General features: G+C 62.4%; 52 protein-coding genes (1 of these 52 cut by a window edge). 30 read left to right on the forward strand and 22 right to left on the reverse strand.

Translation table 11 applies throughout. The features are described from left to right. Window positions 1–648: 648 nt before the first annotated feature. The 7 genes from ACE1EY_RS11245 to ACE1EY_RS11275 all read right to left on the reverse strand — a co-directional run bounded on the left by ACE1EY_RS11245 (window position 649) and on the right by ACE1EY_RS11275 (window position 7,261). A complete protein-coding gene (locus ACE1EY_RS11245; protein WP_370300190.1) occupies window positions 649–1,539 on the reverse strand; it encodes an alpha/beta fold hydrolase in 891 nt (296 codons plus the stop codon). Between the two features lie 10 nt (window positions 1,540–1,549). Beyond that, window positions 1,550–2,734 carry an acyl-CoA dehydrogenase family protein gene (locus ACE1EY_RS11250; protein WP_370300191.1) on the reverse strand — a complete coding sequence of 395 codons (1,185 nt, stop codon included), beginning with the start codon at window positions 2,732–2,734 and terminating at the stop codon, window positions 1,550–1,552. A 17-nt stretch (window positions 2,735–2,751) separates the two neighbouring features. After that, window positions 2,752–4,254, reverse strand: coding sequence for an acetyl-CoA acetyltransferase (locus tag ACE1EY_RS11255; protein WP_291512693.1), 1,503 nt, complete (start codon window positions 4,252–4,254; stop codon window positions 2,752–2,754). After that, window positions 4,251–4,742: a PaaI family thioesterase gene (locus tag ACE1EY_RS11260; protein ID WP_291512694.1), complete on the reverse strand. Its 492-nt coding sequence runs from the start codon at window positions 4,740–4,742 to the stop codon at window positions 4,251–4,253. The genes ACE1EY_RS11255 and ACE1EY_RS11260 overlap by 4 nt, the downstream gene beginning before the upstream one ends. After that, complete coding sequence (locus tag ACE1EY_RS11265; RefSeq protein WP_291512695.1) at window positions 4,739–5,224, reverse strand: PaaI family thioesterase; 486 nt, start codon at window positions 5,222–5,224, stop codon at window positions 4,739–4,741. Before ACE1EY_RS11265 ends, ACE1EY_RS11260 begins: the two co-directional genes overlap by 4 nt. Next, on the reverse strand, window positions 5,224–5,901 hold the full coding sequence (locus tag ACE1EY_RS11270) for a transglutaminase family protein (protein ID WP_291512696.1): 678 nt from the start codon (window positions 5,899–5,901) through the stop codon (window positions 5,224–5,226). Before ACE1EY_RS11270 ends, ACE1EY_RS11265 begins: the two co-directional genes overlap by 1 nt. A 334-nt stretch (window positions 5,902–6,235) precedes the next feature. Then, window positions 6,236–7,261, reverse strand: coding sequence for an AraC family transcriptional regulator (locus ACE1EY_RS11275; RefSeq protein ID WP_291512697.1), 1,026 nt, complete (start codon window positions 7,259–7,261; stop codon window positions 6,236–6,238). Between the two features lie 139 nt (window positions 7,262–7,400). On the opposite strand from ACE1EY_RS11275, the gene ACE1EY_RS11280 reads away from it, so the two are divergent. From ACE1EY_RS11280 to ACE1EY_RS11295, 4 genes are all read left to right on the forward strand, one after another. Beyond that, window positions 7,401–7,721, forward strand: a complete 321-nt coding sequence (locus ACE1EY_RS11280) for a 2Fe-2S iron-sulfur cluster-binding protein (protein ID WP_291512698.1) — start codon at window positions 7,401–7,403, stop codon at window positions 7,719–7,721. A 15-nt stretch (window positions 7,722–7,736) separates the two neighbouring features. Next, entirely contained in the window at window positions 7,737–9,161 is a 1,425-nt protein-coding gene (locus ACE1EY_RS11285) for a cytochrome P450 (RefSeq protein WP_291512699.1), read from the forward strand. Between the two features lie 6 nt (window positions 9,162–9,167). Then, window positions 9,168–10,805: a choline dehydrogenase gene (locus ACE1EY_RS11290; protein WP_291512700.1), complete on the forward strand. Its 1,638-nt coding sequence runs from the start codon at window positions 9,168–9,170 to the stop codon at window positions 10,803–10,805. Between the two features lie 131 nt (window positions 10,806–10,936). Then, complete coding sequence (locus tag ACE1EY_RS11295; RefSeq protein WP_291512701.1) at window positions 10,937–12,169, forward strand: FAD-dependent oxidoreductase; 1,233 nt, start codon at window positions 10,937–10,939, stop codon at window positions 12,167–12,169. A 556-nt stretch (window positions 12,170–12,725) separates the two neighbouring features. Here the strand turns inward: ACE1EY_RS11295 and ACE1EY_RS11300 are convergent. The 4 genes from ACE1EY_RS11300 to ACE1EY_RS11315 all read right to left on the reverse strand — a co-directional run bounded on the left by ACE1EY_RS11300 (window position 12,726) and on the right by ACE1EY_RS11315 (window position 18,631). Continuing rightward, window positions 12,726–13,061: an Hpt domain-containing protein gene (locus tag ACE1EY_RS11300; protein WP_291512702.1), complete on the reverse strand. Its 336-nt coding sequence runs from the start codon at window positions 13,059–13,061 to the stop codon at window positions 12,726–12,728. Then, on the reverse strand, window positions 13,054–16,125 hold the full coding sequence (locus tag ACE1EY_RS11305; RefSeq protein WP_291512703.1) for an ATP-binding protein: 3,072 nt from the start codon (window positions 16,123–16,125) through the stop codon (window positions 13,054–13,056). Before ACE1EY_RS11305 ends, ACE1EY_RS11300 begins: the two co-directional genes overlap by 8 nt. Window positions 16,126–16,183: 58 nt before the next feature. Continuing rightward, window positions 16,184–17,644, reverse strand: a complete 1,461-nt coding sequence (locus ACE1EY_RS11310) for a sigma-54 dependent transcriptional regulator (RefSeq protein WP_291512704.1) — start codon at window positions 17,642–17,644, stop codon at window positions 16,184–16,186. A 180-nt stretch (window positions 17,645–17,824) separates the two neighbouring features. Beyond that, window positions 17,825–18,631 carry an EAL domain-containing protein gene (locus ACE1EY_RS11315; RefSeq protein ID WP_291512705.1) on the reverse strand — a complete coding sequence of 269 codons (807 nt, stop codon included), beginning with the start codon at window positions 18,629–18,631 and terminating at the stop codon, window positions 17,825–17,827. Between the two features lie 259 nt (window positions 18,632–18,890). On the opposite strand from ACE1EY_RS11315, the gene ACE1EY_RS11320 reads away from it, so the two are divergent. Together ACE1EY_RS11320 and ACE1EY_RS11325 are read left to right on the forward strand one after the other, a co-directional pair. Then, window positions 18,891–19,739 (forward strand): LysR substrate-binding domain-containing protein, encoded by an 849-nt coding sequence (locus ACE1EY_RS11320; protein WP_291512706.1) that lies wholly within the window; start codon window positions 18,891–18,893, stop codon window positions 19,737–19,739. Window positions 19,740–19,892: 153 nt separating this feature from the next. Then, window positions 19,893–20,741 (forward strand): alpha/beta fold hydrolase, encoded by an 849-nt coding sequence (locus ACE1EY_RS11325; protein WP_373928078.1) that lies wholly within the window; start codon window positions 19,893–19,895, stop codon window positions 20,739–20,741. Here ACE1EY_RS11325 and hutU read toward each other — a convergent pair. From hutU to hutI, 4 genes are read right to left on the reverse strand one after another with little or no spacing between them, the layout of a single operon-like run. Further along, window positions 20,738–22,393: a urocanate hydratase gene (hutU, locus tag ACE1EY_RS11330; protein ID WP_370300192.1), complete on the reverse strand. Its 1,656-nt coding sequence runs from the start codon at window positions 22,391–22,393 to the stop codon at window positions 20,738–20,740. The genes ACE1EY_RS11325 and hutU overlap by 4 nt on opposite strands. After that, entirely contained in the window at window positions 22,390–23,190 is an 801-nt protein-coding gene (gene hutG, locus ACE1EY_RS11335; RefSeq protein ID WP_370300193.1) for an N-formylglutamate deformylase, read from the reverse strand. The genes hutU and hutG overlap by 4 nt, the downstream gene beginning before the upstream one ends. Beyond that, window positions 23,187–24,722 carry a histidine ammonia-lyase gene (gene hutH / locus ACE1EY_RS11340; RefSeq protein WP_370300194.1) on the reverse strand — a complete coding sequence of 512 codons (1,536 nt, stop codon included), beginning with the start codon at window positions 24,720–24,722 and terminating at the stop codon, window positions 23,187–23,189. The genes hutG and hutH overlap by 4 nt, the downstream gene beginning before the upstream one ends. Next, a complete protein-coding gene (gene hutI / locus ACE1EY_RS11345; protein WP_370300195.1) occupies window positions 24,713–25,906 on the reverse strand; it encodes an imidazolonepropionase in 1,194 nt (397 codons plus the stop codon). Before hutI ends, hutH begins: the two co-directional genes overlap by 10 nt. Window positions 25,907–25,983: 77 nt before the next feature. Between hutI and ACE1EY_RS11350 the strand changes: the two genes are divergently transcribed. Together ACE1EY_RS11350 and ACE1EY_RS11355 are read left to right on the forward strand one after the other, a co-directional pair. Further along, entirely contained in the window at window positions 25,984–27,354 is a 1,371-nt protein-coding gene (locus ACE1EY_RS11350) for a formimidoylglutamate deiminase (RefSeq protein WP_370300196.1), read from the forward strand. After that, complete coding sequence (locus ACE1EY_RS11355) at window positions 27,354–28,052, forward strand: UTRA domain-containing protein (protein ID WP_291512714.1); 699 nt, start codon at window positions 27,354–27,356, stop codon at window positions 28,050–28,052. Before ACE1EY_RS11350 ends, ACE1EY_RS11355 begins: the two co-directional genes overlap by 1 nt. 15 nt (window positions 28,053–28,067) lie before the next feature. On the opposite strand, the gene pdxH is transcribed toward ACE1EY_RS11355, so the two are convergent. The 3 genes from pdxH to ACE1EY_RS11370 all read right to left on the reverse strand — a co-directional run bounded on the left by pdxH (window position 28,068) and on the right by ACE1EY_RS11370 (window position 29,681). Further along, window positions 28,068–28,694, reverse strand: coding sequence for a pyridoxamine 5'-phosphate oxidase (gene pdxH / locus ACE1EY_RS11360; RefSeq protein ID WP_370300197.1), 627 nt, complete (start codon window positions 28,692–28,694; stop codon window positions 28,068–28,070). A 178-nt stretch (window positions 28,695–28,872) separates the two neighbouring features. Beyond that, a complete protein-coding gene (locus ACE1EY_RS11365) occupies window positions 28,873–29,175 on the reverse strand; it encodes a hypothetical protein (RefSeq protein WP_291512716.1) in 303 nt (100 codons plus the stop codon). Window positions 29,176–29,384: 209 nt separating this feature from the next. After that, complete coding sequence (locus ACE1EY_RS11370) at window positions 29,385–29,681, reverse strand: hypothetical protein (RefSeq protein WP_370300198.1); 297 nt, start codon at window positions 29,679–29,681, stop codon at window positions 29,385–29,387. Window positions 29,682–29,818: 137 nt separating this feature from the next. Here ACE1EY_RS11370 and rsmG point away from each other — a divergent pair, with 137 nt between their 5' ends. The 14 genes from rsmG to glmS all read left to right on the forward strand — a co-directional run bounded on the left by rsmG (window position 29,819) and on the right by glmS (window position 42,903). Further along, window positions 29,819–30,457, forward strand: coding sequence for a 16S rRNA (guanine(527)-N(7))-methyltransferase RsmG (rsmG, locus tag ACE1EY_RS11375; RefSeq protein ID WP_370300199.1), 639 nt, complete (start codon window positions 29,819–29,821; stop codon window positions 30,455–30,457). After that, window positions 30,457–31,233 carry a ParA family protein gene (locus ACE1EY_RS11380; RefSeq protein ID WP_291512719.1) on the forward strand — a complete coding sequence of 259 codons (777 nt, stop codon included), beginning with the start codon at window positions 30,457–30,459 and terminating at the stop codon, window positions 31,231–31,233. Before rsmG ends, ACE1EY_RS11380 begins: the two co-directional genes overlap by 1 nt. Further along, window positions 31,233–32,093 carry a ParB/RepB/Spo0J family partition protein gene (locus ACE1EY_RS11385; protein WP_370300200.1) on the forward strand — a complete coding sequence of 287 codons (861 nt, stop codon included), beginning with the start codon at window positions 31,233–31,235 and terminating at the stop codon, window positions 32,091–32,093. The genes ACE1EY_RS11380 and ACE1EY_RS11385 overlap by 1 nt, the downstream gene beginning before the upstream one ends. A 62-nt stretch (window positions 32,094–32,155) precedes the next feature. Next, window positions 32,156–32,653 (forward strand): ATP synthase subunit I, encoded by a 498-nt coding sequence (locus ACE1EY_RS11390; RefSeq protein WP_373928079.1) that lies wholly within the window; start codon window positions 32,156–32,158, stop codon window positions 32,651–32,653. Between the two features lie 8 nt (window positions 32,654–32,661). Continuing rightward, on the forward strand, window positions 32,662–33,462 hold the full coding sequence (atpB, locus tag ACE1EY_RS11395) for a F0F1 ATP synthase subunit A (protein ID WP_291512722.1): 801 nt from the start codon (window positions 32,662–32,664) through the stop codon (window positions 33,460–33,462). Between the two features lie 74 nt (window positions 33,463–33,536). Next, complete coding sequence (gene atpE, locus ACE1EY_RS11400; RefSeq protein WP_291512723.1) at window positions 33,537–33,791, forward strand: F0F1 ATP synthase subunit C; 255 nt, start codon at window positions 33,537–33,539, stop codon at window positions 33,789–33,791. 45 nt (window positions 33,792–33,836) lie between these two features. Next, window positions 33,837–34,307, forward strand: a complete 471-nt coding sequence (locus ACE1EY_RS11405) for a F0F1 ATP synthase subunit B (RefSeq protein ID WP_291512724.1) — start codon at window positions 33,837–33,839, stop codon at window positions 34,305–34,307. 2 nt (window positions 34,308–34,309) lie between these two features. After that, entirely contained in the window at window positions 34,310–34,846 is a 537-nt protein-coding gene (locus ACE1EY_RS11410; RefSeq protein ID WP_370300202.1) for a F0F1 ATP synthase subunit delta, read from the forward strand. Window positions 34,847–34,909: 63 nt separating this feature from the next. Continuing rightward, the gene (gene atpA, locus ACE1EY_RS11415) at window positions 34,910–36,451 is read left to right on the forward strand and encodes a F0F1 ATP synthase subunit alpha (RefSeq protein ID WP_370300203.1); all 1,542 of its coding nucleotides are present in this window, start codon (window positions 34,910–34,912) and stop codon (window positions 36,449–36,451) included. A gap of 206 nt (window positions 36,452–36,657) precedes the next feature. Next, a complete protein-coding gene (atpG, locus tag ACE1EY_RS11420; RefSeq protein WP_291512727.1) occupies window positions 36,658–37,518 on the forward strand; it encodes a F0F1 ATP synthase subunit gamma in 861 nt (286 codons plus the stop codon). Window positions 37,519–37,580: 62 nt separating this feature from the next. Then, a complete protein-coding gene (atpD, locus tag ACE1EY_RS11425) occupies window positions 37,581–38,978 on the forward strand; it encodes a F0F1 ATP synthase subunit beta (RefSeq protein WP_291512728.1) in 1,398 nt (465 codons plus the stop codon). Window positions 38,979–39,027: 49 nt separating this feature from the next. After that, window positions 39,028–39,441: a F0F1 ATP synthase subunit epsilon gene (locus tag ACE1EY_RS11430; RefSeq protein ID WP_291512729.1), complete on the forward strand. Its 414-nt coding sequence runs from the start codon at window positions 39,028–39,030 to the stop codon at window positions 39,439–39,441. A 190-nt stretch (window positions 39,442–39,631) separates the two neighbouring features. Then, complete coding sequence (gene glmU, locus ACE1EY_RS11435; protein ID WP_370300204.1) at window positions 39,632–41,008, forward strand: bifunctional UDP-N-acetylglucosamine diphosphorylase/glucosamine-1-phosphate N-acetyltransferase GlmU; 1,377 nt, start codon at window positions 39,632–39,634, stop codon at window positions 41,006–41,008. A gap of 62 nt (window positions 41,009–41,070) precedes the next feature. Then, window positions 41,071–42,903 (forward strand): glutamine--fructose-6-phosphate transaminase (isomerizing), encoded by a 1,833-nt coding sequence (gene glmS, locus ACE1EY_RS11440; protein WP_370300205.1) that lies wholly within the window; start codon window positions 41,071–41,073, stop codon window positions 42,901–42,903. Between the two features lie 382 nt (window positions 42,904–43,285). On the opposite strand, the gene ACE1EY_RS11445 is transcribed toward glmS, so the two are convergent. Next, complete coding sequence (locus ACE1EY_RS11445) at window positions 43,286–44,233, reverse strand: WYL domain-containing protein (RefSeq protein ID WP_370300206.1); 948 nt, start codon at window positions 44,231–44,233, stop codon at window positions 43,286–43,288. Between the two features lie 70 nt (window positions 44,234–44,303). On the opposite strand from ACE1EY_RS11445, the gene ACE1EY_RS11450 reads away from it, so the two are divergent. The 6 genes from ACE1EY_RS11450 (at window position 44,304) to ACE1EY_RS11475 (ending at window position 50,672) form a co-directional block, all read left to right on the forward strand. Continuing rightward, entirely contained in the window at window positions 44,304–44,675 is a 372-nt protein-coding gene (locus ACE1EY_RS11450; protein ID WP_370300207.1) for a metal-dependent hydrolase, read from the forward strand. Window positions 44,676–44,677: 2 nt separating this feature from the next. Further along, entirely contained in the window at window positions 44,678–45,532 is an 855-nt protein-coding gene (locus tag ACE1EY_RS11455; RefSeq protein ID WP_291512732.1) for a hypothetical protein, read from the forward strand. A gap of 120 nt (window positions 45,533–45,652) precedes the next feature. Continuing rightward, the gene (locus ACE1EY_RS11460) at window positions 45,653–46,807 is read left to right on the forward strand and encodes a hypothetical protein (protein WP_291512733.1); all 1,155 of its coding nucleotides are present in this window, start codon (window positions 45,653–45,655) and stop codon (window positions 46,805–46,807) included. Then, window positions 46,758–49,070, forward strand: a complete 2,313-nt coding sequence (locus tag ACE1EY_RS11465) for a ThiF family adenylyltransferase (protein ID WP_291512734.1) — start codon at window positions 46,758–46,760, stop codon at window positions 49,068–49,070. The genes ACE1EY_RS11460 and ACE1EY_RS11465 overlap by 50 nt, the downstream gene beginning before the upstream one ends. Continuing rightward, entirely contained in the window at window positions 49,067–49,525 is a 459-nt protein-coding gene (locus ACE1EY_RS11470; protein WP_291512735.1) for a hypothetical protein, read from the forward strand. The genes ACE1EY_RS11465 and ACE1EY_RS11470 overlap by 4 nt, the downstream gene beginning before the upstream one ends. Before the next feature lie 430 nt (window positions 49,526–49,955). Next, a complete protein-coding gene (locus ACE1EY_RS11475; RefSeq protein WP_370300208.1) occupies window positions 49,956–50,672 on the forward strand; it encodes a zinc-dependent metalloprotease family protein in 717 nt (238 codons plus the stop codon). A 91-nt stretch (window positions 50,673–50,763) separates the two neighbouring features. Here the strand turns inward: ACE1EY_RS11475 and ACE1EY_RS11480 are convergent, their stop codons facing one another. Then, window positions 50,764–51,735: a hypothetical protein gene (locus ACE1EY_RS11480; protein WP_373928080.1), complete on the reverse strand. Its 972-nt coding sequence runs from the start codon at window positions 51,733–51,735 to the stop codon at window positions 50,764–50,766. Between the two features lie 283 nt (window positions 51,736–52,018). Here ACE1EY_RS11480 and ACE1EY_RS11485 point away from each other — a divergent pair, with 283 nt between their 5' ends. Next, window positions 52,019–53,452, forward strand: a complete 1,434-nt coding sequence (locus tag ACE1EY_RS11485) for a hypothetical protein (protein ID WP_291512738.1) — start codon at window positions 52,019–52,021, stop codon at window positions 53,450–53,452. A gap of 46 nt (window positions 53,453–53,498) precedes the next feature. Here ACE1EY_RS11485 and ACE1EY_RS11490 read toward each other — a convergent pair whose 3' ends face one another. Then, window positions 53,499–54,149, reverse strand: a complete 651-nt coding sequence (locus tag ACE1EY_RS11490) for an XRE family transcriptional regulator (RefSeq protein WP_291512739.1) — start codon at window positions 54,147–54,149, stop codon at window positions 53,499–53,501. Then, window positions 54,146–55,321: an FAD-binding oxidoreductase gene (locus ACE1EY_RS11495; protein ID WP_291512740.1), complete on the reverse strand. Its 1,176-nt coding sequence runs from the start codon at window positions 55,319–55,321 to the stop codon at window positions 54,146–54,148. Before ACE1EY_RS11495 ends, ACE1EY_RS11490 begins: the two co-directional genes overlap by 4 nt. Before the next feature lie 84 nt (window positions 55,322–55,405). Here ACE1EY_RS11495 and ACE1EY_RS11500 point away from each other — a divergent pair, with 84 nt between their 5' ends. After that, on the forward strand, window positions 55,406–57,220 hold the 5' portion of the coding sequence (locus tag ACE1EY_RS11500; protein WP_291512741.1) for a TonB-dependent receptor domain-containing protein. The gene runs 612 nt beyond the window's last position; 1,815 of the gene's 2,427 nt are visible here — the first part of the coding sequence; the start codon lies at window positions 55,406–55,408; its stop codon lies beyond the right edge, outside the window.

Below are 57,220 nucleotides of genomic sequence, written 5' to 3' on the forward strand. Positions count from 1 at the left end.
TGTCGTCGTGGCGTTCTTGTGCAAGCTGATCAGCATTCTCGGATCTCGCTCCAGTGTGCCAGAGTGGCCTTCAGGACCTCTCGGCCCATCAGCAGTGGACGGCGAGTATGAACGAGATATTCATCCGGGACCCGACACCTAGGAATATGGGGACCATAGTTGATTGTCCGGCTTTCAGTCGTCGTCGAAGCAGCAGCCCGGGTGAATGTCAGGTAATCGGTCGCAGCGGCATCCGATGGCGAAGAAGTCGACCGGATGCGTTGTCGTAGGGTCTTACGATTCGGCCGGCGTGCCTTCTCGTCCTACACCAACCGCGCCCGTATCACATCGAAGCTATACCCTCGGCCCATTCGATTCATATCCTTCGCGAGGCGATTGTATCGCCTTCGTCGAAGTGTCCATGAAATCCTGGGAACTCCAGTCATCGATTTCTAAGGCTTGGAGTGGCGGCAGGTTTAAGAAGTCCTGAATCATTCTGGCTCCAAGTTCGGCCGTATCTCAGTCGCTCGCACACATTTTGGAGCATCACTTCGCCTCTCCGATCACCTGACTGCCGGGCACGACCGTGATGCCCTGACCAGTGCGTGGCGGTCTCCATGCCCGCCCAACTCGGGCGCCCACAGGGCTGGCGGGGTACACAGCCCATAGCTATGGTGACATTCGGCTGTATTTGGGCGAGATCGTCTGCAGTACGGCATCGCGTACCGCGCCCGGTCGCTCCATGGGCAGGAAATGGGTCGTTCCGGCGAGGGCGTTCACCTGAGCCATAGGTAGCATGGCGCGCAGGCGTTGGCGCGCCGTGGGCGAGAAGGTTGATGCGCGATCCGCAGCCAGCGCAATCACAGGACACCGCAGCCGACGGACGCCGGGCCAGGGGTTGTGTTCGGTATGGACGAAGGTAGTGCTCTCCCACTCGGGCGCGCAGGCCAGGCGAACGCGATTACCACTCTGTACGAGGCCATGCTGGACATAGGCTTCAAGCCAGGCCTCGGGCCAGGTCTTGAAGCCACCGCGGCCACGGAAGTTGTCAAGGGCTGCGGCATGCGAGTCGAACTCCCGGCGCCGGCGTGCCGCGCCGGCGGCGAGGGAGAAGCGGTACGACTGGCGAAGCAACTTCGCCAACCATAACTGCCAGCCCTGCCAGCGATCCATGATTACGGGTTCCGCCAGAATCAGGCCCAGCACTTTCTCCGGCCGTCGGGCGGCGGCCATGACGCTGGTTGTGGCGCCGATGGAATGGCCGGCTAGCCAGACCGGCTCATCCAGGCTCTGCAGCCAGGCGGTGAGGTCCTGGTAGTAGGTTTCCCAGCCGCGGAATGTCCCCATGTCCGCCGCCCCGGCGCTGGCGCCGTGGCCGCGCATGTCCCAGGCCAGCACATTGCAATCGTGCGCCAACTTGTCGAGCAGCGGCTGGTACAGGCGGCCATGGAAACCCGTCGCATGCGCCCAGTGCAGGGTGGGACGACCTGGCGTATGCGGCCAGCGCCACAGGGCGATATCCTGGCCGTCTGGGGCCGTGAACCCGTCGCGCTCGATCACGCGGGGCGTCTCAGTAGGATTTGGGCAGGCCAAGGACATGTTCGCCGATGTAGTTGAGCAGCATTTCGTTGTTAATGGGCGCGATCTCCATCAGTCGCGCCGACGGCCATAGCGTGATGATGTCGTAGTCCCGGTCGAAACCGTAGCCGCCGTGGGTTTGCAGCGCGGCCTCGACGGCCTTGACCGCGGCGCGCGAACCCAGCAACTTGGCCATGTTGGCATGGGCGCCGGCATTGCCGCCCGCATCGAAGGTCGCGGCGGCCTGAATCATCATCAGCCGCGCGGCTTCCAGCTCGGCCTTGGCCTCGGCCAGCCGATGCTGCAGGGCCTGGTAGCTGCCGATGGGTACGCCGAAGGGTTTGCGCTCGTTGGCGTAGGCCACGGCCTTTTTCAGCGCGTAGTTGCCCAGGCCCACGGACATGGCGGTCACCAGCAGGCGTTCCGAGTTCAGGGCCTCGAACATGCCGGCCAGGCCCTGTCCCGGCTGGCCGATCAGGCGGTCCGCTTCAAGTTTGACCTCATCGAAGAACACCAGGTACTGCCGCTCCGGCCAGCCGACGTCGATATTCAGGGGTTGCAGTTCGACGCCGGGCGCGTCGGTATCCACAACGAACAGTGACATGCCCTCGGTGCGGCGCTCGACCTCGCCCGCCTTTTGCGTGCGGGCGACCACCAGCATGCGGTCGGCGTCTGCCGCGCCGGAGATAAACACCTTGCGGCCGGTCAGCCGGTAGCCGTCGCCATCCTGTGCCGCCAAAGAGGACATCGCGAAACTGTTGGTGCCGGCATCCGGCTCGGTAATGGCGAAGCACAGCTTTTCTGCGCCACTGATGGTCGGTTTGACGAAGCGCTCGATCTGCGAGGGCGTGCCCTGGCGGATGATCGGTACGCGCGCGAAGCCCGTCAGGAGCAGCATGGGCAGCACCAGTCCGGCCTCGGCCAGGGTTTCCATCAGCGCAACCAGTTCCACCTGGCCGCCGCCTGAACCGCCCAATTCCTCCGGTATGGTGATGCCGAGCAGCCCGTACTCGCCCAGAGCTTCCCAGGCCTCCTGCGGGAAGCGGTGGTTATCGATGCACTCGCGCATGTATGCCCGGCTAAAGCCCTCGCTCACGCCGCGGGTGGCCTCGCGGGTGTCACGCATGCGCTGGGCCACGCTGGCCTGGTCGAATTCAATTTCGGGTGCTGCACTCATTGTCGATCCTCCTCGTCTCACCCTTTCGGGGTGAACAGGTTGCGTTGACCGTCGCTGCGCACGTGGCCGGCGCGGTTGAGAAACTCGTCGTCGGTCATGGCATTGAGCAGGTCCGGGTCGGCAGGGGTGTTGGCGATGAATCGGCGGCCATCGTCCAGGCGGCCCAGGACAATGCCCTGGGCCGGCCGGTCGTCACGGTCGTGCATGACGGTATAGGTTTCGATGCGCCCGGCACCTTCCGGCTGCGCCGCAACCTCTACACCGGGGCCGGCGTCGATTTCCGCCTGCACGGCCGCCGCGTCGCCCCGCCGCCAGCCGCCGGCCGGTGGCCGCGACCCGTACAGCCCCAGCGAATGCTTGCTCATGTACCACCCCACGCCACTGACCAGTGCGAGAGCGTCGGGTTCGGCGCGGATACGGGCCATGGTTTCAGCGATGGCGTGGGTGCAATAGTTGCTGCCGGGCCCACCGTGGTACGCGAGACCGCCCGTGACGGTGAGCGGCCGGGGATCATCTTCGGCGATGCTCAGGGCGTTGCGCGCCACCTGCACTGCGCTGGGAAAGCAGCTATACAGATCGAGATAATCGATGTCATCTACGGCCAGCCCAGTAGCCTCGAACAGGCGCCGGCCGCAAGCGGCGATCGCCGGGCAGCGGGACAGCTCCGCCCGTTCGGAAACGAACCAGCGATCGCTGGCATCCGCCGCGGCCATGGGATACACCCAACGCCTCGGGTCGATCCCCAGAGCTCGAGCCTTGGCGGCCGACATCATCACCAGCGCGGCCGCTTGGTCCACCGCGATGATGGCGTTCATGCGCTTGGTGTAAGGCGCGCCAACCATGCGGTTTTCCGGCGTACGCTCGGCAATATCAGCTGCGGACAAGGGCTCGCGGCGCCAGGCCTTTGGGTTGTTCATGGCGACGGCGTTGAAACCGGCATACAACTCGCCCAGCGCCTGCCGGTGCGCGGCCGGGTCGCGCCCGTACTGGCCGCGCAAGGCCTGCTCGAACAGTGGGTAGATCTGCACGGGCAAATTAAGCCCGTGCCGTTGTTCGGCGGGGTTGGTCGGTTCACGGTCGTCGCCGAGCAGCCGGGGACCCTCGCCGGCTTCGGTGTCGATCACCCCGGACAGGCCCGCCCCCTTGTCGCGCATCTGCGTGGCCAGCGCTTCGCCACCCGCGATCAGCGCGCAATCGAGTTCGTCGGCGGCGATGCGGTCGGCATAGTAACCGACCAGCCATTGGCCCATATTGCCGCCGATGGGCGTGTAGAAGCGTTCGCCGGGGTCGATACCCAGCGTTTGGGCCAGACTGGCCGGCGCGTCGGGATAGGCCGGCGCCAGGATGTTGAGACAGGTCAACGACTGGATATGACGCAAGACGCCGTCGATGCCGCAGTCCGCCGCCGCGGCCCGGGCGGCCTCGGCGATCAGACCGATCGGTGTGCGCTGGTCATCGGGTTCGCGCGCGGTGATCTGGCTGGCGCCGACCAGCACCGGCGTGTTGCTATCAGACGTCATTGTTCTTCCCTGATTTTACCGCCGGGGGCGGTCTCGAACAGCAGCTGCACGCGCCCATGGGCGACGGGTGTGCTGGCCCGGTCCTGCCAGCAGCTGACATGGACCAGCGCCGTACGCCGGCCCTGGCGGAAGATTTCGGCGGCGGCGTAGGTGGGCCGCGCCCGCGCGGAACGCAGATAGTCCACGTTGCAGTCGAGGATGCGGGGGCGGCGAGCCTGTGCATCGCGGCTTTGCGCGGCGACGCGCGCCGTAATCTCAATCAACCCGCCGATAGCGCCGCCATGCAGGGCCGGCAACATGATGTTGCCTATCAGCGCATCGCGATACGGCAAATGGACTTCCATGCCGGTGCCGCTCTGATGGATCGCGAGCCCAAGGCGCCGCGCGTAGGGAATGCGTTCCAGCAACTTCTGCCAAGTGGCCCGCGTATCGGCGCACACATCCTGCTCGAGCGTCCTCGATGACATTGGACCAGCTGTCTCGCTCATACGGTATCGCCCCGCGAAGCCTTCGTCGCGACGCGCTTGCTCTGGGTGCCGCGCATGAAGGTGGCATTACCTATAGCAACCGGGCCATCCTCTTCCTCGGAAGACACCTCGCAGCGCACGAACGCGACGTCATCGGTCAAGTGATGACAGCGGGCGGTGGCCACCAGGGCACGTTCGCTACCGGCCGGCCGGAGATAATCCATGCGCAGATCCAGCGTGGCTATGGGTTTCAACTCCCGTAGCGCGGCGAATACCGCCAACCCGCAAGCCGAGTCCACCAGCGAATACAGCACGCTGGTACAGAGTTCCTCGGCTGCATCGTCGGCGTGCAATGCCGGACCCGGCTCCAGTCGCATGCGGACTTGATCTGCTTCCATCGCCAGCACCTCCATCCCGAGATCGCTGCTGTGGGGCACCTGCTCGCCGAACTGCCGCGCCACAGCGACTGGATCATGGTCCGCCAGGTTGCCTGTACCGGCCATCAGCCCTGAGCTCTGTCCTGTTCCATCTCCGCCGCCATGTCGCCGCTAAGTGCATCGGGCGCAGCTAACAGACGCGGATAATGTTTGCGATAAGCCGCCGTCAGTTCGGCGTAGGGCAGATCGGCGCGGGGGCCGTGATCGGTCAGATACTGCATGTGGCGGCGCCCGGCGGTGTCGAACTCGTGCATGAGCGCATGCTCGCGGCCGTCGAATTCCAGTGCCTTGACGCCGAAGCGTTCGCACAGTTCGATGTTGAACGCCGGGGTGGCCTTGACCCAGCCCCCGCCCAGCCACAACTCGGTGTAGCCGTGGTAATAGAAAATGTCTGTCTGCATCAATGCCAGCAGGCGTTGGCTGGCCAGGTGGTTTTTCACATCCGCCAAGCCGATGCGAGCGGGTATGCCCGCGGCCCGGGCGCAGGCCGCCAGCAACACGGCTTTGGGTACGCAATAACCGCGGCCAGCAGCCAGCGTTGTGCTGGCGCGCAACCTGTCAGGCTCCAGCGAGAATGCGTAGGGGTCGTAGCGGATTTCATCCCGGACCGCATAGTAAAGGCGGATGGCGCGCTGCCGGTCATCGCCTTCCCCCGCGCGGTTGCGGGCGAAGTCCTGGATGTCGGGGTGGTCGCTATCAACAAAATCGCCGGGTGCCAGGTACTCGCGGGTATCTGCATTCATGTAAGTGTTCTTTTGATTCATAGCGTCGGCACTCGCGACCGGGCGGAAACGACCGCCGAAAAAGGCCATTCCAGAGAGGTCACAGTAGGTGGACGGCGCGAAGCCGGCGAGGACATTTATTGACAACGCGGGGGCATTTAAAGACAAGTCCCGCGTTTAGGAGGCTGCTGAAAAGCGTAGCTTTTCGGCGGCCGACGCCCGGCACAAGGACGTGCCGGCAAAAATCGAACACTCAAGCGCTTGGTTTTTCGAGCAGCCGGGAGACCGCGTCTTCCGGCTGCGTTGCTGAAAGCGCCATGGATGGCGCTCTTCAGTGGCCTGATCGGGGCGGCTGCTACCCTGTATTTCGCCGATATTGCTCAGGCGGAACCCCGAACCAGCGCTTGAACGCACGCCGAAAACTCGCGGTGTCGTGGTAATTCATCAGCGCGGCAATCGCTTCTACGGACATTTGGCTGTCAAGCAAATAGCCGGTGGCCTGGCGGGACAGAATCTCCTCGCGAATTTCCCGAAAACCGCTGTTTTCCTGTTTGAGTTTACGCGCTAGGGTGCGTTTGCTCATGAACAGGGCGGCTGCTGCTTCTTCTTCACAGAGCGTGCCTGGTGGGTGGGACAGCATCATTTTCTTGAGCCGGGTCCGATAGTCCGGTTCACGGCTCTGAAGTCGAGCGAGCATGGACTCGCACTGCTGCAAGGCTAGACCATAGTTTTCACTATTGGCAGAGACGTTCGGCATCCTGCACAACGCCATAGGGAGTCTGAGCTTCAACTGATCGCAGCCGAAGTAAACGCGCCCGGGCAAATACGCCGAGTAGTTGGCTCGGTAAGCCGGCGCCGCGTGGGCAAAACAGGCCTCGGCCTCATCTAAGGGCCGGCCGGCGATAAATTCGCCGGTTGCAAAAAATGCCTTGACCGCCGTTTCCGCCAAGCAACGCGCAACGTCCTGATCCAGCTGTGCCTGGAAATCCAACAAGCACTCCATGTGGTTTTCCGCCTGTTGCAAGCGCAAGTGGATGAAGCTCGCGCGCGTGGGCAGGAACTTGTGAAACGCCTGTAGAGCGGTGAGCAGGTCAGGGCTACTGCAAACGGCAAACCCCATGGCGCCATGTGTGGCCGGGGTCAGGCGCTCACCCAGCCGTAAACCGAAGTCCGGCTGGCCAGACAGCGCCAGCGCGTTGCGCAGAATCTGGACCTGCTGGTCTGGCGTAAGCAGGCTGTCATCAGTCAGGAATTGCTGAGTGCCAACCCCCGTGCCGCGCAACAGTTTGGGCAGTTGTCGCGCGGTAAGCCCAAGTTCACGGGCGATCAGTCGTGAGTAGTTCGACGGAATGTCGGCTTCGGTGTTTTGCAAGCCTGCCACCTACCTGGTCGTCGTCATAAGTCCCTCCACGGACCCGCCGAGTGTCTTTAAATGTCCCCATGTTGTCAACAAATGTCCTCATCCGAGGGTTGGCACGCAGTCACTATAAGTTGCAGTTAAAACCGACAGGAGGAGCGCAGTGGGCAAAATTACCTTTATCGAGCACGACGACACCGAACATGTCGTTGAATTCAAGGCTGGCGCCTCACTGATGCAAATCGCCGTGGATCACATGATTCCCGGTATTGATGCGGACTGTGGCGGGGAATGTGCCTGCGGCACTTGCCACGTGATCGTCGCGGACGAGTGGTACGACAAGACCGGCACGCCGGGTGATGACGAACAGCAGATGCTGTCCATGACCCCGGAGCTGGCAAAAACCTCGCGTCTGGGCTGCCAGGTTCAAACCACCGAGGCGATGGATGGCATGACCGTCCGTCTGCCCGAATTTCAGATGTAAGCACAGGAGGACGCCATGTCAACAGAATTGCAGATGAGCGATGTAGTCCAGACCAAGCTAATCAACGCCACCTCCAGAGTGGTGCCGATGCACCTGCAGATCCGGACACTCAAGATGCTGGTGCGGGCAAAGAAGAAGGTTATCGGCCCGCGGCGCCCTCCCATTCACTTTCAGGAAGCGCCCGCTCCCGATGTCAAAACGCTAGCGCTCGAGGACATCGACACCAGCAACCCTTTCTTGTATCGGCAGGATCAGTGGGGGGGCTACTTCAAGCGGCTTCGTGACGAGGCACCAGTCCACTTCCAGAAAGATAGCCCCTTCGGCCCGTTCTGGTCGATAACGCGCTACGAGGACATTTTGTTCGTAGACAAGAACCACGAGCTGTTCTCCTCCGAGCCGATCATCGTGCTGGGCGACTTTCCGGAAGGGATGCCCGTGGAAATGTTCATTGCGATGGACCCGCCCAAGCACGATGTACAGCGCCGCTCGGTGCAGGGCGTGGTGGCGCCGCAGAACTTGAAGGAAATGGAGGGGCTCATCCGTCAGCGCACAGGGGAAGTGCTCGACAGCCTGCCTGTCGACGAGGCCTTTAACTGGGTGCCGGCCGTGTCGAAGGAGCTCACGGGCCGCATGCTAGCCACGCTGCTAGATTTTCCGTACGAGGAGCGTCACAAGCTGGTCGACTGGTCGGATCGTATGGCCGGCACCACAGCGGCGACCGGGGGCGAGTTTGACGATGAAGACAACATGTTTGACGCCGCCGCTGACTTGGCGTGGTCTTTCTCTCAGCTGTGGCGCGACAAGGAGGAACGACGTGCGGCCGGTGAAGCACCCAGCTTTGATCTGATCAGCCTGTTGCAGAGCAGCGACGATACCAAGGACTTGATCAATCGTCCGATGGAGTTTATCGGGAATTTGACGCTGCTTATCGTCGGTGGCAATGACACCACGCGTAACTCAATGAGCGGCGGGGTGCTCGCCCTGAATCAATTCCCCGAGGAATTCGCCAAGCTCAAGGCCAACCCGGAGCTGATTCCCAACATGGTTTCGGAAATCATCCGCTGGCAGACTCCGCTGGCCAATATGCGCCGCGTTGCCACGCAAGATGTTGAATTGCGTGGCCAAACCATAAAAAAAGGCGATCGCGTATTGATGTGGTACGCCTCGGGCAACCGGGACGAACGCAAATTTGAAAACCCTGATGATCTGATTATCGACCGTAAGAACGCGCGCAACCATATTTCGTTTGGCTATGGAATCCACCGTTGCATGGGTAACCGTCTGGCCGAATTGCAGTTGCGCATCCTATGGGAAGAACTGCTCAAGCGCTTTGACAACATCGAAGTCATTGGCGAGCCCGAGCGGGTTCAGTCGAACTTCGTGCGAGGCTATTCCAAGCTGATGGTCAAGCTGACGCCCAAAGGTAGAGGCGTGGTGTAAACCAGTATGGCGTCCGGACCATTCGATTATGTGGTGGTTGGCGGCGGCTCGGCCGGATGCGCCGTCGCCAACCGCCTCTCCGAGAGCGGCCGCCATTCGGTGCTGCTGCTCGAAGCCGGTCCGGAGAGTCGCCGCAATCCTTTCGTGAACATGCCGCTGGGCTTTCTGCAGCTGATGTTCAGCCGTCGCTACAACTGGCAGTTCAATACTGAACCGCAGCGGCACATGCACGACCGTGCGTTGTTCCAGCCGCGCGGCAAGATGCTCGGGGGGTCCAGCGGCATGAACGCGCAGGTGTACATCCGTGGCCATGCCTGGGACTACGACGAGTGGGCACGGCTGGGTTGCGAGGGTTGGTCGTACGCCGACGTGCTGCCGTATTTCCGCAGGTCAGAACATTTCGAGCCGAAGGTGACCCCGGATGAGGCAGCCTTCCATGGCCAGGGTGGTCCGCTCAATGTGGCCGAGAGACGCTATACCAATCCGTTGAGCACGGCATTCGTCGGCGCGGCGGCGCAGGCGGGGTACCGACGCAATCCGGATTTCAACGGTCATGAGCAGGAAGGCGTGGGTTTTTACTACGCGTACCAGAAGGACGGCGCGCGCTGCAGCAATGCGCGCGCTTATCTCGAACCCGCAGCGGGCCGTTCCAACCTGACTGTCCGCAGCAGCGCCCACGTTACCCGTGCGCTGCTCGAAGGCACCCGCGCTACCGGGGTCGAGTACCGGGACCCGACGGGGCTGGCGCAGGTCCGCGCCAAGCGCGAAGTTGTGCTCTGCGGTGGCGCGTTCAACACGCCGCAGCTGCTGATGCTGTCCGGGATCGGCCCACGCGAGGAATTGGCCCGGCACGGCATCGAGCTGCGTCATGCACTGGAAGGTGTGGGGCAGAATCTCCAAGACCATATCGACGTGTTCGTGCGTGTCAAAGCACGCAGCCGCCAGAGCATCTCAATGCATCCGAGCTACTGGCTCAAGGGCCTGTGGGCGCTGCTGCAGTACGTGAGCGGCCGCCGCGGTGTGCTGTCGAGCAACGGCGCCGAGGCCGGCGGGTTCATCCGGTCCCGGCCGGAGGAGCCGATACCCGATCTGCAACTGCACTTCGCACCCATGCTGTACGCCGACCACGGGCGGGACCTGAAGACCGCCATGAGTGGCTACGGCTATGCCGTGATGATCTACGGGCTCAGGCCATCGTCGCGTGGTCGCGTCGGCCTGCACAGTGCAGATCCGTTCGCGCTGCCGCTGATCGATCCGAACTACATGGCTGAAGCTGCCGACGTTGAGCGACTCGTGCGCGGGGTACGCTTGGTGCGCAGCATTCTGGCTCGGCCGGCTTTCGCCCCGCACCATGAGGTCGAGATGTCGCCGGGGACGGCACTGCAGAACGATGACGACCTCGCCGACTGGGCGCGGCGCAGCGGGGAGTCGGCGTATCACCCGGTCGGCACCTGCAAGATGGGCGTCGACCCGATGGCGGTGGTCGATCCGCGTCTGCGCGTGCATGGTCTGCTACGCCTGCGGGTGGTCGATGCATCCATCATGCCCACGCTGGTGGGAGGCAACACCAATCAGCCGGCGACCATGATCGGAGAAAAGGGCGCGGCGATGCTGCTCGAGGATGCGGAGGCCAGTGGCGGCTGAGCGCCGCGTGTGTTGTAGCGGTGGGCGCGGTTGACAAGCACCACACCAGGCGCCCCGACCTTGTGCTCGTCCCGATTGGCATTTCGAGGCCTGAACGATCCAATCCCCAGGAACAGTCAAAGAGAGAGGCTATGGCGAACAGACGCCAAGATGCGACGGTCATCGTTGGAGGCGGGCACGCGGCAGGCTCGCTCCTGACAACCTTGCTGCAAAAAAAATATCAACAGGAGGTGGTTCTGGTCGGCGAGGAGCCCCATCCGCCCTACCAGCGACCACCTCTGTCCAAGAATTATCTGGCAGGAGATATTGATGAGGAGTCTCTGTACCTAAAGCCGCGTTCGGTGTACGACGACGCGGGCTACCAGCTTCGGCTCGGGGAGCGCGCCGAGCACATAGACCGGGACAACAAGACCATCACGCTATCGGACCAGAGTACGTTGAAATACGGTCAACTCGTCCTGGCCACGGGGTCTCGTGTTCGACACCTGAACGCGCAAGGGGCCGACTTGAAAGGCCTTCATTATCTGCACGACATGGCTGACTCGGATGCCCTTCGTGAACAATTCGTCCCGGGGAAAAGTCTGGTCATCGTTGGCGGCGGCTACATCGGCCTGGAGGTGGCCGCCATCGCCGTCAAGGCAGGCCTCAAGGTCACGGTGCTGGAAGCCGTCGAGCGACTCATGCAACGTGTCACAGGCCCGGAAATCTCCGCGTTCTTTTATGCCAAGCACCGAGGTGCCGGAGTGGATGTGCGCCTGGACACGGCGGTCACCGGCTTCGAGGCCGGCAACCACGGCTACGTGGCGGGCGTAACACTGGCCGACGGCACGACCGTGCCGGCCGATCTTGTGCTCGTTTCGGTCGGCATCGCACCGGAAACCGCTCTGGCCGAAGCCGCCGGCCTGCCTTGTGACGACGGTATTCTCGTGGACGAATATACGCGTACTAACGATCCCGATATCCTGGCAATCGGTGACTGCACCCGCCACAGAAATCTTTTCTTTGAACAAACGCAGCGGATGGAGTCAGTCGCCAACGCGGTCGATCAGGCCCGTACCGCGGCGGCGACCCTGATGGGAGAGGACAGGCCCTACGATGCCGCACCCTGGTTCTGGTCGAATCAGTATGACGTGCGCCTGCAGATGGTGGGGTTGTCCCACGCTCATGATGAGCGGGTAGTACGTGGCAAGCCCGAGGACGAGGCATTCGCGGTGTTCTATCTGCGCCAAGGTCATCTCATTGCCGTGGACGCGGTCAATCTGCCTATGGCTTTGATGGTGGGTAAGAAACTCGTCTACCAACACAGGGAGGTCAAAGCGCAAGCGTTGCGTGATCCGGATATCGAATTGAAGTCCTTGATCTGAAGCATGCACAGACCCCCAACTGTGGCTAGGCGCCCTTTCGCGACATGGCAGGAAAGATTCGGGCAGTACCCTCCGTTAAAGGCGCAGGTCGCCCTGCGCGTCGCTTTCTCGACCGCATCGAGTGACCAAATCGAGGTGTATGCCGATATGCCATGCGACCTGGGCGGCGCTGCGAACTGCATGACTTCACAACTCAACGGCTTTGCACTTCATGTCGGGGCTGCATCGTCTTTTCTGGGATATGGGCAGTCTTTTCAGCCAGTGTGGCCTGCTCCGTTTTCGTCATTCTCAGTGCTGACGCGACAGAACTCCACGCTGTGTTCCAGTTTACGAGACGACACGCGTACAGGGATTTCCCACATTCCATTCTGGTTTACAGGTTACATGTCGTACTCGGCCCTGCCATCGAACCCACTCTGTATTCCGGATACCCAAAAAACGTGGCTTCAACCGAAGCCACGTTTTGCATTTCTGGGCGAGGCGAGTGGTGTTGCTTTCGCGCGATACCGGCCCGAGCCCACGTCCCGTTCGGACGACCGGGCCGGAGCAAGTCGGCCTATTGCGCCTGTGACAGCAGGTCGAGCTGCCGGGCGCCTTCGCGGCACTGCGCGACGAAGCCAGGGGCCAGGTCCAGGGTGCTGGCATCGCCCGCACGGGCGCCCGCCTCGATCTCGTTAGCCTGATCGCCCAGGTGGCTGAGTCCCACGGTCCGGGTTGACGACTTCAAGCTGTGTGCGAGTTCGGCCAGCTCGGCCAGATCGGCTTGCGCATGTGCCTGTTCCAGCCGCTCGGTCTTGTCGCGGATTTCGGCGGTGAACTGCGACATGATCAGAGGAAACATCTCCTCTCCGACATCACGGCGCAGCTGGTCGAGCATGGACTGATCAAGCATTGTGAAGCTCCTCGGAAGGCTGGCTGGGGGCTGGCGAAGGGGTCATGGTCGGTTCCAGCCACCGGTGCAGAGCGCGCAGCAATGCCGCGCGTTCCAGGGGTTTGGTCAGGTGTTCGTTCATTCCCGCAGCCAGGAACCGCTCTTCATCCCCCTGCATGGCATTGGCGGTCAGGGCGACCACGGGCAGGTGTTCGCGATCGAAGCGTTCGCGTAGCTTGCGCGTGGCGGTCACGCCGTCCATTTCCGGCATGAAAACGTCCATCAGCACGAGGTCGTAAGGCAGCCGTTGCAGGGCTTCCAGCGCCTCCAGGCCATTGCTCACAACGTCGACCCGGTAGCCGGTGTTCTGCAACATCGCGCGGATGACCATCTGGTTGGTCGGCGAGTCCTCGGCGAGGAGAATCCGTACCGCGGGCCAGCCCAGTTCCGATGGCAGCAACGGGGTGGCCGCCGGCGCTTCGCCGTTGTCGGTAACGGTTCGAGCCACCGGGAATTCCACATCCACATAAAAGCGGGCGCCCTTGCCGGGTTCGCCATGGGCGCCGATGGTTCCGCCCATCAATTCGACCAGACGCTTGCAGATCGCAAGCCCAAGACCGGTGCCGGCGAATCGGCGTGCGGCGTTGTCATCCAGCTGATCGAAGGGTGTGAACAGTCGTTCGGCCTGGTCTGGGTCAAACCCGATGCCGGTGTCTTCGACCTCGATGCGCAGCGGCAGCGTGCGGCCGATGTCCCCGGCGGCGCGTAGACGTAGCGTGACCTGACCACAGTCCGTGAACTTGATCGCGTTGGACATGAGGTTGAGCACGATCTGACGCAGGCGGGCCTCGTCCGCGATGACAATTGCGGACCGCAGTCCGTCATCCCACCGGACCTTGAGATCCAGCGACTTGCTTTCGGCCTGCGCGCGCACCAGGTCGACCACGCTGTCGACCATGGTCGACAGCCGGCAGTCGGAGGCTTCGAGTTCCAGCTTGTCGGCCTCCATCTTGCTGATATCGAGAATCTCGTTGAGCAGTCCCAGCAGGTGCTGAGCGGACTGGTGTGCGGTCTGCACATACTTGGTTTGTTGAGCGTTCAGGCCTGCATCGCCACTGAGCACACTCAGCAGTCCGATCACTCCGTTCAGCGGGGTTCGGACCTCGTGGCTGACCGTGGCCAGGAACGTGCTCTTGGCCTGGTTCGCCTGTTCGGCCTTTTGCCGTGCGTCGATCAGATCCCGCGTGCTGGCCTTCTGGTCGGATACATCGACGTGAAAGGACACGGTGCCGCCGTCTCGCATCCGCTGTTCCACGACACGCACCCAGCGACCGTCCGCGAGTTTCTGATCGAAGGCGGATCTGGGCATGCGGTGGCGTTGCAGGATGACTTCCCGGAAATCGCCTTTGGCCTTGGCATTCATGCCCTGGGTGATTGCGAACTGGTCGGCGGAAATCGCGAAATCGAGGATGTCCTCGAACTGACGGCCGATCTGCAACCGCGGGCGGGCACGGGCGTAGAGTTCGCGATAGCGGTCATTGCAGATGTTCAGCCGATCATCGCGGTCGAAAATCACGAAGCCGGCCGGCAGCGCCTGGATGGCGTCGCGAAAACGCGCATGGCTGGACTCCATGTCGCTGACGGTGCGCTTGATGGTCATGCGCGTATGGGCGGGCAGGCGCAGCAGGGCATGCAGAATGACCCCGGTCAAGGCGCTCGCCACCAGCGCCAGGGCCCAGAACAACCGTCGCCCAGACCAGCTTGTGGGCCAGCCGCCCTGCGGAATCACGCCCATGGTCCAGTCGCCGCCGGGGACGGCGACTGGAATGGTCACGCTGTTGTCGGTGAACGCGCGGGTGGAGCCATAAAGACTGGGGAGTACCCCCTCGGTCGTATCCCCGGCACGCAAGGCATATTCGAACCCGCTTTCGGCATCGAAAAAGCCAACGTCGCGGAGCAGCCCGTCCAGATCGATCAGCACGCTGGCGAACCCCCAGAAGTCCGTCTGATTCGAAGCCTCGCGAGGCAGCAGAATCGGCAGACGACCGATCACCGCCTCGCCGCCCTGCAGCAGTGGCACCGGGCCGCTGACCCAGACCTGTTCCGAGTCAATGGCGCGTTGGGCGGTTCGCCGGCGACTGGGGTCGCTCATCAGATCGTGGCCGATCGCGGCCCGATGGTCGGCGATGGGCCAGACATGAGTGACGATGGCATCTGGCGCCAGCTGCAGGCTCACCACATGGCGGACACGGCCAGCCAGCTGCGCCGCGAAATTCTGGAAGGCAGATTCATCGTAGGTCACGCCTGCATGCACCTGACCGCTGAGCGCATAGACCAGGTGCAGGCGCGCGGCCAGCTCCGATTCCAGGCGGCCGAGCATCAGACTGGCGTTGTGGAAGGCATCATGGCGCGCGTGATCCTGACCGGCATGCGTCTGCTCGCTGTCCCACAGCCAGGCGGCGACCAGCACGGTCATGGCAGCGAGCGCGCCGGTTAGCGCCGCGGCCACCGGATAAGAGAGGCGGTCGCGCAGGGTCTTCAGGCGCCGCCGGGCGAGTTGCCATCGATCGTCCAGAACGGAGGGCATACTTGGCGCCAGCCGAGGTTCGCGCAGCTCGACCTCGACCAGCTCGCCGAGCACGCGCAGGGCATCACGGTCCTGGTCGCTGAACCGTCTGGGTTTTGGATCGATGATGCACAGCGTGCCGATCAGGTAGCCGCCGGGTCCTTTGAGTGGGCAACCGGCATAAAACCGGATGTGCGGTTCCCCGACCACCAGCGGGTTCTCCGCGAAGCGGTCATCCTGCAAGGTGTCCTCGATCACCAGGGGCCGGTCGTGATCAATGGCATGCGAGCAAAAGGAGACGGACCGCGCGGTTTCGCTGACTTCGAGCCCCTGGCGCGACTTGAACCATTGCCGGTCGGCATCAACAAGGCTGACCAGGGCGATTTCGACGCCGAAGAGCTGCTGCGCGAGCCGGGTCAGTCGATCAAACCGAGCCTCCGGTGGCGTATCCAGAATGTTGAGGTCCCAAAGTGCTTCACAGCGGGCGCGCTCATCCGGCCCGGTGGTCGCGGCGTTCATGCCCGGCCTCGTAGTGAAGGCCCTCGGTAAAGCCCTCGCCTTGGCGAATGCGGCGTCATCAGGACGAGGCCTCCCAGGCCTTGAGCTTTCGGTACACCGTGGATGCGCTCACGCCAAGGTGGGCCGCGGCCACCGGCACGTTGTCATCGCATTGCTCGATGGCCGCTTCGATGGCCCGTTTTTCCACCAGCCACAAGGGTTCGATGGCAAGGCCGGGGTTTGCCGAGCTGGTCACGGCGCGTGGCCGCGGTCGGGGGGTGGCGCCGCCTTCGGGTTGGGTTCCCGTCAGCCCGAGCGGGTCCGGCAGCATGTCGCGCGTGACCACCTCGCCATCGTTGAGCAGCACGATGTTATGGACCACGTTGTGCAGCTGACGGACATTGCCGGGCCAGTCGTAGTTCAGCAGCGTGCTTTGCACGTTGGCGTCAAAACCGTTGAATGTGCGGCCTTCCTCCCGACTCAGGCGGGCGAGGAATGCCTCGGCAATGTCGAGAATGTCGCGCTCGCGGTCACGCAGCGCCGGCATGCGAATGGGGATGACGTTCAGGCGGTAGTACAGGTCTTCACGGAACTGCTTGTCCGCCACCTGCATTTGTGGGTCCTGATTCGTGGCACAGACGAATCGCACGTTCACCCGAATATCCTTGGTGCCACCCACGCGCTGGAACACACCGGTCTGGATGAAGCGGAGCAGTTTGACCTGGAGGTCCAGGTCCATTTCACCGATCTCGTCCAGAAACAGCGTGCCGCCATTGGCGCGCTCGGCTGCACCCTGCCGGTCGCTGTGGGCGCCGGAGAATGCACCCTTCATATGGCCGAAAATCTCGCTTTCGAACAGTTCGCGCGGTATCGCGCCGCAGTTGATGGCGACAAAGGGCTTGTTGGTGCGGTCGCTGCGCTCGTGAATGGCTTGCGCGCAGAGCTCCTTGCCGGTGCCGGACTCGCCGGTGATGAACACCGAAGCCCGGCTCGTGGCCGCGCTGTCGATAATGCGGTAGACCACCTGCATCGGCAGCGACCGTCCCACGAAACCGGCATAGCCGTCGCGTTCGATCTGCTGACGGATGATCTGCACCTCATCATGCAGGCGGCGCTTGTCCATGACGTTGTCGACCGTCACGCGCAGCCGCTCTGCGGTAAAGGGTTTTTCCAGAAAATCCGCGGCCCCCAGACGCATGGACTTGAGCGCGGAATCCGCCGAGCCATGGGCCGTGATCACGACGCAGGGGCAGCTATGCCCGGCGGTCTTCATCTTCTGCAGGATGTCGTAGCCGTGTATGTCGGGCAGCTGCAGGTCCAGCAGCACCAGATCCGGACGGTCGGATTCCAGGACTTCCAGCCCGTGACTGCCCGTCGCCACCCACTGCACCTGATAACCCATGCGGCGCAGGTAGCGTTCGTACAAGGCACCGAGCGGTGGCGTGTCTTCAATGACCAGCGCCAACGGAGCATCGGCAATCGTGCGATGCATCTCGGGATCGTCCGGCAGGTCAGCGGAGTATGGAAGCGATGAGTTCATGGTGGACGGGTCCTCTGGTGGCGTCCCCTGTCCAATGCAGGCGCCATTCCAGAAGGGGCGCCCTCCAAGCTCATGATTTATCGAACAATATCTCGAACTTCAGCTTGTTGCGGAGCAGGTATTCCGATCGTGCTTTGCATTTTGCAACGCAGAATGCGAAGCGAGCGTGAAGCCGGGCTGCTAGTTGATGGGCCGAGACGCCCAGGTCTGCTGGAGGGAATCGAGCGGTGCGGGCCGGCCAATGAGGTAGCCCTGCAGCGTCGTACAGCCCAGCTGCGAGAGCATTTGCATCTGCGCTTCGGTCTCGACGCCCTCGGCGACGATCTTGAGGCCCAGGCTGCAAGCCATGGCGGTGATCGCGCTGACGATACGAAAATCGTCCAGGTCGGATTCCAGACGATCGACGAAGCTCTTGTCGATCTTCAGGCCGGCAACCGGCAACTCGCGTAGATGCCGCAGGCCCGAGTAACCAGTCCCGAAGTCGTCCAGCCACAGCGCGATGCCATCCCGTGTAAAGCGGTCCAGGTTATCCAGCATCGTCGAGTTCGAGTTCAGTAGCGTCGATTCGGTGATCTCGATGTGGATCTGGCTGCCGTCGATCTGCCGGCGGGCCAGCCAGTGGCCGAATCGGCTGCTGAGCTCCGGGTCTTGCAGCTGCTGGGGGGAAAGGTTCAGGGCCACGTGCAGCGGATTGCCGAATCCGGTGGTCAGGGCGGGCAGGTCCGACGAGGCGCAGGTCAGAATGCCGTCCCAGAGGTCATGAATATGCCCGGCCTGTTCCAGCAGATTGACGAACAGCAACGGTGACACCTGACCAAATCTGGGGGAGTGCCAGCGCGCCAAAGCCTCGAAACCGACCAAGCGGCCATCCATGGCGTCGACCTGGGGCTGGTAGTTCAATGTGAACTCTTCGTGCAGCAGTCCGTCGAGTACATCGGCGACTGTCGGTGGGGCAGCATCGATCGCGAGCGCGGTTGACTGGTTCATGGCATGGGCCGGAGAAGGGTGGTCCTGTGCCTCAGGCAATGTCGATACCAAGCGATAAATGTCTTTATTACAAGGAGTTATGCGGGTATGTATGCTGTCGATGCAGGCAAAGTTCGCGTTTTGCGAATGAACCTGCGTGTCGATACGGTTTCGAGTGGGGGTTCGGCATGGCACGGGGCGAACAAGCGGAGGGTCAGAATCGGATCGCGGACCGGCGTGAGCAGGGTGGTCGGGTGTGAGCCGTGCGGCGTTGCCATCCATGGCACAACTGCTGGCGTTCGACGCCGCGGCCCGGTTGGGCAGTTTCAAGGAGGCCGCGGCGGCGCTGCATCGCACACCGTCGACCATTAGCCACGATGTCGCCGCCCTGGAAACCTTCCTGGGCGCGCTATTGTTCGAACGCCGCACGCGGGCGGTGCTGTTGACCGACGCGGGCCGGGCTTATGCCGATGCGGTGGCGGGATTGCTGGACGGACTTGCCGGTGCGACCGCACAGCTGCGATCACGCTGCTGGCCCGACGCGGTCCGCATCAGCACCAATCCGCTTATGGCCGCAGAGATCGTGACCCCGCTGATCCCCCGCTTCGAGGCGGAGTTTCCTGGCGTGCAGTTGCATCTGTCCGTGACCGAGACCCTGGAAGACCCAGGCCAGGGTGCGGTTGACCTTGCGATCCGCTACGGCGGCACCGATCAGCGGAATCTGGAGCAGGTGCAGATCTGTGATTCAACGGCCCTGCCGGTGGCGGCGCCTGGTGTCGATTGGGACGGTGCCCCGCGCATCGACTATGTGCTGGGAACGTCCACCGCGTGGACGCAATGGCAGCAGCTGGGCCATGCGCTGCCAGGTGGCTCGGGTCGGGTGCACCGGTTCAGCCAGTTCGCCGCGGCGGTCGGCGCCGCGGAGCGTGGTCTGGGTATCACGCTCGCCCCCCGCCCGTTGCTGAACCCGCTGATTCGCAGTGGACGTCTGGTCGCGATGCCGAATGCCGAGACCATGTCCGTGTCGCCGATTACGCTGATCAGCCGCCGTCTGGGCGTGGATGCCGCGGTCTGGCGAGGTTTGCGCGACTGGTGGCGTGACGCGCTGCGCAGCGCACTGCATGGATGAACAGCATGCATCTGTCGGTGCAGCAGATTCGTTTGTCACCCGTCGCCGGTCCCATCACCGTTGCGGCTCTGCTCTGCTGGATGGTCCGGAATGCTGCAACGCCTGATTCAGTTGGTCGACACGATCCCAACACATATGCGGTCCGGCAGGGTCATGCGAGGCCCCGCCGCACGGACTCGTAGCGACATTCGCTTCGTGCGGCTGGATCGGGCCATGGTCCGTTGCAGGCAGCTGGGCGATGGGCGATCGCTGGTGTTCGCCACCGATCCGCCGGTGCCGCTGGAATGCTATGACGCGTTGTTTGACGCACTCGCGCCACGATTTCGCGTCACGGTGTTCGAGATGCCGGGTTTCGGCGCATCGCTGCCACGGGCGGGCATGCGCTTGTCGATGCGTGACGCCATCGGTCTGGTCGCGCGGTTTCTGGAACAGCTGGGATCCGGGCCGCACAGCCTGGTCATGCCCTGCGTGCTGGGTCTGGTCGGTTTGGGGCTGGCCCGGCAGCACCCGCGCCTGATCGGACAGCTCGTGCTCAGCCAGACGGCGGACTGGGCCGGGACCCAGCGGTGGCTGGCGAAACGCGATCCCAACGGCGTGCTGCGCCGGCCGGTGCTGGGGCAGCTGGCATTGGCGGCGTTACGGCGCAAGCGTATCGACGCCTGGTATCGCACGGCGGTTGCAGATGCCGCGATGGTGCAGCCGCTGGTCAAGGCCACGCTGGAGAACTTTGACCACGGCGGGTGTTTTTGCCTCGCATCGGGTTTCCAGGATTGCCTGAGCAATCACCAGAATCAGCTTGCGCCGGTGCCTCATGACACGCTGCTGATCTGGGGCGACGCCGATCCATCGCACCGGGGTACCGGTTTTGCTGCAACCCAGGCTTTGGCGCCGAACGCCGAACTCGTATGTGTCGAAGGCGCCGGACACTTTCCCGAGCTGGAACGGCCCGAGGCGTTTGTCGGCCACCTGGGCCGGTTTCTGGCGAACGGCCGGTCTGGCTAGAGAATGCCCGGCAGGTCCAGCCCCTTCTCCCGCGCGCAATCGCGGGCGATGTCGTAGCCCGCATCCGCGTGACGCATCACGCCCGTGGCCGGATCGTTCCACAGCACGCGATCGATGCGCTTGGCCGCAGCATCCGTGCCGTCGCAACAGATCACCACGCCGGCATGCTGCGAAAAGCCCATGCCGACGCCGCCGCCGTGGTGGAGACTGACCCAGGTGGCGCCCGATGCGGTGTTCAGCAGCGCGTTGAGCAGCGGCCAGTCCGAGACGGCGTCGGAGCCATCGGCCATGGCCTCGGTCTCGCGGTTCGGGCTGGCGACGGAGCCGGAGTCGAGGTGATCCCGCCCGATGACGACGGGCGCCTTCAGCTCCCCGCTCTTCACCATGTCGTTGAAGGCCAGCCCGATGCGGTGGCGATCGCCCAGACCGACCCAGCAGATGCGCGCCGGCAGGCCCTGAAAGGCGATGCGCTCGGCGGCCATGTCCAGCCAGCGGTGCAGGTGAGCGTCGTCAGGCAGTAGTTCGCGCACCTTGGCATCGGTTTTCGCGATGTCGTCCGGATCACCGGACAGCGCGGCCCAGCGGAACGGGCCGATCCCGCGACAGAACAGCGGCCGGATGTAGGCGGGCACGAAGCCGGGGAAGCAGAACGCGTCCTCGAAGCCCTGATCGAACGCCACCTGGCGGATATTGTTGCCGTAGTCGACGGTGGGCACGTCCGCTTTCGCGAATCCGGCCATGGCCTCGACATGCACGCGCATGGACGCGCAGGCGGCGGCTTCGACTGCAGCCGGATCGTCGGCGCGCCTGGCGGTCCACTGCTCCAGGGTCCAGCCCTGTGGCAGATAACCGTTGACCGGGTCGTGGGCGGAGGTCTGGTCGGTGACCAGGTCCGGACGGATGCCACGCTTCAACAGCTCGGGCACGAGGTCGGCGGCATTGCCCAGCAGGCCGACAGACTTGGCCTCGCCGGCTGCGGTCCAGCGGTCGATCAGCGCCAGCGCCTGGTCCAGCGTCTCGGCGCGCTCGTCCAGATAGCGCGTGCGCAGACGAAAATCGATGCGGTCCGAATCGCATTCGATGGCCAGGCAGCAGGCTCCGGCCATGACGGCGGCCAGCGGTTGCGCGCCACCCATGCCGCCAAGTCCCGCGGTGAGAATCCAGCGGCCGGTCCAGTCGCCGTCGTAGTGCTGGCGGCCTGCCTCGACGAAGGTTTCGTAGGTGCCCTGCACGATGCCCTGCGAGCCGATGTATATCCACGAGCCGGCCGTCATCTGGCCGTACATCATCAGGCCCTTGCGATCGAGTTCGTTGAACTGCCGCCAGTTGGCCCAGTGTGGCACCAGGTTGGAGTTGGCGATCAGCACCCGCGGCGCATCGGCATGGGTGCGGAACACGCCTACCGGCTTGCCGGACTGCACCAGCAGAGTTTCGTCGTCATTCAGTCGGCGCAGGGTTTCCACAATGCGGTCGAAGTCGTCCCAGGTTCGCGCGGCCTTGCCGATGCCGCCGTAGACGACCAGCGCATCCGGATTTTCGGCAACCTCGGGGTCGAGATTGTTCATCAGCATCCGCAGCGGCGCTTCGGTGAGCCAGCTCTTGGCGCTGCATTCGGTGCCACGGGGGGCGGTGACGGGGCGGGGTCCGGTCATCGTTTCAGGTCCTCGGCTGCGGAGGCGAGCGCATGCAGCAGCTCGCTTAACACCGCGCGCAATCGCGTGGCTTGGGTGTGGGCATAGGCAAACGGTTGCGCTTCCGTCGCGACATAGGCGCGCTGGGCCAACTCCATCTGGATCGCATGGACACCGGCGGCCGGGCGGCCGTAGTGCCGGGTGGTCCAGCCCCCGCGAAAACGGCCGTTGACCACGGTGTCGTAGTCACGGGCTGCGCGGCAGGTGTTCGCGGCGATCTGTTCGAAAATCGGCGCGCAGGTTCGACCGTGATCGGTGCCGATGTTGAACACCGGCAGCTCGCCGTCGAACAGGAACGGCACGTACGAGCGGATGGAGTGGCAGTCGTAGAGCAGCGCGATGCCGTGACGGGCGCGGGCGCGCTCGATCTGCGCGGCCAACGCGGCGTGATACGGCTGGTGGAATCGGTCGCGTCGTTCGGCGATCTCATCCGCATCCGGCGCCTGCCCGGCACGCCAGATCGGCTGGTTGGCGAAGTCGACGCGCGGCACCAGTCCGGTGGTGTTCTGGCCGGGGTACAGGCTTCGTCCGTCCGGGTCGCGGTTGGCATCAATCACGTAGCGGTGGAAGGTCGCGGTTACCGTGGTCGCCTGTGGAAGCAGCCCGCGGTATAGCCGGTCGACATGCCAGTCGGTATCGGCCAGCGTCTGGCCGTTGGCGTTCAGGCGGGCGGCGATGGCGTCGGGCAGCCAGGTGCCTGCATGCGGCGCGGCAAGAATCACCGGGCTGTCACCCTCGACAATCTGGACCGGGTTCATGATGCGAGCGACAGCGGGTCGGTGATGCCGGCAGCCCGCAGCAACGCGCCGGATTCGACCAGACCCACGGCCTGTTCCAGATCTGGCGACAGGTACCGATCTTCGACCAGCGCCGGGACGTCGGCGCGAACCCGGGTAATGACTTGTTGCAACGCCGGGCTGGTCACCAGCGGTGCGCGCAGTTCCACGCCCTGGGCGGCCGACAGCGCTTCGACGCCGAGAATCCCGGCGAGATTGTCGGCCATGCGCAGCAGGCGCCGGGCGCCATGGCAGGCCATGGACACGTGATCTTCCTGATTCGCCGAGGTCGGCGTGGAATCCACCGAAGCCGGCGTGGCGAGCTGCTTGTTCTCGGACATCAGCGCCGCCGATGTCACCTCGGCGATCATCAGCCCGGAGTTCAGGCCGGGCTTGGGCGTTAGAAACGCCGGCAGGCCAAAGCTGAGCGCCGGGTCCACCAGCAACGAGATACGCCGCTGAGCGATGGAGCCGGTCTCCGCCAGGGCCAGGGCGATCTGATCGGCGGCGAAGGCCACTGGTTCGGCGTGGAAGTTGCCGCCAGAGACGACGGAGCCGTCGTCCAGCACCAGCGGATTGTCGGTTGCGGCGTTGGCCTCGATGGTGAGGGTGCGGGCGGCCTGGCGCAGCAGATCGATGATCGCGCCCATGACCTGGGGCTGGCAGCGCAGGCAGTACGGGTCCTGAACCCGCTCGTCATTGGCCATGTGGCTGTCGCGAATGCCGGAGCCGTCCATTAGCAGGCGTAGCGTGGCTGCCGCATCAATCTGGCCTGAATGGCCGCGTAGTTCGTGAATCTCGTGCCGAAAAGGCGCCGATGATCCCATTGCCGCATCCGTGGACAGCGCGCCGGTGACCAAGGCCGTGACGGCTAGATTCCAGGCCCGCAGCAGGCCGGTGATCGCCAGGGCCGTGGAGACCTGGGTGCCGTTGATCATCGCCAGGCCTTCCTTTGGCCCCAGCGTAATGGGCGACAGCCCTGCCGCAGCCAGCGCCTGGGCGCCGGGCATGCGGGTGCCGTCGTAGAACGCTTCGCCCTCGCCGATCATCACGGCGGTCAGATGAGCCAGCGGGGCGAGATCCCCGGAGGCGCCCACCGATCCCTGTGCGGGGATGATCGGCGTGACACCGCAGCTCAGCAGATGCTGGAGCTGCTCGATGACGCACCAGCGTACGCCCGAAGCGCCGCGGCCCAGCGAGGCCAGCTTGAGCGCGGCGATCAGCCGGACCACCGGCGCGGCCAGTGGCTCGCCCACACCCGCGCAATGCGACAGGATCAGGTTGCGTTGCAATGCCGCGGTGTCGGCCGCGCCGATGCGCACGCTGGCGAGCTTGCCGAAGCCGGTATTGATGCCGTAGACCGCCTCCGAGCCGGCCGCCACGGCCTGAACCCGCGCCGCACTGGCCTCGACCCGCTCGCGTGTCGCTGGGTCCAGCCACACGGCGTCGCGCCCCGCGGCGATGGCGGCGAGTTGCGACAGGGTGACGGCACCGGGGGTGAGTGTCAGGGGCATGGGGAGGTTCCGTGAATCCGCTGCTTGAGCGGGTTGAAGCCGATCCGGTAGACCAGTTCGGCCGGGGTTTGCACCGCCCAGCGCAGCAGATCTGCCCGCTGGCCTGGCGCGATGGCGCCGTAGTCGGCAGACAGGCCCAGCGCCTGCGCGGCATGCCCGGTGACGCCGGCGAGGGCCTCGCTGGGGGTTAGCCGGAATAACGTGCAGGCCATGTTCATCGCCAGCAGCAGCGAGCTCATGGGCGACGAGCCTGGATTGCAGTCGGTGGACACCGCCATCGCCACGCCGGCGGCGCGCAGCGCGTCGATCGGCGGGGGGCGCTGCTCGCGCAATGCGTAATAGGCGCCGGGCAGCAGCACCGCGACCGTGCCGACGCTGCCCAGGGTGCCGGCGTCGGTGGTGGCGAGGTATTCCAGGTGTTCCACGGAGCGTGCCCCGCGCCGCGCGGCCATGGCGGCGCCGCCGAGGTCGGACAGCTGCTCGGCATGCAGCTTGATCGGGAGCCCCAGCGCGTCGGCGCAATCAAACAGGCGCTCGATTTGCGCCGGCGAGAACGCGATGCCCTCGCAGAAGCCGTCCACCATGTCGACCAGCCCCTGGGCGTGCGCCTCGCGTAGCGTCGGCAGGCAAACGGAGTCCAGGTAGGCGTCGGCCCGGCCCGCGTACTCCGGCGGGATGGCATGGGCGCCAAGAAAGCTGCGAACCACGCGAACCGGTCGCAGGGTGCCGAGGCGGGTCGCCGCCCGCAGCATGGTCAGTTCGGTGTCGCGATCCAGCCCGTAGCCGGATTTCACTTCGATCACGGCCACGCCTTCGGCCAGCAGCGCGTCCAGCCGCGGCAGCGCGGATTCCACCAGCTCATCTTCGCTGGCCGCGCGCGTGGCGTTCACCGTGCCGAGAATGCCTCCGCCCGCGCGGGCGATGTCCGCGTAGCTGGCGCCTTCCAGCCGCAGCTCGAATTCGCGAGCGCGGTGGCCGCCGTGCACCAGATGCGTGTGGCAGTCGATCAGCGCAGGGGTGAGCAGATCGCCTCCGAGGTCTTGGCTCGGCCAGTCCCGGTAGGCCTCTGGAAGCTGTTGGCCGACCCAGCAGATCCGGTCGTGTTCCAGCGCCACGGCGCCGCCAGCCAGCACTCGGTGATCCGGCATCCACAGGTTCGCGTTGGTGAGGATTAGCTGCGTCATCTCGACATAGTATGCAGCCGGGCGCTAGATTATGTACATACATATAGACTGATCGACGAGGGCTAGAGCAACCGCAGATGAACACCGCCTTGCATGCTGATTGGGCCTTGGTGAATGACCGCTGGGAGCACCATGTGCGCGTGGTGATCGACGCCAGCGGGCGCATTGCCTCGGTCGATCATGGCCTGCCGGCCCAGCCTGGGGATCAGTGTCTGCGAGACCGTGCCCTGCTCCCGGCGCCGGGCAACCTGCACAGCCATGCGTTTCAACGTGCCATGGCCGGCCGCACCGAGCGGCGCGGGGCGACCACCGACAGTTTTTGGACCTGGCGCGATCAGATGTACCGCTTTGTCGAGCGGATGACGCCGGACCAACTCCAGGCGGTCGCGGCCCTGGCCTATGTCGAAATGCTGGAAGCCGGCTACGGCGCGGTGGCGGAATTCCACTACCTGCACCATGCGGCCGACGGCAGGCCCTACACCGACATCGCGGAGACGAGCACCCACATTGTCGCCGCCGCGCAGGCTGCCGGCATCGGACTGACGCATTTGCCGGTGCTCTACCAACGTGGCGGGCTGGACGGCCGCCCACCGACCGGGGGACAGCGGCGATTTGCCTGCGATGCGGATCAGTACGCCGCGTTGCTGAGCGCGGCGCGCCGGGCGGCTGCGCAGGGCCGGCCCGACACCCTGGTCGGGGTGGCACCCCACAGCCTGCGCGCGGTGGATGCGACGGGTTTGCAGGCGGCGTTGGCGTTAGCCGGCGGCGGCCCGGTGCATTTGCATATTGCCGAGCAGAGTGGCGAGGTCGAGCAGGTGCTCGCCGCCACGGGTCAACGGCCCGTGCAATGGTTGCTCGACCACATGGCAGTGGACGCCGGCTGGTGTCTGATCCATGCCACCCATCTGGATGACGACGAGCTGCGGGGCGTCCTGCGCAGCGGCGCCACGGTGGGTCTGGCGCCCATCACCGAAGCGAATCTGGGCGACGGCCTGTTCCGGGCGGCGGATTACCGGGCGCAGGGCGGGCGCTTCGGCGTGGGCACGGACTCGAATGTGCGAATCGCTCTGGCCGAGGAACTGCGTACGCTGGAATACGGCCAGCGACTGGCGCAGCAGCGCCGGACGGTGCTGGCGCAGGCCAATGGCTCCAATGGCCGGGCTTTGTTCGATGCGGTTTGTGCGGGCGGTGCCGCCGCGCTGGGCCGGGCGAGTGGCCGGATCGCCGCCGGCTGTTGGGCAGATCTGCTGACGCTGGATCTGAACCATGTCGATCTGGCGCAGAGCACCGATGATGGCTGGCTGGACGCCTGGGTTTTCGCGGCGTCGGGCACGGTGGTGAGCGAGCTGTGGTCAGCCGGGCGGCAGCGGGTGTGCGCGGGCCGCCATGTTGACCGCGATGTCATCGAACGGCGGTACCGCCAGGTCTTGCGAGAGCTCACGATCTGATGGCGACCGGTTACCGGGCGATCAAGGCGGCGCTGATGGACCGCCTGCGCGCCGGGGAATGGCCGGCCGGCAGCACCATGCCTGGTGAAGTGCAGCTGGCTGACGAGTACGGCTGCGCGAGGGTGACCGTGAACCGCGCCCTGCGCGAACTGGCCGATGACGGCATTGTCAGGCGGCAGCGGCGGCGCGGCACCGAGGTCATCGCCGGCCGTAGCCGCCACGCCCGGCTCACCATGCGTCAGGCGCGGCAGCAGATCGAGGCCGACGGCAAGGCGTACCGCTATGACTGCCTGCGACAGCGCGTGCAACCGGCGCCCGCGGCGGTCGCCGGTCAGCTCGCACTGAGTCGCGGCGCCGAGGCGGTCGAGATACTGGGGCGGCACTGGGCCGGCGACAGGCCGTACCAGTTGGAACATCGCTGGATCAATCTCGCGGCCGTGCCGGAAGCCCGCGACGAGTCATTTTCCGAACAAGGGCCGGGTGAATGGCTGCTACAGGCCAAACCGCTCAGCGATGCAGAACACGTACTGAGCGCGCGCAATGCGCGACCCCGTGAAGCGGGCCAGTTGCAGATGGTGCCGGGAGATGCGTTGTTCGTGATCGAGCGCCGGACCTGGTGGCAGGGCGAGGCGATCACCTGGGTTCGGCTGCTGCATCCGGCCGAGCGGTTCCGGCTGGTGACACGGGACGTGATGTGAGGTTTGCCCGTCCGCTCAGGGTTCGAGCCGCTCCACGTTCCAGCCGGTCGAGTCACCCGTGAACCGGAGGCGATCATGCAGCCGATTGTTTCGCCCCTGCCAGAATTCCACCGCCTGCGGCTGCAGCCAGTAACCGCCCCAAAAATCCGGGATCGGGACGGCTTCGTCGCCGAACTGCTCGGCTGTGGCGACAACTCGATCTTCCAGCTGCGTGCGATTTTCGACCCGCTGCGACTGCCTTGAAGCCCAGGCGCCGATCTGGCTGCCGCGTGGCCGGCCCTGGAAATAAACCTCGGCTTCGTCCTGCGACATCCGGGTCACAGAGCCTTCGACACGCACCTGGCGCTGCAGCTTGTCCCACCAGAAGCACAGGGCAGCCTGGGGATTTTCGGCCAGTTCCACGCCCTTGCGGCTGTCGTGATTGGTGTAGAAGGCCACGGCCTGTTCACTGACTTGCCGGATCAGCACGATGCGTGCCGAGGGCTGTCCGCTAGTGGAGGCCGTCGCGAGGCAGGCGGCCACCGGTTCGAGCATGCCGGCATCGCGGGCCTGCTCAATCCATCGCTGCAGCTGGATCAGCGGGTTGGGGGCCAGGTCCTGGGTATCCAGACCATCGTGTTCGTGCAGTGTGTACTGGGCCATTGCGGCGTGAGTCGAGCGGCAGGGTGGGGTTCCAGACTATGCCTCAGACGGGTCGAAACTGCGCGGGCAAAGCGTGCCGACGCTCATCCGGACACAAGACGGCCGCAGACCATGCCTGCGGCCGCCGTTCGCGTGATCAAGCGGTTCGCAGTCTAGGCTGCGGCCGCCCGTTCAGGCCTTACTCGCCGGTTTCTTCTTCCTCGGCGGATGCCTTGGCAATGGCCGAGAACTCGGCCTTGGTCAGCATCTCATCGTGGTTTTCATCGGCTTCGTTGAAGCGCATGGAAGCGGTGCTGTCGGCCTCGGCTTCGGCCGTGCTCACCATGCCGTCGGAATTGGTATCCAGTTCCGAGAATTCGGTTTCCGTTTGTCCGGAGATGCCGACGTCCAGGTCGGCGCCAACATCTGCGTTCAGGGCACCCCCGGCAGCGGCGGTACCGGCGAACAACACGGCAGCGATGGTTATGATTTGACGGGTCATGCGTGGACCTCCTGTCGTTCAGAATGAAAACTGCAATTGACTTGCAGACCCACCCTGCTGCAACCGCTGTGCCAGCCCCTTGGGCTAATTAAAACAACCAGTTAGCGATCCGTCCTGTCTGCGATCCGCGACATGTATTCATCTGGAGGGAAAGCAAACCTTTGCGATCAGGCGCTTGGCTGCGTCGCTGCCGGCCGACACCGGCGGTGTTAGCGCCCTCCGCGGCTCAGGACGAGATACTCGGGACGCGACAGAACCCGGTCCCGGTTGCTGTCGGCGCGCATGAAGTATCGGCTCACGGTCATGTCGGCCGTCGCTTCGTTCTGGGAGATCACCCGGTCATCATTCGTGTCCAGTGCCGAAAACGGCGGGACGGATGCAGGCCCTGGCTGCGCGCGTTGATTCAGTGGCGCCACGCTGGGGGTTTCGATGTCGCCAAGCTGAGCCTGCACCGAGAAGCTCGTCGTAATCGCCAGGGCGATCAATGTCACGTGGGGTATGCGCATGCCGCGTCGACCCGATTCAAACCTGCAGAATCCGACGCGCGGCAGGCCGAGATGTTCCCAACAAACTTGGCGCGGAGGGTGTCCGCCAATCGCCCGGCGTATACTGCGCCGTCGTCGCGAAAGCCATATCTTGTCTGTTGGAGCCCACGCTGAGTCACGTCCTGCCATCCATCGAGCGTGGAGTCGGCGAACTCCCGTTCCCGCTGCCCGCCGGCGCGGTCGACAGGCTCGACCGGTTCATCGCCGAGCTGCTGCGCTGGAATCGGGCCTACAACCTGACGGCCATCCGCGAGGCGAACCAGATGGTGGTGCAGCACCTGCTCGACAGTCTGGTCGTGCTGCCGCAGATTAGCGGACCGGTCGCCGACGTCGGCAGCGGTGCCGGCCTGCCCGGTTTGGCCTGGGCCATCGCGCAGCCAGACCTTGCGGTGACGTCCATCGAATCAGTGGGCAAGAAGGTGCGGTTTCAGCGGCACCTGTGCCGCGAGTTGGGCCTGGGCAACGTATCGGTGGAGCAGGCGCGCGTCGAACACTTTCAAAGCGACACCCGTTTCGCTACCGTCACCTGCCGGGCCTTCACCAGCCTGCAACGATTTGTTGACCTGACCCGCCACCTGATCGCCCCCGGTGGCCGGTGGGTGGCGATGAAGGGACAGGTTCCCCACGAGGAACTCCAAGCCTTGGACACGAGCGTGACCGTTGACACCATACTTCCCCTGACCGTGCCGGGCCTCGATGCCGAGCGCTGTGCGGTCATCCTGCGTGAGGCAGCCTGATGGCCCGGATTCTGGCGATTGCCAATCAAAAGGGCGGCGTCGGCAAGACCACCACCGCCGTCAATCTCGCTGCGTCGCTGGCGGCCACCAAGAAGCGCGTGTTGCTGGTCGATATCGATGCCCAGGGCAACGCCACGATGGGTGTCGGTGTGAACAAGGATGATCTGGATCTCACCGGCTGCGATGTGCTGCTTGGCGAGGCGTCCGTGAGTGCCGCCATTGTCACGCCGCCAACGCTCGGTTTTTCCGTGCTGCCCAGCAATACCGACATGACCGCAGCCGAGGTCGGGTTGCGGCAGAGAAAAGGCGGCGAGAACGCGCTGACGCGGGCGTTGAGCAGCGTGCAGGACAACTACGACTACATCATCATCGATTGCCCGCCCGCGCTGTCGATGCTGACCGTCAACGCGTTGGTCGCGGCTGATGGCGTGATGATTCCGATGCAGTGTGAGTACTACGCGCTGGAAGGGCTGTCCGCCCTGCTCGATACCATCCGTAAGGTGCGGGCGGTGCTGAACCCGCGCCTGGAAATCGAAGGGGTGTTGCGGACGATGTTTGATCCGCGCAACAACCTGGCGAACGAAGTGTCGGCCCAGTTGCTGGCGCACTTTCCGGATCAGGTTTACCGCACCATTGTCCCGCGCAACGTCCGACTGGCCGAGGCGCCAAGCCATGGCTTGCCGGCCTTCGACTACGACAGTCAGTCCAAGGGCGCTCAAGCGTATCTGGCACTGGCTGGCGAAGTATTGCGCGGCACCAGCAGGAAGGCGGCGTAATGGCGGCGAAGAAACGCGGACTGGGGCGAGGACTGGACGCCCTGCTGGCTGGCGGCATGGAGGTTTCGCGAGCGCAGGCAGAAGCCGAAGGCAGTCTGGAGGACATCGCGGTCGAATTGATTCGGCCGGGTCGCTTCCAGCCCCGTCGGGACTTCGACCCGGATGCCCTGGAAGCGCTGGCCCAGTCGATACGCGCGCAGGGGGTGATCCAGCCGATTGTGGTCCGCCGCGCGGACGAGGGTTTCGAACTGGTCGCCGGCGAGCGGCGCTGGCGTGCGGTGCAGATAGTGGGCCTGCCGACCATTCCTGCGGTGATCCGACCGCTGGAAGACCAGGCCGCGCTCGCGGTCGCGCTGATCGAGAACATCCAGCGCGAGTCGCTGAATCCGATTGAAGAGGCGTTGGCTCTGCACCGGCTGATCGATGAATGTGGCCTGACCCATCAGGCCTGTGCCGAATCCGTTGGCCGCTCGCGGGCGGCCGTGAGCAATCTGCTGCGACTGCTGGATCTCGATGAAGAGGTCCGCGGCATGGTCCAGGGTCGGCAGATCGAGATGGGGCACGCCCGCGCGCTGCTCGGCGCGCCGGCCGAATCGCAGCTGCGTCTGGCCAAGGAAGTCGTCACCCGTGGTCTGACGGTTCGGCAGACCGAAGCCTTGGTCAGAAATCTTGGCGAGCCGGCCAAGGTGGCCGCGCCGCCGCCTCCGGTGTCGGATCACCTGGTCAGTCTCGGTCGCAAGCTCGGCGGGCGGCTCAATGCCAAGGTCGAGTTGCAGCAAAAGGGCAAGGGGCAGGGGCGAATTGTCATCAACTACGGCTCGGCGGACGAGCTGGAAGACATTCTTCGCGAACTCACCTGATCGCCCATGGTGCAGGCGGCGATGCGCGCTGAATCGTGCCACGGCGAGCTCTGCGCACTGACGTGGTGCGGCGCAACAATTTCATTGACCTGTCATGGGGCCATGGCTATACTTCGCGCCCCCTTATGGCGGGCGGCACCGGTTTGAGTGATGCAAACCCAGAGCGCCACGGCGTTCAAACGGGCTTTGTCACAGCGCGGAAAATTTGCGTCTGGCAACTCGGCATCGGTTTCGCAGGTTCATTGCTATGGGGGCTGCATGACGGTGTTCATGCAGCGGTGGCCGGATTATTCGGCGGCCTGATCGCGGTGATCAGCACCTATTATTTTGCGTTGCGAGCGTTCGCCCACGGGCAGAACGCGGCGCCTGAGCGGCTCCTCGGCAATCTGATGCGCGCCGAGGTGATGAAGTGGGGCGTGACCTTGGCTTTGTTCATGGTCGCCATCGTCCTCTTCCGGGATATCTTCCCGCCGGTGATTAGCGTCTATGCAACGTGTCTTCTGGTGTATTGGTTCGCGCTCGGCTGGACGGTCACAACATCTGGATCTGGAACAGGTTAAGGCAACTGATGGCAACGGGCGGCGGAGAACAAAACGGCGGTGGAGACAGCGCCAGCAATTACGTATCGCACCATCTGACCCACCTTCAGGTCGGTGAGGGCTTCTGGACTTGGAATATCGACACGCTGCTCGTCAGCACCGTGCTCGGTGTGATCATGTGCGGCGTCATGTACCTGGGTGCCCGCAAGGCGACGGCCGGCGTGCCGGGCTTCCTGCAGAACGTCGTGGAGTCGCTGGTCGACTTCATCGACAATCTGGTCAAGGAATCCTTCCCTGGGCCGAGCAAGTTCGTCCCGCCGTTTGCGCTGACGATCTTCGTCTGGACCTTCCTCTGGAACTGCATGGATCTGATTCCGGTCGACTGGCTGCCCGCAGCCGCGTCCATGGCCGGCTTGGAATACATGCGTGTGGTGCCGTCGGCCGACATGAACGCGACCTTCGCGATCTCGATCTCGGTCTTCTTCCTGATCATCATCTACAGCATTGCCGGCAAGGGTCTGGGCGGTTATGCGAAAGAGTGGCTGTCCCATCCGTTTGGCTGGTACCTGCTGCCCTTCAACCTGATCATCAATTTTGTTGAGCTCATGGCCAAGCCGGTGTCGCTGTCACTGCGACTGTTCGGCAACCTCTACGCTGGTGAGCTGATTTTCATCCTGATTGCGCTGCTGCCTTGGGGCGTGCAGTTCATCCCTGGATTTGCCTGGGCGGTGTTCCACATTCTCGTGGTGACCTTGCAGGCCTTCATCATCACCGTGCTGAGTGTTGTTTACCTGAGCATGGCGTATGAGTCGCACGACGACGAGCACTGAATTAGAGCTCAACCAAGCTAACTACTGACTAGTTCAAACTTCCAACATCTGACGGAAACGACTGGAGAACGACGATGGAACTCATCATTGGCAACACCGCGCTGGCAATTGGCCTGATCTTCGGCCTGGCTGCTCTCGGTACGGGCATCGGCTTCGGCCTGCTGGGCGGCAAGTTCCTGGAAGGCGCTGCTCGCCAGCCGGAAATGGCCGGCATGCTGCAGACCCGCATGTTCATCATCGCCGGCCTGCTCGACGCTGTCGCGATTATCGGTGTGGCCATGGCGCTGCTGCTGATGTTCGGCAACCCGCTTTTGGGCCAGCTGGGCTAATCCATCCCTACGACGTTGCGTTCCATCCAACCGTAGGAGATAGCAGTGGGTATTAACGCCACCATCATCGGACAGACGATCACCTTTGCGGTGTTCGTGCTGTTTACGATGAAGTTCGTCTGGCCGCCGATCAAGCAGGCCATGAACGAGCGCGCCAAGAAGATTGAAGACGGTCTGGCAGCTGCCGAGCGCGGCGAAGCCTCGCTGGCCGAAGCCAGCCAGGCATCCGACGATGCTTTGAAAGATGCTCGAACCCAGGCGCAGGACATCCTCGCCGGGGCCAACCGTCAGGCCAACGACATTGTCGAAAAGGCCAAGACCGAGGCGCGTACCGAAGCAGATCGGATCATCGCTGCTGCCAACGAGGAGATTGACGCCTCGATGCAGCGTGCGAAAGCCGAGCTGCGCAAGGAAGTGTCCGCCATCGCATTGGCCGGTGCCCAGAAGGTGCTGGCTCGCGAGGTCGATGCCTCCGCGCATGACGATCTGCTCAAGCAGCTGGCCACCGAGATCTGATCATGGCCGAGCTGTCCACACTGGCACGTCCGTACGCACGCGCCTTCTTCGAGCTGCAGCACGAGTCGGGCAACCTGCCGGCGGGTGAGCAGGCTCTGGAAGCGATGGCGGCCGTCGTGAAACACCCCGATGTTGCCCGGCTGATCGGTCATCCGGCCGTCACCTCGGACGAGCTGGTCGGCCTGATCCAGGCCGCGGGTTCGGATGCGGTGGACGACACCGCCCTGAACCTGCTCAAGGTGTTGGCGAGCAACAAGCGTCTTGCGCTGTTGCCGGCGATTGCCGAGCAGTACGGGCTGTTGAAGGACGAGGCCGAACGCCGTATCGAGATCGAGATGACCGCAGCCATGCCGGTTAGCGATGACGCCCAGTCTGCACTGGTCGCCGCGCTGTCCACGCGCCTGGGCCGCGATGTCGATCTCGGCGTCACCATCGACGCGTCATTGATAGGCGGCGCCGTGCTGCGTGCCGGTGATCTGGTCATCGATGGCTCGGTCGCTGGTCGTGTGGAGCGAATTACTCAGGCGCTGACCGCTTAGGTCTGCTCGGGACGAAGACAACCAGGCAGCGGCGCATGAGCGTCGCGACACCAGGAAACAGAGATGCAATTGAATCCGTCTGAAATCAGCGATCTCATCAAGGATCGCATCAAGAATTTCGAGGCTGTCACCGAAGCCCGCAACCAGGGCACCGTCGTGTCACTGGCCGACGGCATTGTTCGTATTCACGGCCTCGAAGACGCGGTGCTGGGCGAAATGCTCGAGTTCCCGGGCGATGTCTTCGGTCTGGCGTTGAACCTCGAGCGTGACTCCGTCGGCGCCGTGGTCCTGGGTGACTACAGCAGCCTCACGGAAGGCGACTGGGTCAAGACCACCGGCCGCATTCTTGAAGTGCCGGTCGGTCCGGCGATGCTGGGTCGCGTGGTGGACTCGCTGGGTCGTCCCATCGACGGCAAGGGCGACATCAACGCTGAAGCCACGTCGCCGATCGAGAAGGTCGCGCCGGGCGTGATCGCGCGCCAGTCGGTGGACCAGCCGGTGCAAACCGGTCTGAAATCCATCGACGCCATGGTGCCGATCGGCCGTGGTCAGCGTGAGCTGATCATTGGTGACCGCCAGACCGGCAAAACCGCTGTCGCCATCGACGCCATCATCAACCAGAAGGGCACTGGGGTTAAGTGCATCTACGTCGCGATCGGGCAGAAGAACAGCTCCATCGCCAACGTGGTTGCCAAGCTGGAAGAGCACGGCGCAATGGATCACACCATTGTTGTGGCCGCCGCCGCTGCCGAATCGCCAGCCCTGCAGTACATCTCTCCCTATGCCGGTTGCGCCATGGGCGAGTACTTCCGGGACCGTGGCGAGGACGCGCTGATCGTGTACGACGATCTGTCCAAGCAGGCCGTGGCCTACCGCCAGATTTCGCTGTTGCTCAAGCGCCCGCCGGGCCGTGAAGCCTATCCGGGGGACATCTTCTACCTGCATTCGCGCCTGCTGGAACGCGCCGCACGCGTGAACGCCGACTATGTCGAGAAGTTCACCAATGGCGAGGTCAAGGGCAAGACCGGTTCGCTGACGGCGCTGCCGATCATCGAGACTCAGGCTGGCGACGTGTCCGCCTTCGTGCCGACCAACGTGATTTCCATCACCGATGGTCAGATCTACCTGGAAACCGACCTGTTCAACAGCGGCATCCGTCCGGCCATTAACGCCGGCCTGTCGGTGTCGCGTGTCGGCGGCGCGGCCCAGACCAAGATCATCAAGAAGCTGGGCGGCGGTGTTCGTCTGGCACTGGCGCAGTTCCGCGAACTCGCGGCCTTCGCTCAGTTCGCCTCCGATCTGGATGAGGCCACCCGCAAGCAGCTGGAGCGCGGTGAGCGCGTGACCGAGCTGATGAAGCAGCGCCAGTATTCGCCGCTGTCCGTGGCGGAAATGGCGTTCTCGCTGCTGGCCGCTGATCAGGGTTATCTCGACGACGTGGATACGTCCAAGGTTGTCGAGTTCGACGAGGCGCTGCATCAGTACCTCGGCGGCGAACAGAAAGACCTGATGGATCGCATTAACGAAACCGGCAAGTTCGATGACGCGATCAAGGCAGACATGATCGCTGCGCTGGACGCGTTCAAGAAGCAATCCGCTTTTTAAGCGGACTGCAGGTTAGGCGGGCAAGCAGCACGCCCAGCCCGAAGCGAAGCGGTAACGAGGTTTTAAGCATTGGGCGTTCGTAGCTTGGTGAAGAACAAGGCGCAGACGACAAGTGAGCGAGCAGCGTACCTCCGGTACGTGAGCATTCACTTGGCGGCTGCAATGCCGGCATTCACCAAGATCCGGACGCCTCGGTAGGAGTAGCAATGGCCGTCGGCAAGGAAATCAAGAGCAAGATCGGAAGCGTTAAAAACACGCAGAAGATCACCAAGGCCATGGAAATGGTTGCGGCGAGCAAGATGCGCAAGGCGCAGGATCGCCAGGCCGCGGCGACGCCCTATGCCCAGCGTATCCGTCGCACCATCGGCCATCTGGCCGAAGCCAATCCGGATTACACCCACCCGTTTCTGGTGGAGCGCCCGGTCAAGCGGGTCGGCATCATTGTCGTCTCGACCGACCGTGGTCTCTGCGGTGGTCTGAACATCAACCTGTTCCGGCAGGCGCTGGGTGAATTCCGCGCAGCCAAGGATGCCGGCGCCGAAGTGGATCTGATGATCGTCGGCTCCAAGGGCATGAGCTTCTTCAAGCGCGTCGGCGGCAACATCGTCTCCGAGATCACCGGCTTGGGCGACACGCCGCATCTGGACCAGCTGATCGGCCCGGTGAAGGTACTGCTGGACAAGTACCGCGACGGCGAGCTGGACAAGGTGCTGCTTATCCACAACCGCTTCGTCAACACCATGACGCAGGCGCCGACCGTGGAGCAGTTGTTGCCGGTGCAGCCGGTGCAGGACGAAGGCCTGCTCGACAACTGGGACTACATCTACGAGCCCAGTGCCGAGGATCTGCTCGACGGCATCTTGATGCGTTACGTCGAATCGCAGGTTTACGGTGCTGTTGCTGAAAACGTCGCCTGTGAAATGGCGGCGCGGATGATCGCGATGAAGTCGGCCTCCGACAACGCGGGCCAGATCATCGAAGACCTGCAGCTGGAGTACAACAAGGCCCGTCAGGCCGCGATTACCCAGGAACTCGCAGAAATCGTGGGCGGCGCAGCAGCCGTCTAATCGGACATTAGAGATTTGAATTCTGGCCGGGTCGACCGTCCGGCGTAAAACAGGAAAGAGTTATGAGCGCAGGCAAGATTGTTCAGATTATCGGGGCCGTCGTCGACGTGGAGTTTCCGCGTGATTCGATCCCGAAGATCTACGATGCACTCACCGTCACCGACAACAACCTGACGCTGGAAGTCCAGCAGCAGCTGGGCGATGGCGTCGTGCGTTGTATCGCCATGGGCGTGTCGGAAGGCCTCAAGCGCGGCATGCCCGTCACCGGCACCGGTGCTCCGATCTCCGTGCCCGTCGGCAAGGGCACGCTGGGACGCATCATGGATGTGCTTGGCGATCCCCAGGACGAAGTCGGTCCGGTGGAAACCGACGAGCGTTGGGCGATTCACCGTGAGCCCCCGAGCTACGAAGACCAGGCCGGCTCCACCGAGCTGCTGGAAACGGGCATCAAGGTCATCGACCTGCTGTGCCCCTTCGCCAAGGGCGGCAAGGTCGGCCTGTTCGGCGGTGCTGGCGTGGGCAAGACCGTCAACATGCTCGAGCTGATCAACAACATCGCGACCGAGCACTCGGGCTTGTCCGTGTTCGCCGGGGTTGGTGAGCGGACGCGAGAAGGCAACGACTTCTACTACGAAATGGCCGAAGCCGGCGTCATCAAGCTGGACAACCTGCCCGAGTCCAAGGTGGCGATGGTCTACGGCCAGATGAACGAGCCGCCGGGCAACCGCCTGCGCGTCGCGCTGACCGGCCTGACCATGGCCGAGTTCTTCCGCGATGAAGGTCGTGACGTGCTGTTCTTCGTCGACAACATCTACCGCTACACCCTGGCCGGTACCGAAGTGTCCGCGCTGCTGGGTCGTATGCCGTCGGCCGTGGGCTACCAGCCGACGCTGGCCGAGGAAATGGGCGTGCTGCAGGAACGCATCACCTCCACCAAGACCGGTTCGATCACCTCCATCCAGGCTGTTTACGTGCCTGCGGATGACTTGACCGACCCGTCACCGGCCACGACCTTTGCTCACTTGGACGCCACCGTCGTGCTGTCGCGCCAGATCGCCGAGCTGGGCATCTACCCGGCTGTGGATCCGCTGGATTCCACGTCCCGTCAGCTGGACCCGAACGTGATTGGCGTCGAGCACTACGAAACGGCCCGCGCCGTGCAGGGTGTGCTGCAGCGCTACAAGGAGCTCAAGGACATCATCGCGATTCTGGGCATGGACGAGTTGTCCGAAGAGGACAAGCAGACCGTGTCCCGTGCTCGCAAGATCCAGCGCTTCCTGTCGCAGCCGTTCCATGTCGCCGAGGTGTTCACCGGCTCGCCGGGCATCTACGTGTCGCTGAAGGACACCATTGCCGGCTTCAAGGCGATTGTCGATGGTGAGTACGATCACCTGCCCGAGCAGGCGTTCTACATGGTCGGCTCCATCGACCAGGCCGCCGAGAAAGCCAAGAGCATGTAATTGACGGGGTCGCCGGTACCATCCGGTGACCCGCTGTCCACGGAGTGAAATGATGGAATTGAATGTCGACATCGTCAGCGCCGAAGGCGAAATCTACTCCGGCGCCGCCGAGATGGTGTTCGCATCGGCCGAGATGGGCGAAGTTGGCATCGCTCCGCGTCACGCCCCGCTGCTGACACGGCTTAAGGCCGGCGAAGTGCGGGTGAAGAACGATGCCGGCGAACAGTCGTTCTTCGTGTCCGGCGGCATTCTGGAAGTGCAGCCCTATCAGGTCACCGTGATGGCCGACACCGCCTCGCGCGCCGCTGATCTGGACGAAGCCGCCGCGCTGGAAGCCAAGAAGCGGGCCGAGGAAGCGCTGGCCAATCAGAACTCGGAGGTCGACCTGGCCATGGCACAGGCCGAACTGGCCGAAGCCGCGGCGCGGCTGCATCTGCTGCAGAAGCTCAAGTCCAAGCGCTAGAAGCGGGCCACGCGCAGATCTCACGCCATCCCGGCGTTACGGTCACGGCGTGAGTGTTCACGTGCTGACATCAGGCGCCGCGCTCACACCGTCGTGCCCGTGCCCTGGCCCGACGCGAGCGTTGCTCGCAGCCCGGGCACAGGCGTTCATCAACTTGTCAGTCTAGTCCCTCCACTGGCAGCCTGACCCGATGAAACATCCCAATCTTCATGTCGTGATCCTGGCCGCGGGGCGGGGAACGCGAATGCGATCGTCTCAGCCCAAGGTGCTCCAGCCTCTGGGCGGCCGACCCATGCTGGCCCATGTGCTGGACACCGCGCAGGCGCTGTCGCCGGCCGCGACCCACGTTGTCGTTGGTCACGGTGCCGACGCCGTGAAAGCACGGTTTGCCGAAGCGCCGGTGCACTGGGTGCTGCAAAACGAGCAACGCGGGACAGGCCATGCCGTGCAGCAGGCCCTGCCCGGTATACCGGACGATGCTCGGGTGCTGATTCTGTATGGCGATGTCCCCCTGCTAACCCGACAGACGCTGGGCGCCCTGGTCGATGCCGATGGCCCGGCATTGCTGTCGGTGGTGCTGCCCGACCCTAGCGGCTACGGCCGGATCCTGCGCGATGAGGACGGCGCGGTCTCCGCTATCGTCGAGCACAAGGATGCCAATCCCCAGCAGCTGAGCATCGACGAGACCAACACCGGTGTAATGGCCGCTCGCGCCAGCCGCCTCAAGGACTGGCTATCGCGGGTGAATAGCGACAATGCACAGGGCGAGGTGTATCTCACGGACGTCGTCGAGCTGGCGGTGGGTGACGGTCGCACGGTCGAGGTGGTGCAGGCCAGCGACCCCGAGGAGGTCGCCGGGGTCAACGACCGGGCGCAGCTCGCCGCCGCCGAGCGCGTATTGCAGCGGCGCTGCGCCACCGCACTTCTCGACGCTGGCGTAACCCTGCTCGACCCGGCGCGCTTCGACCAGCGCGGACGCGTGTCGGTGGGTGAGGACGTCGTCATCGACATCAATGTCATCCTCGAAGGCGATGTCGAATTGGGCGACGGCGTGGAGATCGGCCCGAATTGCGTGATTCGGAACGCGCGGATTGGCGACGGCACCATCGTCCATGCGCAGACCGTGATTGAAGATGCCGAGGTCGGGCCCAGCTGTCAGATCGGCCCCTTCGCCCGGCTGCGGCCCGGCACGGTACTGGTCGGGGACAACCGGATCGGTAACTTCGTCGAGACCAAGAAGGCGCGACTGGAGCAGGGCGCAAAGGCCGGCCACCTCGCCTATCTGGGCGACGCCAGCATCGGCAAGCGCGTCAACGTGTCGGCCGGGGTGATCACCTGTAACTACGACGGCGCCAACAAGCATCAAACCGTGGTCGGCGACGATGCCTTTCTGGGCACCGACAGCCAGCTGGTCGCGCCGGTGCGAATCGGCGCGCGGGCCTATATCGCGGCAGGCTCCACGATCACGCGAAACGCACCGGATGATGCGTTGACGATTTGCCGCGCGCGCGGTCAGAAGTCGATACCGGGCTGGCGCAAGCCCAAAAAGGATCCGACGCCGCAGTAAACTCCCGGTCCATCGGTCGCAGACCCAGATGGTCGCGGCCACCCGACTGCAAGGACATCGCCATGTGCGGAATTGTCGGCGCCATCGCCGAACGAGACGTCACCCCGATTCTGATCGAAGGCCTGCGGCGCCTGGAATACCGCGGCTATGACTCCGCCGGTGTTGCGTTGCTGCGCGACGACGGCATCGACCGCGTTCGCTGTGTCGGCAAGGTCCAGGCCCTGGTCGACAAGATGGGCGCAGCGCCGCCACGTGGCGTGCTCGGCATCGCGCACACGCGCTGGGCCACCCACGGCGTACCGGCCGAGGAAAACGCCCACCCCATGGTGTCGCGCGGCCGGCTCGCGCTGGTCCACAACGGCATCATCGAAGATCACGAACGGCTCAAGGCGGAGCTGGCGGATGCGGGCTACGCGTTCGACTCCGCCACCGACACCGAGGTGCTGTCGCATGCCATCCACCGCGCCCTGGAAGCCAAAGGCGATTTGTTCGACGCTGTGGAATCGGTCGTTCATGGCCTGGACGGCGCCTACGCGATCGCCGCCGTCGACCAGCATCACCGCGACGCCCTCGTGGTTGCCCGGCGCGGCACGCCGCTGGTCATCGGCATCGGCATCGGAGAGCATTTCGTCGCCAGCGATATCGCAGCGCTGCTCGCCGTTACACGCCGCTTCATCTTTCTCGAAGAAGGCGACATCGCCCGCGTGACACGCGGCGGCGTGGAGATCCGCGATCTGCATGGCAAACCGGTCACGCGCCCGGTCACCGAATCCGCCCTCGATCCGGATGCCGCCTCCAAGGCCGGCTATCGGCACTACATGCAGAAGGAAATCTTCGAGCAGCCGCGGGTGGTCACCGACACCTGGCACGGGCTGGTTTCGGAGTCGCGGGTGCTCACCGCCGCCATGGGGCCGGAGGCCGAGGCGATTCTGCCCAAGGTGCATTCGGTCACAATCGTGGCCTGCGGGACCAGCTTTCACGCTGGCCTGGTAGCACGGTACTGGCTCGAAGCCATCGCCGGCGTGCCCTGCAACGTGGAGTTGGCCAGCGAGTACCGCTACCGCAAGCCCGTGGTTGCCAACGACACCCTGTTCGTCACCATCTCCCAGTCCGGCGAAACGCTGGACACCCTCGCGGCGCTCCGATTCGCCAAGACTGCCGGCTATCTCGCCACACTGGGCATCGTCAACGTGCCCGAATCCTCCATGGTGCGGGAAACCGACCTGTCGTTAATGACGGCAGCGGGGCCGGAGATCGGCGTGGCCTCCACCAAGGCCTTCACCACCCAATTGGTGGCGCTGCTCATCTTCACGCTCATGCTGGCCAAGTCCAAGGGCCGACTGTCCGACGCAGCCGAGGCCGATGGCGTGCGACAGCTGCGCAGCCTCGCCTCGGTCATCGAGAACTGCCTGCTCATCGACGACACCCTGACCCAGACGGCAGAGCGATTCGCCGACAAACAGCATGCCCTGTTCCTGGGGCGCGGCGTCATGGTCCCGATTGCGCTCGAAGGCGCGCTCCAGCTCAAAGAGATCAGCTACATCCACGCCGAAGGCTCTGCGGCGGGCGAACTCAAGCATGGCCCGCTGGCGCTGGTCGACGAGCACATGCCCGTCATTGCCGTGGCACCGAATGACGAACTGCTCGGTAAGCTGAAATCCAACCTGCAGGAAGTCCGCGCCCGCGGCGGCCAGCTCATCGTGTTCGCCGACAAGCAGGCCGGGTTCGCCTCTGAAGAAGGCGTGACCGTCATTGACATGCCCCACGCCGACGAACTCATCGCCCCAATCGTCTACAACGTGCCGCTGCAACTACTGTCGTACCACGTCGCAGTGCTGCGGGGGACGGATGTCGATCAGCCGCGAAACCTGGCGAAAAGCGTCACTGTTGAATGAGTTCGGCTGTCGTCGTTACCACTGATCGCGATAAATTAAGTCTGTCTACAGTTGGCCGATAAGTCCTTGATTTCAGCTGCACCGACATAGCCATACGCGCCGCTTAAAGTCTGTCTGATATTTTTCTCTATGAAATTAGGCACTTAACTGGCGACCATGAGGCTCGGCACTCGGCGGGGGACTCGTACCGAGAGCTTGGCGTCTGAAAGCCTCTTTCCGCTTTGTCGGTGCCGACGGTACCAAACCCATCCCGACTCTGTTCGGATTTCGGACGGAATGGAGATGTTGCCGATGCACTACGCCTAACCGCAAAACCATCGGATTCCTCGGCCCTAAACCGCGACACGAAGACAGCGGTTCACTTGATCCGGGGCGGGCGGCCTCAGGACTCCTCATAACCAGGTGCAAGCATCGCATTCTGGACGCCGTACAACGCTCTCGGATTAGCAAGTTGCAACCGAAATTCCTTACCCTTTGTTTCGTCGCGTAGAGAACCCGTGGGGGAGCAATCTACATTCCATTGACGTAGCAAGTAGCTGATTACTGCAGCGCGTTCTTGGATCTTTAGCTTTCCACCTTCCATCTTTAGGTCGAACTCAGTTGTCTCTGGAAAAATCTCCTGATGATGAGGTATGAGTTCGAGTTCAACGATTCGGGACCATTGGATGTCTTTAGACGGTTGTTCTCGATCTTCGCGATGTGATCGCTCCAAAACTGCGGCTGACGCCACTCTTGTCAGAACCAAGTCGATAAATCGATCGCGCAGTCGATCGAACCCACGCGCATGCCATCGCGCTCCATTTGTGACTAGCGCATGCGGTACGAAGTCTCGCGTCGTTAGGCCACTACTGTAAGAGTGGTAGGTAACGTGTACTGCGCGTTGAGAATGGATTGCGCGCGTAATCGGTGCCACGCATCGCCAGTCAGGCAGTGATAGAGGTGTCGCGACGTCGGCGGGTATCAGAGCCTTGATTGTGGCGGGGCCCGTCTCGCCAAATCCAACGCATAGTGCCGTCAGGACACGGTCAATCGGGTGTCGGAATAGAGGTTGGAACTTACTTGTCGGACGATAGGTTTTGGACGACCCATGCAGTTCAATTTGACCAGGATGTACATCTTGATACGTCGATAGGTCGCGCGTCGCCGCAGTCGGGGAAAGGCCAAATTTCGTCGTCAGATCAGCGCGACTAACAACCCCCAAGAACAACGCGCGAAAGTCGATGAACTGCAAACGTTTGATCGTTCGCGGGTGCAACCCATCAAGCGTCTCGTCACTTTTCTCGAACACGCCGACCTTCAAATGTCGAAATCGATGAAGATAAGTTACCACCAATTCCGCTGCTTGACATCATCAATTTGGTTAGATATAAAGATCGAAATAGAGACGTAGTGGCTTCCTAATGCCAGATGCAGCAACTCATCGAAGCGGAGCAATGGCGGCGATGGCCGCAGTGAACATCGCCGAAGCTAGTGCCGGACGTCAGGTTGATGTGATTGAGGCGCTAGTCTCGACCTTGATCGCGCATGGTGTTGCGAGTCTTCCGGATTTACTCGAGCCCGCCACGAGCCCAAATCACCGTCAGTTGTTTCATAGCTGGCTAGCTTTGGGTGGTGCGACTTATTTGCTGCGCTGCCTACACCGCTGGCAACCAGAGGAACCCTTTGAACGCATTGTTCGCACCGTGGGTAAGGCTGCGTGTGTGGCTTATGTTGCGCACCTCGCATTGGATGCACTAACGCCCCGATCACTCCCGATGGTCGGACGAATCTAGCCATGAGTGAGTCAGTAGACGAGCGCGCAGACAGCCACCTTCTGAATTGGATCCAGAATTCGAGATGGCTATTGGTGGCATTGACTGCAGTCGTCTCAGCGATCGGATTCCTAGTAGAACCGGCCAGTTATTTCCTCGGTGATCTGTACGTGCGTGCCTGGCTACGCGAACTCGGGTTTGCTTACGCTGAGATGGCTTACTCGGCCGAGCGACTGCATACGATATTTGTTTCGCATTCGTTGAATTCGTTGGCTCCTCTGACCCGCGCGGCGTTCGTGTTAATTACCTTCGTGCTCGTTTCAGTCGCTGCTTTCTTGTTGCTTGCACTCGCAATCACATTGATCGCAGCCGACGGCACAGTGAAGCCGCGATGGATGGTGTCTTTGCGACTGAGGTTTGTTCGCCGCATCAAGAAAGTGCCAACCGTCCCTAGCTATCTCGAGAAAATACTCGATTGGTTCTATTTTCGAGGGCTGATTGCCTTGACAGCACTCTGCGCGCTGGTGCTTGTTATTTACCAGCCGCTGGATTGGGTGATTTCTAAAGCGAAACGTGATGCGCAAGCCTTGCAAGAAAGGGGCTTTGTGGAGCAGGCAGGCTCGAAAGGGGAGTTCGTAACAAAGTGTGTGGAGACATCGACGGAGAACGAGACCGAGTCTTTTGTTCTCGTGTCCTGCGGCACAACCGAATGCGCTGTTATCGGAGAGAAAGGCCTACGGCGGAATGTTCAGCGCAAGCATATTAGGTGGGTTGATACCCGCCTCGTAAATGATGACGAAGATGCACTAACGGTTTGTCGCGCCGATCGTGTGCAAGCCATCAAAGCTGCCGACGCCAAGTCGAATAATTCGAGTTAAATCGCGTAACGGATTACTGTACTTTAAAACAGTTTTAAGTATGCCGGGTTCTTCGCCGCCGCAAGACGCCACGGTGGTGTTGCAGACTTACTAATCAATGGCGCACTAAGGTGTTGACCCATGCACAAACTGACTTTTTACCCTGTCGGCAACGGTGATAGTAGCCAAATCCACTTGGCCAATGGCAAGCGACTTTTGTTCGATTTCAGGCAGCACTCCCAAGCCAGCGATTCTGAGCACCCCACAATTGATCTTGACCGCAGGCTGAGGGAGGAACTAGCGGCTGATAAGCGCTCCGACGTTGACGTGTTCGCCATCACGCACGGTGATAAGGATCACATCGAAGGGAGTACCGAGTTCTTTGAACTGGACCATGCAGCTAAGTATCAGGGGAAAGATCGCATCAAAGTCAAGGAACTGTGGGTTCCAGCTGCGCTTGTGCTGGATTCGTTTGCTAAGGATTCAGAGCCCCATGAGGCAAAAATATGGCGTCAGGAAGCGCGCCACCGTCTGATCGAAGGATATGGGGTTCGTGTCTTCTCTAAGCCTGCCAAGTTGAAAGCGTTTTTGGAATCGAAAGGGGTCAGCCTCGAATCACGAGAGCACCTGATCACTGATGCGGGCGAGCTCGTGCCCGGATTTTCGTTGGCTACTGACGGCGTAGAATTTTTCTGTCACTCGCCGTTTATCAAGCATTGTGACGAGGGCGAGATTCAACGCAACGCCTCAGCACTTATCTTTCAGGTGCGCCTCTCAGTCGATGGCACGGTAACCAATTACTTCGCCGTTGGTGATTCTGAATCAGACGTCTTGGGTGAGATCGTCGAGATCACCGAGGCAAAAGGTAATGATGATCGCCTTGATTGGGACATCTACAACATACCGCATCATTGCAGCTACTTGGCGTTGGGCCCGGATAAGGGTAAGAACTCAACCCAGCCCACCGATCCGGTGGATCGCCTGCTTGAGCATGGACAGCGTGATGCCTACGTCATCAGTTCAAGTTGGCCGATTAAGAATGACAAGCTGGCCTATGAACAGACGCAGCCGCCTCATGTGCAAGCTAAGAACACCTATGTGCGAAGGCTTGAAGACGTCGATGGTCGGGAGTTCATGGTAACGATGGAGCACAAGAGTGAAACCAAGCCCCAACCCATCGAGATTCAAGTAACGGGAAGCGGAGTCAAGCTTTCGGCCGCGATAGGCGGTGCGGCGATATTGGTGCATGAAAGGCCGCCTCGAGCAGGAGTTCCATATGCCCCCTGCTTCCGATAGCGCGTACTACGAACTGGGCGGAGAGCGGTGCGACGAACTGACAGGTCGTCTAGCCGCAGCAGTTGTTCAAGCATGCGAAAGCGATCCGAGGTTCACGATCGTTGAGCTGCGGGCTGCGCGCGATGATAAGTCTTTTGAAATCGTGGTCGTGGATTGCAAATGCCACGAGGTGCCGTCGAAGAACGCCGTAGGAATCCAGTTCATAGAGCGCCTCGCTCTAATGTTTTGCCTCGATGAGTCGAGGGCACCTGAAACGTTCGCGTTACGAAAAGATTTTCCAGCAACAGAGCATCAAAACGCCACGCTCGAAGGCGTACCTGCATCGCTCTGTCTATATTTTGAACCTTGGGCGACTGTTGCCCGGACATGGACCGGAGCAAGCCATATACAAAGAATCGTGGTTTGGCTGTCCGAAGTAGCCGCTGGCACGCTGCATCGTGCAGATCAACCAGTGGAACAACTCTATTTCAATTCTCGTTACGAGTTAGTGCTGCCTGCGGAATTTCGGGAGACGGGACTCACTGGCGATCGAGTACTACGGCTCTTCAAGACCGCTAGCGTCGATAACGATGGCGGCCTGCTGGTATCCCGAGTTGTTAGCGCCGATGAAGCGGGAGGAGATGATACTGCTTCCTGTGCATACATGACGGTTGGTCCTGTTGTTAGTGGGGTTGTAGAGCGACCCGCGACGACATTGGGCCGGTTAGCCGCGCAGCTCCGTGATCGCGGATCTGATTTGGTGATACCCCTCGTCGATGCCATCAACACTGTGGCTGAGCCCAGTGGATTGAGTGCCAAGCGCAACAATCTGAGTCTGCTGATCTTGAGAATCCCGATCTTGCGTGAAGCCGGCGGAGCGGTTGAGCACTACCAAGTGCAAGCGTTCGTGGTAGAGCAAGGGTTAGGCGCACTCGGAGAAGCGATGGAACTACTCCTGTTGAGTGAAGGCGCTTACTACCGCGCACCAGTGATTGGGCAGAGTCCCTATGAACTCCCTGACGATGCTTTGGCAGTCTCCATTGAACCGTTGACCGTCGTTGAAGATCTCAGTCAGGAGAAAGCAAGGAAGCTGACGGGTGTTGCCGATGACGCAGCAGATTTCGCTGGGGCGATCCTAGGAGTGGGATCGCTTGGTAGCCAGCTGTTAAACCTGTGGGGGAGAGAGGGCTGGGGGCGCTGGACGCTGGTTGACCACGACATTATCAAGCCACACAACATCCCTCGTCACACGGCCCTTTACGATTCAATTGGGGAGTACAAGGTCAAACACGTCGCTGAACTCTTGGCTTCGAGCTTCCCGAAGGATGAGTTGGAGATTGGAGCCATGCCGACGCAAGCGAATTTGTCTGACCCGGGAATGCTCCAAGCCCTCGGATCCAGAGACCTTGTTGTGGACGCGTCAACGACCTTGCACATCCCTCGCGACCTAGCGTCAGAGGACAGCCTGCCACGTGTCGCCTCTGTGTTTCTGACTCCGTCTGGACAAGATTGTGTCGTGCTCCTTGAGGACACCACTCGAGAACTCAGAATCGACCAGATTGAGATGCAGTATTACCGCTCGATCATTCGCGAGGTGTGGGGCGGCGCCCATCTTAAGGGCCATCTCTCAAAAAGCTTCTGGGTTGGAGCAGGGTGCCGCGAGGTCACCACGGTTCTCTCACCGGAAATGATCGCGATACACGGTGGCCAAATAGCCCGTCGGCTGAGACTCCTTTCCCAGGAGCCATATGCTGCGGCTCACGTGTGGCGACATGATGATCGATCTGGTGACGTTTCCGCGGAGGAGGTTCTTTTGCGGCCCTGCACAACTACTACCTGTGGGGACTGGATCATCGTTTGGGATGAGGGACTGCGCGATCACGTTGCAAGGCTTCGTCAGGAAAACCTGCCTATCGAAACCGGTGGCGTTTTGGTTGGCTACGCCGATCAACAATCAAGAAAGGCATACATCGTCGACGCGCTGCCTGCCCCTGCAGATAGCTTCCAGTCGCCGACATCATTTGAACGTGGCACGTACGGCCTGGCTGCGGATATTCAAGAGATTGGTGATAGGACTGCTGGAATCGTTGGATATTTGGGCGAGTGGCATTCGCATCCGAAAGGTAGCAGTTCAGATCCCAGTGGCGACGATTTGATCCAACTGACTTTCTTGGCTGATCAGCTTTGTGTCGATGGGCAGCCCGCCTTCATGCTAATCGCGGCGGAAGAATCGATGAGCTTTTTAATGATGGATCAGATCAACCCGAGCGGGATGTATGAATGAAGTCCATCGTGTCGTACTTAATCACATTTCTGGCGATGATCATCGCGCTGATGCTGTTCCTGCAATCCAAATGGGTACCACAGTGGGCTGCTGATCAACAGTTGATCACTCGCTGTACCTTGATTGGGGGTGTGGGCGGCGTAATTTACTGTTTGAGGGCTGTATACATAAACGCTTGCGTGCGTAAATGTTGGGATGAGCAGTGGCACCCGTGGTACTACATTCGCCCCGTCGTCAGTCTGATCTCTGGAGGTGTGAGCTGGTTGTTTCTGAGCGCAGGATTGTTGATCTTGGATGCTGACGATCAGGTCAATTCGAATCCCACAGGTTTCCTAGCTCTTGCTTTCATCGCCGGATATAACGTTGACAAGTTTATGGCGAAATTGGAGCAGTTGGCTGAGTCGGCATGGGGAATTGAGAAATCGCGGTCGAGTACAAGCAAAGATGAGAGGTGAAAGGCGTCAGGTAGAGGGCTGATTCGCGCCGATTACACGTACGGTTTGGCATGGGTCTCAACGCTGAATCGATCCCACGTCGCATTCTCGGGGTGTGAAATCGCCTGATGCAGTCGGAGACGTTTGACTAGGCCTACCAGGAACTAGGTTTAGTGCCCACCACTGTCCGGTTTGTCGCTCTGACACCGTACTAGAGGTTCAGAAGCCAATATTGTTGGAGCCGTCGAATGAAGACCCACCTCTACGTCACCCCAAACGACCGGATCATCGCCATTGACGACAGCGATGATGACGTCACTCCCGTCGGCATTAATAGGTCATTGGCCTGAAGTTGTATTGAGCCGCGCGATCGCTTCGTCAACACTGGCGGCAACGGCATGGGAATCTCATCCCTGCCCCGAGTCAACGACCCACGACGGAAGCGACAACAATGATGCGAAAACTACTTCTTCTGGCCGCGCTTGGCGGCGCATGGTCCGTTCACGCGGCCCCTTACGAAATCGGTGACCTTCCGGTCTGCACGGCGCTCACCCCGGCGGCCGTATCGCTGGACACCACGCCGGTGGACCTGGATGTGCGTGTGCTGCTCGACGGCGTGAGCGCGCCGGATGGAGCGCAGGTGATGGATCGTGCGGGTGAGCTGTACGCGTCACTGGGCATCACGCTGGTCTACAGCTACGAGCAGGTGGCGTTTGCAGGGATTGAAGCGGCCGGATTGATTGCGCAGGCGAAAGCTTATTACGGTGGCGTGCGTCCAGCGGGGATCGATCTCGTTTATGTGCTGACGGACAAGGACATTGTCGACAGTGCGGTGAGCGGCAACGCGCTAGCCGGACTGGCCGATTGCATCGGCGGGGTGAAATACGACGACCGGGCGTTTGGTGTCGGCGAGGCGTGGGATGGCGAACCGACGGATTTGGGTATCTACGAGCTATACAGCGAGAAGGCCGCGAAGACGGCGGCCCACGAGATCGGCCACCTCATGGGTGGGCATCATCACCAGGCGAACTGTGTCGAGTCCCTGTTGAACATCGGCGGATCCCCTTGCACCTTGATGTTCAACTTCATTGATTTACAAAGCACTGCGTTCTCGCTGCTCAATGGCATCGTTGTCCGTGGTCACGGACAGGCCTACGCCGTTCCGTAGTCACCGGACCGGTGCTGCAAAAAGCCACGGTGCGGCTATTCGCCGCCCGTGGTTTTTTTGTGTCCACGGCTCTTGGCGTCCAGCCTGAGGGTTAGAGCCAGCCGCGCTGGTTCGCCGCGACACCCGCCTGAAACCGGGTTCGGACGCCCAGCAGCTCATACAACTCTTGGACCTTGCGCCGTACGGTCCTGGCGCCGACCCCCATTTCGACGGCGATGGCCTCATCCTTGAGGCCGGATGCCATGAGCGCAATCAGGGTTCGTTGACTATCTGACAATTCCGGGTGTTGCGTGGAGGGCAGGCCAGACGGCATGACGACGCCTCTGTTCCACAGCAACCTGAAGAGTTCCGTGAGCGAATCCAACAGCGCGGACTGGTAAACAATGATGACGGTCGGTTCACGGCGCTCCTCCGAACTGAGCAGCACGAGGAACGCCAGTTCGTCGTCCACCAGCACGAGTTTTATCGGCACTTCGGGCAGGACCCGAGCGACCTCGCCCGAATCGATCGCCAGGCGTGCCCGCCTGATGTGTTCGGGGTGCTCAAATATGCGAGCGTCGTAAATCGTGTGGAATGGAAAGCCTTCCGCCATGCGTTCCAGTTGAATATTCATGCCTTCAATTTTCGCGCCCGCATAGTAAGGCGGCCTGTCGGTCATGCGAATGCACTTTCGAGCAGTTTTCTGGGCATGCTCCCAGCGGCTGGTGATGGCCTCACCGCCCGTGACGATCTCGATGATGGAGCTGAGTTCGTTCGCCTGTCGGTTTCGACGCACCCGATGTGCGAGATCGACGGATTCCGCCAGCATCGCGTCCAATTGTCGTTGCTGGTCGCGCACGAGCAGACCGACGGAGGCCTCCGGGTCAGTGACGATCAAGCGTTGATCGACAGGGTCCTCACGTAGCAGGCCCAGCGCCTGTAATCGGCTGAGATCGGCATCCAGCCCGACTTCGTCCACCGCGAGGCGATTGCACAAGGCGGGCTTGGTGAGATGAGGTTCATCGACGAGCACACGAAAAATCGTCTCTTGCCGTTTCGTGACGCCAAGACTTTCAAATACCACGGAGCCACCCCGCCGGTCGTTGTATGGGCCTTGCCTGCAAGGACATTGTTCTCATCGCTCATGCACCTGGCTAGCCACGATACAAAATTATAGTATAGGAAAATTATTCTTCACTCTGGTCGCTCCGATGGTCGTGACAGTTCTCCGGGCAGCAGCACTTTCATTTGTTGTCGGTCTGCTCGGTTGTGGACAAGACCAGCACGGGACGGCGCCCGGCGATGAGGTCATGCCCCCGCCGCCATCCGCGAACGCCGTGTGGGTAGACGATCGGCTGCATGTAGATGTGCCTGTCCCGATTGTGACCATCGGCTTTTCCGATGAGGAGGTCGGGGCGCTGCGAGGCGCCCTGCAGCCCCACGCGGTGGACCACAGTTATGGAGAAATCAATCAGATTCTACCGCTGGAAATCGATGGCCTGCTGCGGGGGGATCTGAACGAGTACGTGCCGTTGTCAGGTGATGTTTACTCGCTGCCGGTCTTGCCAACAGCACATTACGACCTGACTCAGGCAAACGCCGCGCTGGAAGCCGCGTTTCAGGCGCAGCTTGATCATGTCAGGCTGGAATCGGGTCATTTCGACGCGAACGCCATGGAAGATTGGCTGGCATCGCAATTGGATCTTCAGTCCGCGACGCCGACCGTCGTGTTGCTGCACCTGAAACGATTCGGTATTTCCGAGCATGGCTGGCACATTCAGGGCGAGACCGGACACCGCGCGCCGGTACGCGTGTTCGGCGAGCGGTATCCACTGGTCGTCCTGGACCCATCCGCGGTCGAAGATCCCTGGGTCGGTTCCAACGCCGAGGACTTCACCCGTTACACGGAGGCCTCAGACACCCCCGTCATTGCTCGCTTTGTTCGCTACCTGACCGAGTTCCGGCTGCTGCAAGGTCCGCTGTATGCGCCATCGCAAAAGCCTTGTCATGCCATCACCGGCATCATGGCGGTGAAGAGTACAACCAGCATCGCCGAAAACTTCCTGCGCCCGGTGTCGGAAGCACTCGTGGTGGAGCGTATCCAAACCTCATTCGAGCAGTTGACCGGCACCGACACGTACTTTGACCTGAAGCTGATCGATCTGCCCCAGGATGATCTCGTGCTCGATCTCATCACTCGCCTGGAGTACGGCGGGTTCGAGTTGCTGAAAGGCTACCTGACCGAGAACTTCGAGCGCTTTCACGTCGACCATCCGGGCTGCGCCGAATACCTGTCGATCGTGGTGGAAAACGACGCTGCCTCCGTCCCGGGCTGGGTCGTGCTCTACGGATACGGCGCCTACGATGACGATCGCGATAGCCGCATCAGCGCGAGCTGGGTCAACGACATCTACCGCCTGCTGGCAGATGTCGAGAGTCCGTTGTGCATCTCCAACTGCAACACCAAGGAATACCTGAATCTCTGGGAGTATCTGTTCGCCCACGAAACCGGCCATCTGCTGGGTCAGCGACATCCACATGATGTGTCCAGCCGTAGCGCCGAGGCGAGTTCCAGCGATGCGTTCAGCAGCATCTGGAGCAATATGAGCTACCAGAATGAGGGGCGGTGGATCGCGTTCGGGCAGATCGACCGTAACAACTGGCTTCGAAACCGGGCCAGTCTGGCGCTACTGGAGGCCTACGAAGCCGGTCGGGAAGACAGTCCGGCCTGGCGGGCGGCCATGTCGGCGGCCGACCGGCTCGACTGGGAGGGCGTGTGGGAGCAGCTACGGTCGTCGTGATGGCGGCTGCTCGGGCCGCATCCCGGTCTCGCGGTCGAGGTGGCCGTCACGATACCTGACGGACATCTCCGAAGTGTTCTTTCAACGAATCCAGCAGCGCTGATTCGGGGGTCGAGCAAATGCACATGACACGGCAGGTCTCACTGCCCTGAGCCAAGTAGGCGTGGGCCATGCTGCTGTCGAAGTAGATGGATTCGCCGGCCTTTAGAACGGCCGGTGCATAGTGCTCGGTGTGAACGACGACCGTGCCTTCCAGCACGTAGGCGAACTCCTCACCGCCGTGCGCCACCAGCGGGCCGAATTCTTCCAGCGATCGCGCCCTGATCTCGGCGACGATGGGCACGAATTTCTTGTTCAGCAACTCGGTCGAGAGATAGACGTAGTCATAGTTGGGCGTTGCGACCATCAGGCCGCTGTCTGCCCGATTGATGCTGCGGCGGCTGGCAGGTGCCGTCGCTGCAGCCTTGGCCGGCCCGCCGTCTGGCTGGCTCGAAGCCTCGAAGAAGGTGGTGATGTCGACGTTCAGCCCCTGGCTGAGTTGCACCAGCTTGTCGTAGGTCAGCGAGAGCTGGTTCCGTTCGGTTTTCGACAAGGTCGAAATCGACAAGCCGGTTTTCTCGCTAACCTCTGCGAGCGTCCAGCCATGCTGGTGGCGCAGATTGCGCAGCGCAGGGCCCAGATGTGCCGCCTTGGTCATTGGCTGGAGTCCATCAAAAACGGTTCGTTCTCTACGGAGCGTAGTGGCGAGAATATAGAATTCGGCGAGCGGCTTGGAGAAAACCTGTTCCGGTCGGTGAGCCCGTGCGCCTGGAGTTCCTCAGCAAAAGGCTGGTCAAGCGCCAAGGCTGCTGCGAATTGTGAGAGCGCCGGCGCGGTTTGCACGCCGAACCCGCCCTGACCGGCCAGCCAGAAGAACCCGGCGAGCTGCGAGTCGTAGCCGACCACGGGCAGCCGGTCTGGCGCGAAGGTTCTCAAGCCAGCCCAACGCTGGATCACGTGCTTGATGTGCAGCCGTGTGGCCTTCTCCACCCGGTCGATGGCCACCGCAATGTCCCAGTCTTCCGGCTGCGCGTCACAGGGCGGGCTGGGAGACTCGTCGGCCGGTGAGAGAAGCAGACGGCCCGCGTCAGGTTTGAAGTAAAACGTTTCACCGATCTCGATGACCGCGGGCCAATGAGCGGCCGTGAGCTGGTCTGGCAACTCGACAACCGCGGCCGAGCGCCGGAATGGCTGCAGGCCGACGGTTTGCGCTCCGGCCAGTTTGGCGACTTCATCCGCCCAGGCGCCGGCTGCGTTGACGATCGTGTGTGCGCGGAACCTGCCGGCGGACGTTTCGATGGTCCAGGCATCGCTGCCGCGGCTCATCGCCCGAACGCGAGCCCTGTTCTGAAACCGGGCGCCTTGTGACCGAGCCCATTTGATGAAGCCCTGGTGCAGTGCGTTCACGTCGATATCGCAGGCGCCGGGCTCCAGGATTGCGTGGATCGCCGCCTGCCCTCGCAACACGGGAACCCGCTCCAACGCCGCATGCGGCGACATCTTCCGCGTATGCGGCAGCGTTTCGAGTTGTGCCGCCTGTGCCGCGCGGTGCGGCGCACCGATGTGCAATGCCTCGCGGGGAGTCAGCAGCGGATAGTCACAGAAGCCGGCCGGCGGGTGGTCGAGGAACGGTCGGCTGGCTGCCGTGAGTGCACGCACGCTCTGGTCGCCGATGAGCTGACTGAACAGTGCGGCGGATCGGCCGGTGGCGTGATACCCCGGCGCAGTCTCCTGTTCCAGTACCAGTACGCGCGCAGCCTGCGCAGCGCGGGCGGCAAACGACGCCCCTGCGATGCCCGCCCCCACAACGGCAAAGTCATAGCACTCCATTCTTCAATTATTGCATACGAAAAAGATTTTGCGTAAGAGAAATATTGTGTCTAGTATGGCCTGACTCCCGCGTAGGACCTTGCGATGCGTTTGGCGATCTCCGCCCTTCTGGTCTCATTACTGCTGTCTGGTTATGCCCAGGCGCAAACGCCTGCGTCTGAGGGCAGCTCCGGCGATCCTGTGGTGGCGAAGGATGCCTCGACAGCAGGTACCGACGGATCGGACCCGGCGCAGGACGTACTGGACCTGGATGATTTCGTCGTTCGGGCCGGCAAACGTGGGCTCGCGATTGAGGAGACTCCCGGCAGCGTCGAGGCGATCTCGGGCGACAAGCTCGAATCGATGAAGGCGCAGAAGCTCTCCGACTTTCTGAAGCTTGTGCCAGGGGTGGTCCTGACAGAACGCGGCGCGGATCAGAACATTCCCGTGATTCGTGGCATCTCTTCGTCCAACTCCGGCACCGGCAACCAGTTCAGTCCGCTGACGGTCGGCATTTATGTCGATGACATGCCGTTCACCGACTTGTACGTCCCGTTTTCCCAGCCCGACGTGAACCCGTTTGATCTCGAAAGCGTGGAGATCCTGAAGGGGCCTCAAGGCACCCTGTTCGGGTCTGGTGCCCTGTCGGGCGCGATTCGCTACATCCTGAAGAAGCCGGCGCCGTATCTGTGGGAGGGCAAGCTCGGCGCGACATTCACGTCCACCGACGAAAGCAACGGGCTTTCACCGGTCTATGCGGGTGCGCTCAATATTCCCGTGTTCGATGGCGCAGCCCTACGCGTCGTGGGGGTCTCCCGCGAGCACTCGGGGCTTTATGACGACATCGACCGCGAACTGGAAGACCAGGACAAGCTGGATCAGACGACGTTTCGCGTGCTGGGGACGTGGCAGGTGGATGATCGCCTGACACTGAACGGTTTCTACTTCACCCAGGACAGCGAGCAGGGCAACGGCTTCGCGAACAACCCGATGGGCTTCTACCGGGAGTCCTCGGGCACAGGCGTCATCGAGAGCGCATTCTCAGGCACCAACTTTCTGCTCAGCTACGAGTTCGACAACTTCACCTTCCAGTCGTCGAGCAACTATCAGACCAAGGACGTGTTGCTAAATGCCTTGGGCCCGGTGTCTGTCGGCTCGCAGCAAACCGGTGATCCGGACGGGGACGGCGGCTACAACGGCCCAGGCTCGGAGGATGTCGGCATCTACGATGTGTCCTCGGGCTATCTGGAATCCCACACCGAGACGATCTTTCAGGAGTTCAGGCTATACACGCCGCCCGGTGGGGAGTGGCTGCCGACGAGCTGGATGAGTCTCAGCTGGATTGCCGGCATCGCCTACCAGAACTCCCGACAAAGCTACGAACAGGATTCCGACCTGATCGAGGACATCGTCCCCGTGATCGGGCTGGTCGACCTGCTGCCGATCTTCCCGCTGGACACGCCGATTGGCCCGATCAGCGGCAGTCAGGACACCAGTTACCTCTACGCCGAGCTGGACTCCGAAGCCGAGGAAGCCTCGATTTATGCGGAAGGCACGGCCAGGCTGTGGGAGAAGTTTGAACTCACGCTCGGGGCCCGCTTCTACAAGACTGACCTGGAGGCCCAGGGTTTCTTGTCTGGCGTTCAGATCCTGGCGCTGGACGCCGGCAACACCCGGGCAGAATCCATGGCGGGCGTGCACGAGCAGGGCGTGAATCCGAAGGTGTCGCTGCGCTACCTGTTCAATGATCGCGTTCAGGTCTACGCGCTGGCCGCTCGCGGTTTTCAGTTCGGTGGTGTCCAGCTCAACCCGCCGGTGACGGCGCTTGCGCTGGCCGACCCTGCCAGCTTCGATTCATTCAAATCCTCGAACTTGTGGAATTACGAAGTCGGGCTTCGCACCGAGTTCTTCGACCGTGCG

This window comes from Abyssibacter sp. (assembly GCF_964229365.1).
Classification (GTDB): Bacteria; Pseudomonadota; Gammaproteobacteria; order Nevskiales; family OUC007; genus Abyssibacter.

Bases quoted from the DNA above. Each gene is read 5' to 3' on its own strand.
- hutH (WP_370300194.1), bottom strand. From the start codon at position 24,722: ATGCCCCTGACACTCACCCCCGGTGCCGTCACCCTGTCGCAACTCGCC.
- glmS (WP_370300205.1), top strand. From the start codon at position 41,071: ATGTGCGGAATTGTCGGCGCCATCGCCGAACGAGACGTCACCCCGATT.
- pdxH (WP_370300197.1), bottom strand. From the start codon at position 28,694: ATGGCCCAGTACACACTGCACGAACACGATGGTCTGGATACCCAGGAC.
- ACE1EY_RS11350 (WP_370300196.1), top strand. From the start codon at position 25,984: ATGAACACCGCCTTGCATGCTGATTGGGCCTTGGTGAATGACCGCTGG.
- ACE1EY_RS11455 (WP_291512732.1), top strand. From the start codon at position 44,678: ATGAGTGAGTCAGTAGACGAGCGCGCAGACAGCCACCTTCTGAATTGG.
- glmU (WP_370300204.1), top strand. From the start codon at position 39,632: ATGAAACATCCCAATCTTCATGTCGTGATCCTGGCCGCGGGGCGGGGA.
- ACE1EY_RS11410 (WP_370300202.1), top strand. From the start codon at position 34,310: ATGGCCGAGCTGTCCACACTGGCACGTCCGTACGCACGCGCCTTCTTC.
- atpE (WP_291512723.1), top strand. From the start codon at position 33,537: ATGGAACTCATCATTGGCAACACCGCGCTGGCAATTGGCCTGATCTTC.
- ACE1EY_RS11325 (WP_373928078.1), top strand. From the start codon at position 19,893: ATGCGAGGCCCCGCCGCACGGACTCGTAGCGACATTCGCTTCGTGCGG.
- ACE1EY_RS11430 (WP_291512729.1), top strand. From the start codon at position 39,028: ATGATGGAATTGAATGTCGACATCGTCAGCGCCGAAGGCGAAATCTAC.
- hutU (WP_370300192.1), bottom strand. From the start codon at position 22,393: ATGACCGGACCCCGCCCCGTCACCGCCCCCCGTGGCACCGAATGCAGC.
- hutG (WP_370300193.1), bottom strand. From the start codon at position 23,190: ATGAACCCGGTCCAGATTGTCGAGGGTGACAGCCCGGTGATTCTTGCC.
- atpA (WP_370300203.1), top strand. From the start codon at position 34,910: ATGCAATTGAATCCGTCTGAAATCAGCGATCTCATCAAGGATCGCATC.
- ACE1EY_RS11250 (WP_370300191.1), bottom strand. From the start codon at position 2,734: ATGAGTGCAGCACCCGAAATTGAATTCGACCAGGCCAGCGTGGCCCAG.
- ACE1EY_RS11450 (WP_370300207.1), top strand. From the start codon at position 44,304: ATGCCAGATGCAGCAACTCATCGAAGCGGAGCAATGGCGGCGATGGCC.
- ACE1EY_RS11310 (WP_291512704.1), bottom strand. From the start codon at position 17,644: ATGAACTCATCGCTTCCATACTCCGCTGACCTGCCGGACGATCCCGAG.
- ACE1EY_RS11475 (WP_370300208.1), top strand. From the start codon at position 49,956: ATGATGCGAAAACTACTTCTTCTGGCCGCGCTTGGCGGCGCATGGTCC.
- ACE1EY_RS11295 (WP_291512701.1), top strand. From the start codon at position 10,937: ATGGCGAACAGACGCCAAGATGCGACGGTCATCGTTGGAGGCGGGCAC.
- ACE1EY_RS11270 (WP_291512696.1), bottom strand. From the start codon at position 5,901: ATGAATGCAGATACCCGCGAGTACCTGGCACCCGGCGATTTTGTTGAT.
- ACE1EY_RS11370 (WP_370300198.1), bottom strand. From the start codon at position 29,681: ATGCGCATACCCCACGTGACATTGATCGCCCTGGCGATTACGACGAGC.
- ACE1EY_RS11290 (WP_291512700.1), top strand. From the start codon at position 9,168: ATGGCGTCCGGACCATTCGATTATGTGGTGGTTGGCGGCGGCTCGGCC.
- ACE1EY_RS11460 (WP_291512733.1), top strand. From the start codon at position 45,653: ATGCACAAACTGACTTTTTACCCTGTCGGCAACGGTGATAGTAGCCAA.
- ACE1EY_RS11495 (WP_291512740.1), bottom strand. From the start codon at position 55,321: ATGGAGTGCTATGACTTTGCCGTTGTGGGGGCGGGCATCGCAGGGGCG.
- ACE1EY_RS11300 (WP_291512702.1), bottom strand. From the start codon at position 13,061: ATGCTTGATCAGTCCATGCTCGACCAGCTGCGCCGTGATGTCGGAGAG.
- ACE1EY_RS11260 (WP_291512694.1), bottom strand. From the start codon at position 4,742: ATGAGCGAGACAGCTGGTCCAATGTCATCGAGGACGCTCGAGCAGGAT.
- ACE1EY_RS11365 (WP_291512716.1), bottom strand. From the start codon at position 29,175: ATGACCCGTCAAATCATAACCATCGCTGCCGTGTTGTTCGCCGGTACC.
- ACE1EY_RS11380 (WP_291512719.1), top strand. From the start codon at position 30,457: ATGGCCCGGATTCTGGCGATTGCCAATCAAAAGGGCGGCGTCGGCAAG.
- atpG (WP_291512727.1), top strand. From the start codon at position 36,658: ATGGCCGTCGGCAAGGAAATCAAGAGCAAGATCGGAAGCGTTAAAAAC.
- ACE1EY_RS11490 (WP_291512739.1), bottom strand. From the start codon at position 54,149: ATGACCAAGGCGGCACATCTGGGCCCTGCGCTGCGCAATCTGCGCCAC.
- ACE1EY_RS11320 (WP_291512706.1), top strand. From the start codon at position 18,891: ATGGCACAACTGCTGGCGTTCGACGCCGCGGCCCGGTTGGGCAGTTTC.
- ACE1EY_RS11285 (WP_291512699.1), top strand. From the start codon at position 7,737: ATGTCAACAGAATTGCAGATGAGCGATGTAGTCCAGACCAAGCTAATC.
- ACE1EY_RS11315 (WP_291512705.1), bottom strand. From the start codon at position 18,631: ATGAACCAGTCAACCGCGCTCGCGATCGATGCTGCCCCACCGACAGTC.
- atpD (WP_291512728.1), top strand. From the start codon at position 37,581: ATGAGCGCAGGCAAGATTGTTCAGATTATCGGGGCCGTCGTCGACGTG.
- ACE1EY_RS11305 (WP_291512703.1), bottom strand. From the start codon at position 16,125: ATGAACGCCGCGACCACCGGGCCGGATGAGCGCGCCCGCTGTGAAGCA.
- ACE1EY_RS11465 (WP_291512734.1), top strand. From the start codon at position 46,758: ATGAAAGGCCGCCTCGAGCAGGAGTTCCATATGCCCCCTGCTTCCGAT.
- ACE1EY_RS11470 (WP_291512735.1), top strand. From the start codon at position 49,067: ATGAAGTCCATCGTGTCGTACTTAATCACATTTCTGGCGATGATCATC.
- ACE1EY_RS11385 (WP_370300200.1), top strand. From the start codon at position 31,233: ATGGCGGCGAAGAAACGCGGACTGGGGCGAGGACTGGACGCCCTGCTG.
- hutI (WP_370300195.1), bottom strand. From the start codon at position 25,906: ATGACGCAGCTAATCCTCACCAACGCGAACCTGTGGATGCCGGATCAC.
- ACE1EY_RS11265 (WP_291512695.1), bottom strand. From the start codon at position 5,224: ATGGCCGGTACAGGCAACCTGGCGGACCATGATCCAGTCGCTGTGGCG.
- atpB (WP_291512722.1), top strand. From the start codon at position 32,662: ATGGCAACGGGCGGCGGAGAACAAAACGGCGGTGGAGACAGCGCCAGC.
- ACE1EY_RS11355 (WP_291512714.1), top strand. From the start codon at position 27,354: ATGGCGACCGGTTACCGGGCGATCAAGGCGGCGCTGATGGACCGCCTG.
- ACE1EY_RS11255 (WP_291512693.1), bottom strand. From the start codon at position 4,254: ATGACGTCTGATAGCAACACGCCGGTGCTGGTCGGCGCCAGCCAGATC.